This window comes from Zymomonas mobilis (genome assembly GCF_006715975.1).
GTDB lineage: Bacteria > Pseudomonadota > Alphaproteobacteria > Sphingomonadales > Sphingomonadaceae > Zymomonas > Zymomonas mobilis_B.
In genome coordinates, this window is sequence record NZ_VFOF01000001.1 from 1,567,130 (window position 1) to 1,624,800 (window position 57,671).

The window sequence follows — 57,671 nt, forward strand, 5'->3', positions numbered from 1 at the left end:
TAAATATGTGCATTAATATATCAATAGAACCTTTTTATTTTAGTATTTTAACTTTTTTCTGTTCGCGAAATGCTGAAAATTGACTTGGGCTATCAATATATTTTTTACTTTTTTTCTATTGCAACTTAACATTTCAAAAAGGCAAGAAGGCATTCACTAGTGTCAAGCAACACAGATCCAACGAATACAGAAAAAGGCGAACAGGCGCTTAACCCAGTTTATCTCCTTGCATGGTTACTCTGTGCGATTTTCTATTTTTATCAATATGCGATCCGTGCCACGCCCGGCATTATGCAGGGTATTTTGACCGAAACATGGGGGCATAATCCTTTAGGCATCATGGTGCCTATTTATTATGTTGCCTATGCCGGAATGGCACTTATTGCTGGTTTTCTTCTTGATCGTTACGGTGCGCATAAAACAATTCCGGCCGGTATTGCACTTGTAACCTTAGGCAGTCTGTTTTTTGCACGCGGTTATGAATGGCTGGCTGTGACCGGTTTTACCTTGCAGGCAGTGGGCTCTATTTTTGCGTTTTTGGGAGCCTCTTATATCGCTGCTCGATATCTGCCTCAAAGAATGTTAGCCATTTTTGTGGGCTTTACGGAATGTCTTGGAATGGCCGGAGCAGCTTTTGGTTCTAAGCTGGTATCGATATTTCTTGATCCAGCAGGCTCTTTTCATTTCCAATGGCAAAAAATCTGGATTGGCTTTGCCATTATTGGCGCAATACTGACAATATCGACCTTTGTGGTGATGCCACAAGGCAAAAAGAGGAAGAACAACAACGTGAAAAGCTTGATCTGACAAGCCTTTTTCAGCCTTTTAAGCTTATTTTTGCCAATCCTCAAAGCTGGTTATCCGGTGTTATTGGGGGCTTGCTTTTTGCCCCGACAACGATCGGTATTTTGGCATGGGGCGCATCATTCTTTTCAAAAGGGCTGCATATCAGCACAGCAAATGCTGCGACTTTAGTATCGATGGTACCTTTGGGATGGGTCATTGGTTGCCCGCTTATCGGCTATATTTCCGATAAAACCGGCTTGCGTCGTCCAGTTTTAATCGGGGGCAGTGGGTTGTTGTTTTTAAGCTATTTTGCCCTACTCTATTTACCCTCTGGTATAGCACCGGCCTATCTTCCGCCTCTTTTGATGGGGGTTGCATCAGGGGCTGCGATGTTACCCTTTTCGGTGATGAAAGAGGTAAATCCACCAGAAGTTAAAGGCACTGCAGCCGGTATTATGAATTTTCTAGTCTTTCTAACCAGCAGTTTGATATCACCAATTATTTCTGGCTTGATTGGAGCGCATAGCCAAAATCCAACATTGGCAGATTTCCATCATGGTTTCATGCCACTGATTGCGGGTGTCGCACTTGCTATTTTCTTAAGCTTTTTTCTACGGGAAACCGGCTGGAAGCAGAGCAAGCAATAAACTTTGCCAAATTATCTAGATTTAGGTCATCATGCTTCTTTTAATATATGCTTTTCATCCGCTAGCCTTGGCCGGTGAAAAGCACGATCAAGATTCGCACAAATACCGTTGTTAGATTTACTCCCCGTCCAGACCATCTTGGCGGCCTTCGGATATCGCGCTAATAATTTTTCGGGCTTTTATATCGCCCAAATTGGCCTGTTTTTGGAGGTCCTGAATATATTTGTTGGTGGGTTTGGGGAGCGTAGCTTTCATGTTGCCGTGACCAAAGAAAGGGATCACAGCAAAGACGGTAATCACAGATATTCTAATAAAAAAATTACGCCGAGAAATCATATAAAAATTCTCATAATATGTAATTTTCTGTAAAATATAGTTAAAATAGGCAGTAATCAAGGAACAACTATATAACTTTATATGAAAATAAAGGCACTAAAATCAATATATTATATTGAATAGCAATCATATGTTTTAAAATAACCTGCTCTTATCAAAAAAGGAGAGGTCGCGCGACGCGCCCTCCCCCATATTGTTGCAAAGTCGTTACTTAGATTGTCTGATTGATATTGATGACAGTATTGTTGTTTTTATAGCCATGTAACAAAGGGCGACAGGCATAAAAGAACACCGATTATAGCAATAAAGACCAGCCCTGCCCCACGATATTTCGTCAATGCCGGTCGTTTCATCACAAGCCATACCGGAATGAGACAACCGATAACCCCGAAAATAGGGCTACAGAAAGTCGTAAAAGACAATACTGGTAGATTAACGATGACAGCGCCCCAAGCCAGAAGAACAGCGAATGCCATGACGCCATATGGCAACCAATTACCTTGCAGTTTTTCAGAAGAAATCCAGCGTGACCAGATGGTCGTAAAAATGCCCACACAGGCTTCCCGAAAACCGAGATAAACCCCAAAAAAGGCCGTCATAACAGCGAAGATATTTAAGATGACGCCGATGATACCAACGGAGCTGGCAGGAAAAATCTGCGCCATAATGGCCAAGGCAGAGATATTCTGCTGATAGGCTGAAACGGCATTTTCATGGCTCATCGCGAGGGTAAAGGATATCGCGTAAAAGAAGACGGTTATAAACAGGATCGCAAAAGCGATATTCATTGCTCGCAAGGCTTTATGACGGGCAATTTCAGGCGATTTTTCACGCGCACGATAAGAAATAACCATCGGGCTTAATGTCTGAAGGAATAAAATAGACGTAAGCGTAAAGGGTAAAGTGATAATCGTTTTTTTGATCAGGCTACTAAAAGACGGAACAGAGCCAAGATTGGCAAAATTCCATTGCGGGATCATAAATAATCCCAAAGCCGCGACGATCAGCAATTTGGTCAGCACCATCACGCCTGATAATTTGAATAGCATTTTTTCGCCGCGAGAAGCCAATGCAACAAGAATGACCATCAAAGCCAGCGGATACCATAAAGTTTGGGATAGCGGTTTATGTGTGACCCCGAAGCTTTGTAAATAAGAGGCACTATCTCGCGTAATTGCCGTGGCATAGATAAACATCCAGATCGTCAGCATCACAAAATAAAGAACGCCAAGGATAAGCCCCCAGCGACGTCCCAAATAGCTGGAAATCATATCAGGATAGGTTTGGCTGACAGTTGCAGAAGCCAGCGTATTAATAAAAAGCCGCTGGAACATATACATACCGGGATAGCCGATAACAGCAGAAAGCAGGAATACCCAGATTCCCATCAAGCCGACCTGAACAGGAAGAAAAACAATCCCTGCTCCAATAGCCATACCGATGCTCATGACGATCCACCCTATATCAGTGCTATCGAAACGTGTAGCGGCGCGCCATTGTTCTTTTGTAAGGGGAGAGGCACCATTATCGGACATATCATGGGTATTATTTGGCTCTGTCCGGTTTAGTTTATGCGACATAACCCTCTCTAAAATATTATGCATTAAATGTGTAATTTTATAATAAATTTTACACACAAGGATATTTTGTAAATATTTGGCCGTATTAAAGTTTATCTTTTGATGATCAACCGGAATATTTTCCTGATCATGGTCATATTTTAAGACAAAAAAGGCGGATGCTTTTGATAAAGCCCCCCCCTTCATCAGAAATCGAGTAGAATATTATCGGATTTTTTACCGAATTATCGACATAAAATCCTTGATAGCGGCATTGAATCGATCTGGAGCCTGAATAAAGACGGCATGGATTGCATCCGGTTATAGCATAAAAGAACAGTCACGGATGTAGTGGAACCAATATTAGAGATGCGGGCTGTTAATTATCTCATCACAATCGTCAGGCGAGAAATGCGCTGGAGATTATTGGGTCGAGAAAGGACGGCCACGTAAGATAAAATATGCCCAGACGAAAATCATGATTGCCGTAAAGCACAAGCCGATATTCAAATGGCTGTAAAAATTTTCGAAGATTTCGGGCATGGCAATTATTTGGGGGAAATATTCATGCGCCATTTCATGGATTTGGATAAAGGCGATCACAAAGGCCATCGATACGGAAAGTAGCGAAATAATCCGGCTATAATCTCTTTTTTGGCAGTTATCGGTTAATCTCTGCTTATAAAGACCCAAGACCAAAATACCATCTGCGGTATCCACAAAAGCCATAGCGATGGTGAAAAGCAGCGGCAGGATCAAAATTTGCCATGCGGCGATTCCTCTGACCGCTTCGGCGGCGGATAGGCTGAGAATGCCGACTTCGGTTGCGGTATCGAAACCCAGACCGAACAGGAAGCCAACGGGATACATATGCCAGCTTTGCCGCACCAAAAGGATAAGAGGCGTCACTAACCTCGTTAGAGGCGGGCTGCTATGATGGTGGTGGGTTGGGATACCTTTTTTTTGTTTCAGCCAATTAAGGCCATTCACTATCGCCATAAAAAGTAGGAAAGAGATAGAAACAAAGCTGCCAATCAGAGATAGAATAGGGCTGTAATGCTGGAACAAATGCCAGACGGTTTTATTCGCGATAACAATCAGGCAGCAGGCGATAATCACCACAGTTGAATGACCAAGAGAGAAAAATAGCCCAAGGCTGGGTAGGCTTTTATTCTGGGAGAAAGCCGCCCTTGTGGCGTTGTCAATCGCCGCTAAATGGTCGGCATCGAGCGCATGACGCAAGCCCAAGCTATAGGCGAGCGCTGCCATGCCTAATAAAGCAGGTTTATGGCAAAAGACAAAATAAGCTAGCCCCCAGATCAGGATGTTTCCGATAGCGAGGGCGGGTAATAGTAGTCGGGCTTTTTGATTGGGGGATGATTTAGATCGAAATATAGGAACGGATCTTGTCTTCTTCAAATTCATTGATCCCCCCTGCCATAGCGATATGCCCGCGATCCATTACCACGATGGATTGCGCCAGAGCATAAGCAAAATCAAAATATTGTTCTACCAACAGAATGGCCATGTCTCCGCGATTACGCAATAAGGCGATGACGGAACCGATATCTTTAATAATGCTGGGCTGGATACCTTCTGTCGGTTCATCCAAGACCAAAAGACGCGGGCGAATAACCAAAGCGCGGGCAATAGCGAGTTGTTGTTGTTGTCCGCCGGAAAGATCGCCTCCACGGCGGTGCATCATTTGAGCAAGGACAGGAAAAAGGTCGAAAATCTCGTCCGAAATTTTCCGTTCATGGCGAGGTAAAAGACCAAGGCCGGTTTCCAGATTTTCTTTGACAGTCAGAAGCGGGAAGATATCCCTGCCCTGTGGCACCGTGGCGATGCCTCTTCTGGCTCTTTCATAGGCGGGTAAGCGGGTGATATCCTCCCCTTCCCAGAGTATCCGACCGGAAGTGACCGCATGCATCCCCGTGATAGCGCGAAGCAGGCTGGTTTTTCCGACCCCGTTTCGCCCCAATATACAGGTAGCTTCCCCAATAGATGCCTGACAAGAAACCCCGCGCAAGGCGACGGCCGCACCGTAATGAAGACGGACATCTTCTACTTTTAGCATATCATATCCTTTGCATCGGAAAATCAGGCATAGTCTGGAAAACAGGTTTGAAGCGCGGTTTAACGCCCCAGATAAACTTCGATTACACGAGGATCGGCACTGACGGTGTCGAGATCACCTTCAGCCAGAACGGAGCCCTCATGTAAGACGGTGACGGTTACCCCCAAGGCACGCACGAAATCCATGTCATGTTCGACAACGACAACACTGCGGGTTTTGTTGATTTCTCGTAATAAATCCGCGGTTGCCATGGTTTCGGCATCGGTCATGCCAGCGACAGGTTCATCCACCAGTAGCAATTCAGGATCCTGTCCCAGTAACATTCCGATTTCGAGCCATTGTTTTTGACCATGGCTCATCCCGCCCGCGGGTTTATCGGAGAGAGATTCTAGCCGGATTAATTGGAGAAGATCAGCAACCCGTTTTTCTTCTTCTTTTGTGATATGAGAGAATAGGACAGAGAAAGGCGAACGCAGTCCTTTCAAAGAAAGCAACAGATTATCCCATACCGACAAAGCTTCAAAAACGGTTGGCTTTTGAAATTTTCGACCAATGCCCAAACGGGCAATCGCAGGATCATCCATCCGCGTAAGGTCATGTCCCCGAAAAGTGACGGTGCCTTTATCGGGGCGGGTTTTTCCGGTGATGATGTCCATCATTGTGGTTTTACCCGCGCCATTGGGCCCAACAATCGCCCGCATTTCACCCGTTTTAAGATGAAGCGAAAGGTTGTTGATGGCACGAAAACCATCAAAAGTGACACTAACATCCTGCATTGCCAAAAGCCATTTATCGGTCATGTTCGGATTCCTCTGGCTCGATAATTTCGGGGGTCACTTCTTCCGATTTCTTACGCAGATGATGCCCTAATCCCATGATGCCATTGGGGAGAAACAGCGTCGTTAGGATGAACATTGCACCCAGACTATAAAGCCAGAAATCGGGTAACCATGTCGTAAAGACGGTTTTTCCGAAATTGACCAGAATTGCCCCAATGACAGAGCCGACCAAGGTGCCACGTCCACCAACCGACACCCAGATAACAGATTCAATGGAATTGGACGGTGAAAATTCGCTGGGGTTAATAATGCCGACCTGTGTGACGTAAAGCGCGCCGCCGATACCGGCAATCATGGCCGAGAAAACCCAGATAACCAGTTTAATTTGTTCCGGTCTGTATCCCAAAAAGCGAGTGCGGCTTTCTGCATCCCTGACAGCCAGCAGCAGATTACCAAAGCGGCCACTGACAATCCAACGAGAGATCAGGAGCGCTGCTGCGAGAAAGATACCTGTGACGATCAAAAGCACGGCACGGGTTGAAGAAGCGTGTAAATCCGCCCCGAGAATATCTTTAAAGTCGGTCAGGCCGTTATTACCGCCAAAGCCAAGGCCATTTTGGAAAAAAGCCAGCATCAAGGCGTAGGTAAGCGCTTGTGTGATAATCGAAAGATAAACACCGGATACCCGAGAACGGAAAGCCAGCCAGCCGAAGATACCGGCAAGAATAGCAGGCACAGCCAAAACGAGCAGAGCAACCCATACGAGATGTTGGCTGCCCCACCAATAGAAAGGCAGATGATCCCAAGAGAGGAAAATCATAAAATCAGGAAGATTGGGATTACCATAAGCGCTGCGTGTGCCGATTTCGCGCATCAGATACATGCCCATGGCATAGCCACCCAAAGCGAAGAAGGCCGCATGTCCCAAGGTCAGAATACCAGCAAAGCCCCAGACGAGATCAACCGAAAGTGCCAACATCGCATAGGCAAGATATTTACCCGCCAATGTCATCACAAAAGGAGAAACATGAAACAGGCTGTTTTCCGGTAGCAGGCTGGCACCGGCTAGTGTGACCGAGAGCAGAAAGACGGCCACGGCCATGACGACAGCACTGGAAAACGGGCGTTTGGCCGGAGTGGAAAGACGTGAACTCATGATTCAACTCCTCTTCCCCGTAACGGGAACATGCCGCGAGGATGGCGTTGGATATAGACAATAACCAAAACCAGAATGGCAATTTTGGCAGAGACGGCACCGATGGAAGGTTCCAGAACTTTGTCCCCCATCCCCAAGGTCATGGCACCAGCAAAGGTACCCCACAGATTGCCAACCCCACCGAAGACCACCGCCATAAAGCTGTCGATGATATAGTTTTGGCCAAGATTGGGGCTGATATTGTCAATCTGGGTTGCGGCGACCCCCGCTAAACCAGCGATGCCGGAACCCAACCCGAAGGCGAGTGCGTCAACGCGCGGGGTTCTGACACCCATCAAGGCGGACATCCGTCTATTTTGGGTGACTGCCCGCATTTCAAGACCGATAGAAGTACGCCGCAAAGTCATCATCAATGCCCCAAGAACGGCAAAGGCGAAAAGGAAAATAACCAGACGGTTAAGCGTAATTTCAATCCCACCCAGCATAAACGACCCCGCCAACCAGTAAGGCGTTGTGATTTCGATATTCGTTGCCCCGAAGAGCGAACGGATCGCTTGTTGCAAGATGAGAGATAGCCCCCAAGTCGCCAATAAGGTTTCCAAAGGCCGACCGTAAAGGAAGCGAATAAGGCCACGTTCGATCAGGACACCCAAGGCACCGCAGGCCAAAAAGGCCACCGGCACGGCCACAACCAAGGCGAAAGGATCAAGCGCAGGAAAGACCGTATGGATGCTTTGTTGCACCAGATAGGTCACATAAGCGCCAATCATAATCAGTTCGCCATGCGCCATATTAATGACGCCCATAATGCCAAAGGTAATCGCAAGACCCGTTGCCGCCAGCAGCAGCACCGAACCATAGCTGAGACCGTAAAAGGCATTTTGCAGCAAGTCCCAAAAGCCAAGGCGAAATTCGATACTGGAGACTGCTTTTTTAGCGGATTGTTTGACCGATTGACTTTCAAGGGATGAAGCCGCGATACGACAGAGAATATTATGGGCATCAAGGCCGCCCGATTTTTTCAAGATCGCAATCGCTTTCAAGCGCGCGTTATCACCCGTTGCCAAAGGCGTTTCGGAGAGAAAGGCCGCTGCTTGAGCTTTTTCGAACGCTAGCTTTACTTTCTGGTCTTTTTCCTGTGCTAAAGCCGCGCTGATTTTCGGTGTAAAGGCCGGTATCGCATGGCTGTATAAGGTGTCAGCAGATTGAAGCCGCGTCGCAGCATTGGGCGAAGAAAGGCCGAAAAGCGCTGTTGATGTCACCAAAGCTAGTCGGACTTTGTTATTGATACGGACAGGCTTTAATCCGTCATCCGTAAGGCTGATTTTTTGTCCGCTGCGGATATCGGCATAGCCATTTTCTTTTTCGAGATAAAGCCCGTGGCGGCTATCTTGATAAAGGGCGTTTGTCTGCAAAGCTGAGACAATGCTTTTTGCCCGATCAGGATCAGAAAGAGCCAGCGCCGAGACGGTTTCTGCGATCTGGTTAAATTGCCCCGATGCCAAGCCCGATAAGGGATCACCCGAAGAATCCGGTGATGAAGTGGTTATCGCGTTTTCGGCTATGGCCTTTTGTATTTTTGCATAGCCGGTTGCCCCATAGGCCAGCGAAAAGACAAGGAACATAGCCAGAAACAATGATTTTGCTGATTGATTCATGATTTGTGGCCAATACATGTGTGGGTCAGGGTATTGTAATTGCCGCAATGGACGGCTGCGCTCCAGTCACCGATCAGCCCCTTGCTTTCAGGAACCCAAGGCGACCACGCCTGCCCTGCAATTGGTTCGGGGGTCTGCCAGACCGTGTTGAATTGACCATCTTTCTGGATTTCACCGATATAGACCGGTTTGGTGATATGGTGGTTTGGCAGCATGGTGGCGACACCGCCCGTCAGATTGGCTTGGCGAATGCCGATCATGGCATCAATGACCTTGTCATGGTCAGTTGTGCCAACTTTGTTAACAGCCTGTACCCACATATTGAAACCGATATAATGGGCTTCCATCGGGTCATTGGTGGTGCGTTTAGGATTGTGACTGAAGCGATGCCAGTCTTGGATGAAAGCTTTGTTTTTAGGGGTATCGATGCTTTCGAAATAATTCCATGCGGCAAGCTGACCTACCAAAGCGTGGGTATCCATGCCTGCCAATTCTTCTTCACCGACACTGAAAGCCATGACCGGAATATCAATCGAAGAAATGCCGTGATTGGACAGTTCTTTATAAAAAGAAACATTGGCATCGCCGTTAATGGTCGAAACAACGGCGGTTTTCTTGCCCGCATAGCCGAATTTTTTGATACGAGAGACAATCGTCTGCCAATCGGATTGACCGAAAGGCGTATAATTGATCATGATATCTTCGGCTGGGATGCCTTTCGATTGAAGATAATTCTGCAATATCCGGTTGGTCGTGCGCGGATAGACATAATCTGTCCCCATCAGGACAAAACGCCTTGCAGAGCCGCCTTCCTCGCTTAAGAGATAATCAACCGCAGGTATTGCCTGTTGGTTGGGAGCAGCACCGGTATAGAAAATATTCCGGCTGCATTCCTGTCCTTCATATTGGACAGGGTAAAAGAGAATACCGTTTAATTCTTCAAAAACAGGCAAGACCGATTTTCGGGAAACACTTGTCCAGCAACCGAAAACGGCAGAAACTTTGTCCATGGACAGTAATTGCCGTGCTTTTTCAGCAAACATTGGCCAGTTGGATGCGGGATCAACAACGACCGGCTGTAAAGGTCGACCGAGAAGACCACCTTTTTTATTTTGCTGATCTATCAGCATCAGCATCAGATTTTTTAAAGTCGTTTCGCTGATGGCCATTGTGCCGGATAAGGAATGAAGAATACCGATTTTGATCGGTTCCCCTTTCGGCTCGGCAAAAGCTTTACCGCTGCCTATTATGCCGCCCATTGCTGCCATTGATGAAAAAAGAGCAATCCGTGCAAAGTCACGGCGGGTAAGAGAAGGCATAGAAACAGGCATAGGCATTGATCCTTTTACTGTTTCTCTATTTTGGCTAAAACAAAGGAACTTCCTATACGCAATCCTGCGTATGACAGGCGCGTCTTGATCCCGTAGAATATATCAAGAAAGCCCATAATCACGGATTATAAAGGACGCAGGGTGAGATCATCCTTTAACAAAAACTATCTGCGTATTGCCCGCGTAAGACGAGCATATAACCGTTGGGTCGCCGATCAGAGTTTTGAAGATTATGCGCTGCGTTTTACTGCCTTATCCGCGCGCCAGAAAAATCCGTTAAAAGTTGCCTTTACCGCACTGGGATCGGTGTCATTTATGGCGTTGGAAGCGATTGGCGGTAGTCTGACTCTGGCCTTTGGTTTTCAGAATACCGTTCTTGCTATTTTGCTGATTACGGCCATTATTTTTTGTATTAGCATTCCGCTTTGTTTTATGGCGGCTAAAAGCGGTCTTGATATTGATCTTTTAACCAGAGGCACCGGATTTGGTTATATCGGATCAACCATTACCTCGCTTCTTTATGCCAGTTTTACCTTTATCTTTTTTGGTATTGAGGCGGCTATTCTGGCGAATACGATTAACGCCTTTCTTTTTATACCATTACCCATTGCCTATTTGCTGTCTGCGATTGTGGTTATTCCTTTGGTGGCACGGGGTATTACCTTTATTTCCCGTTTTCAGATAAGCACGCAGCCGATTTGGTTTATACTGAATTTTTTACCCTTGGCGGTTATTCTCATAAGTCATCCTGAATGGGTAAAGGAATGGACGCATTTTACCGGTAATGCTCCGTTATCGGGGAAAGCAGACATTGTGGCGATTGGTTATGCCGCATCAATCATGTTTGTTTTAATTTGCCAGAGTGCCGAACAGGTCGATTTTTTACGTTTTTTGCCCCCAAGGACGACTGAAAACTATTGGAAATGGTGGACGGCCTTGTTGATGGGAGGCCCCGGATGGATTCTGTGCGACTGTTTTAAGTTACTGGCAGGTTCTTTTTTGACCTCGGTTATTATCAATAGAGGGTTTTCGCTAGCGATGGCGATTCAGCCTTGCTGGATGTACCGCTTTGCCTATGGCACATTCGCCTCGCCTGCCCTCGCAACCGGCCTGACTTTAGGCCTTATCACGATTGCCCAAATCAAAATTAATGCGACCAATGCTTATGCCGGATCGCTGGCATGGTCGAATTTTTTTTCCCGCTTAACCCATAGTCATCCCGGACGGGTGTTTTACGTCTTTTTCAATATCGCGATTGCCCTATTGCTGATGGAAGCTGGATTAGTCGATACGATTCAGACCGGCATTATCCTTTATGCGGTATTTGCCGCCGCGTGGATTGGGGCGATATTAGGCGATATCGTTTTATGTAAACCGATGGGTTTTAGTCCCGAAGTCGATTTTAAACGGGCGGTTTTACCTGATTTGAATTTAGTCGGATTGGGTGCGACGGCTTTAGGGTGTTTATTGGGCATCCTATCCTTAAGCAGTGTTTTGGGCAGTCTTTCTGCGGCCTTTGCGCCTTTTGTGGCTTTGCTTGTAGCATGTTTTACCGCTCCTATTTTGGGATATGTGACAAAAGGGCGGAGTTACATTGCCCGTAACCTGCCTAAAAATTGGCAAGAAGGTAGCCTGAAAAAAACCTGCGTTATCTGTGGGCATCAATTTGAAGTCGCCGACATGGCACCTTGTCCAGCCTATGGGGGCGCGATCTGTTCCCTTTGCTGTTCATTGGATAGCCGTTGTCATGATCGCTGCAAACCAGCGGTTTATCATTTTGCCTACCAATTATTATATCCGCTTCGTTATTTTTCAGCGCCTATCAAAAGAGGAATTTTGTCCCCTTTCGGGCGGTTTATTTCTATTATGTTGACCGTCTCTTGTGTTTTGGGCGGGTTAGCTTTTTATGCCGGTGAGAAATGGCATAACGCCTTCATCATTGTGTTTTTGGTGGCATCTGTTGTGGCTTGGCTGATCGTATTGGGACAAGATGGTCAGCGAAAAGCCAATCGGGAAACCTTATACCAGACCCGTTTATTGATGAATGAAATCCGCGCCCATCGCCGAACAGATGAAGCATTAAAACAGGCAAGAGAAAAAGCCGAGGCAGCAAGTTTAGCGAAAACCCGCTATATCAGCGGGATTAGCCATGAGATACGATCCCCGTTAAATGCGATCATGGGGTATACCCAAATTTTGCAGCAAGATGGCCGTGTCCCAGAGGATCGGCAGCAAGCTTTGCATATCATGCGGGAAAGCGGTGAACATGTGACGGCTATTCTTTCCGGTTTATTGGATATCTCACGTATTGAAGCCGGACGGATCAAAATTTATCGGGACAAGATTGAACTGTCGTCGTTTCTGGAAGCAGTTGTTCAGATGATGCGCCTACAGGCGCAAGAAAAAGGTTTGGATTTTTTCTATCATCACGGGGATTTGCCGTCTCTTGTCCATGGTGATGAATATCGATTGCGGCAAATTTTGATTAATCTGCTCTCCAATGCGATCAAATATACGAAGCAAGGTTCGGTTACTTTTCAAGTGCATTGGCGCAGCCAAATCGGCGAATTTCTGATTACCGATACCGGAGCTGGGATACGCCCAGAAGATAAAGAGCGCATTTTTGAACCCTTTGGGCGAGGTTCGTCCGCCACCGGCATTCAAGGCACCGGTTTGGGTCTGACGATTACAAAATTGCTGACTGAAGTGTTGGGGGGCGAGCTGACTTTTAAAAGTGAAGTTGGCAGCGGCACAGAGTTTCGGGTGCGTTTGATGCTGTCTGATATTCCACAGGATAGTTTACCGTTACCCAAGCGTATTCCAACAAATTACCAAGGTGAACGCTGTCGAATTTTGGTGGTGGATGACAATGATGCCCACCGACATATTATGCGTGAATTTTTAGAACCACGCGGTTTTATTATCGAGGATGTAAATAGCGGGGAAGCCTGTCTTGAGAAGATCAAAGACTGGACACCAAATCTGATTTTGCTGGATCTTTCCATGCCGGGGATGGATGGTCAGGAAGTAGCCTTAAGAATAAGGAAAAGCCAGTTTTCTGCTATTCCGATTATATTTCTAACCGGTAATCTGGTTGAAAGCACCGATCGGCATGTGCCTTCATTAGAAGGATGTCCGGTTATCGGAAAGCCCGTCAATTTAACGACCTTGATCAATGAAATCGGTCAGCAGCTACATTTGTCATGGATGTTTCCCAAACGGCAGATGGCAGAAAATCTTTCTGATGAAAAAGTCGAAGAAAAGATAGCGTCACGTTCCTTTTCAGAAGAAGAGCGAGCTATGCTGTTGGGGCTTTTGAATAGAGGGGATTTGAAAAAATTGCGGGAAGCTTTGACAACCCTACAGGCATCTATACCTGCTTTGTATGACGTGACCACTTCGCTGATAGCGATGGCGGCATCATACCAACTGGAAGCGCTGCGTCATGCGTTACAAAAGGAAACAGAATGACCTTTTCATATGCCCATAGTCGCTATTCGGTTCTGGTGGTGGATGATGATCCCAAAGTTTTGGGCGTAATGGACGAAAAATTATCGCAGGCCGGTTATATCGTCCTTTTGGCGCAATCCGGTACAATGGCGTTGGAGGTCATGAAAAATACAGCCCCCGATATTGTGTTGGTGGATGCGATTATGCCGGAGATGACCGGCTGGGAAGTTTGCGCCCAGATTAAGCAGGATCTCCATTTTCATACGACCCCTGTCATTTTTATGACAGGGATGACCGAGACTGAATATGTTTTGAAAGCTTTTGAAGCGGGGGCAGCCGATTACATTACAAAACCTTTTAAATTTGAAGAGGTATTGGCACGGGTCGCAGTCAGGTTAGAGGCGGCTTCTCGTATTAATGCGGCGCATTCCACTTTGGATAAATTTGGGCGTTTCCTGTTTGGGACGACGCAAGAAGGCGTTTTGTTATGGGCGACGCCTCAAGCCAGTGAAGCTTTGGATAAGTTGCCAAAGGGGACTATTCAGGATTTATCTTCTGCGGTGAAAACGGCAGAAAACGGAACAAAGCTTTTCAGCTATCAAACGCCCAAAGAGGAATATCGGATTACTTTTGTGGGTCGTCCCGCTGCGGATGAAATGATTTTCAGCATTTCTACCCATAACAGCCATCCTGAAAAAATTATTCAGGAGAAGCTGTCTCTTAGTAGTCGGGAAGCAGAAGTAATCCTGTGGATATCCCGTGGTAAATCCAGTCGTGATATTGCCGATATTTTGGATATCAGTCCGAGGACGGTCGATAAGCATATCGAGCAAATTTACAATAAAACCGGATTGAGTTCCCGTGCAGCAGCGGCCTCTACGGTTTCGCGGCTGTTACAGGAACTATAAATTTTATAGTTGTATCTGGGTTCGGATACCCAAGACAACAGCATTCCGATAGCGAGATTGAGCATTCGGACGGATCACGTATTGAATATCAGGCGTTAAATCAACGCCGTTATAGATATGTGCCGAATATTGAGCTTCGATGATGGATGTATAGGTCTGGGGATAGGCATCGCCGATACCATAGGCCTGTTCGAGGCGCTCGCTTCTTCTGGTGGCGGCACTTTGATGTGAATAGACAAATTGCACGCCGAAGCTATCTAATGGGCGGCTTTTGATGAGACCGTGGTCTTCGAGGCCAATGAAGGCGAGATCCTGAAAGACGGAGATATTGCCATCCGTATGGGAATAATTGGCAAATAAGGTTAAGCCTTGGTTAGCGCCTTTGCCATGCCGGATAAGCATTGCATCCATCCCGACCCATTCCGCCATATAACCACGCCGTTTTAGAGGATCGCCTCCATATAAGGCCATCGGTTGGCGGGCGGTATTGTAATAAACATCTTTGGCTGATCCGGTGGTGTAATAAAAACCAGCCTTGAAATGCATGGGATTTTCACCCGGATTTTGCCCCGGTGTCCAACCGAATTCAAAGGGAACGGTGACGCCAGTCACGTCTTTGGTTGTCCATGAAAAACCAGAGCTGCCACCGAGATGGCTGTCAGCGCCAAAGACACCCGTTTGAACATAGAGATCATAACCCGGACTGTAGCGGGTATAGCCCCCGAAGGTATTCCCCGGAGCCATGGAGAATGCACCCTGACTACCGCCGCGGATGGCTTGCGGAGTGGGACAGATACCAAAAGAGAAGAAGGAGCAATAGATTGGTGAGCTGTTGAAAAACAGACCTGGGGATAAACGTCCGGCAGCAATAATCAATTTATCATTCAGGAGGTTTTCTTGCCCATAAATATAGGCAAGATGGAGCGAATGCCCTGCCCCGCCCCAGATTTCACTTTCGTTATAAAGATTGTCACCGACATAATCGGGCCCGACCCCGTTACCGACACGATTGACCAGTAACAGATGGGTTGAAAAGCCTTTGATACCAGCGAGCTTTTGCCAATCAACATCTATTCCTAATGCCCGTTGATCGGCGTAATCAACCCCTGGTTTAATACCGCCGGAGACATTCCCAACAGATTCCCCCAGATAGTTAACGGTAAGATCAACGCCATGTGATTTGAGGGTTGTTAACGCCCCGCCCCAATCACCCAATAAATGTTGATCATGCGGAATAAGTTCAGCGGCGCTGGCATCAGGGGGTGTTGGTTCCGAGATGTTTTTATCGGTTAAAGATAAAGTGGAGTCAGAATGACCCGAAGATTTTTCAGTCGCAAGATAACGAATTTTGGATAAGGTTGTGGCTTCTGTTGCGCCGGCATAAAGCGCCGACGCATTGAAAAACAAGGTCCCCCCTGCGATAATCTGCCTGATATTCTGTCTGCACCACAGAAGCATGATATTACCCCGATCCAGCCTTGTTGAAATCGGAGGTAATTTGGACAGAAAAAGCGAAAGACCGCTATTCGCAATATTGCGTAAAAACGCGAAAAAGAATTAAATTATAACCCGCCTTGTTCCACAATAAAGCGCGATATCGTTTCAACCCCGTCGCCTTTCCGAATATTGGAAAAGACAAAGGGCTTTTTACCGCGCATAATCCGGCTATCGCGTTCCATGACATTAAGATCGGCACCGACATGGGATGCGAGATCAATTTTATTGATAACCAGCAAATCGCTGCGAGTAATACCGGGTCCCCCCTTGCGCGGGATTTTATCGCCTGCCGAGACATCAATAACGTAGATCGTCAGATCCGCCAATTCGGGGCTGAAAGTCGCTGCAAGATTATCGCCGCCGCTTTCAAGTAGGATAAGGTCAAGATTGGGAAAACGATCATTTAAAGTCTGTATACCAAGCAGATTGATGCTGGCATCTTCACGAATGGCCGTATGAGGGCATCCCCCCGTTTCAATGCCGAGAATTCGTTCTGGCGGTAGAGAACCAGCGCGGGTCAGGATTTGAGCATCTTCCAGTGTATAGATATCATTGGTAATAGCCGCGATATCGAATTGATCGCGAAAACGCCGACATAAAGCGTCCATTAATGCCGTTTTTCCCGTTCCAACGGGCCCGCCAATACCTACCCGTAAAGGCCCATGTTTATGTAATGTCATGTTCGGAATAGCCTTGTCTGTTGAATTTCATGCTGCATAGAAGCGAGATCGGAACGAAAACAGCCGCTGCCCGTGTCTTCCAGCTTTTTACCGCGCGTTTTTGCTGCCGATCTAATAATATGATGTTCCAGTTGTTTCATGGCCTTTAAGCTGTCGCTTTGCCCTAACGGAATAAGCCGTAAGGCCGCCGAAATGATGCCCGATACCGCAACATAGGCACCGGAAATCGTCGAGAGATCCTGTTCCATATGGTTACGGCGAAAAAGGATACCTTGGGCGACAGGTAATGGCCAACGGATATCAGCCATATCGGGGTCTTTTTTGAATAACGCCCAGATATCGGTTGCTTTCAAAAAAGCTTCCCCTTGATTCACGGTTTCTTCATAGCGTTCGCGAGAAGCGGCGCTGGCACAGGCGAATTCGGCAACCTGTCTTATTTCTTGGGAAGAGGATGCCGCCCAAGCTTGCCGAAGAAAGATCATATCCGACCGCAAGCTGCCATAATAAAGCAATGCCTTCACCCATATGACCAAAGAAGCCACATCGGTAATATCGCCATTATCAACCGACCATTCCAAGCCATGGCTATATGCATAGCTGCCCGTTGGGAAAGCGGGAGATATCCAAGAAAACATCCGAAGAAGATGAAGCGATTCCGAAGAAGAAGGCATACCCGATCAAATGGCTTTAATGATGATGGCTGTGGTGATGGCCGCCATCAGCATGGCTATGATCGCTATGATCGCTATGATCGTGATGACTGTGACTATGTCCGTGGTCATCATCGCCACTATAAGCACCCGTTTCAGGCGAGAAGGCTTCGTCAACTTCGGCAACATAACCGCTGAGCTTTGTAACCATATTGGCAATCACATGATCGTTACGGATCAGGATATAATCATCATGGATAGCGGCGGGTAAATGACGATTACCCAAATGCCATGCCAGCTTTAAAAGATGAAGAGGTGAGGTTGCCGTTACCCGCAGCAATTTTTCTTTTTGCGATTCAACCCGCACGATCCGATCATCCTCTAATTTTAACCCGTCACCTGTCATAAGGAGGCGCGGTTTTTCCAAGTCAAGCAGGGCATGCGCCCCTGATTGCAACTCAAGCCGTTTTCGCCTTCTGTGCCGGCCTTCATAATCTGCGTGATAGACATCGGCGGCTTGATTTTCGTCCCAGCTACCCGCTGGCAGGATTTCGATAATGCGCATCATTCAGAACAAAAAATACCTTTGAGCCATAGGGAGAATTCCCGCTGGTTCACATGTTAACAAAACGCCGTCTGCCCGAACTTCATAGGTTTCGGGATCGACTTCGATAATCGGCATAGCATCATTGTGAATCATGCTATGTTTTCCGATATTACGAGTATTCGATACCGCCGAAAGTGGGCGTTGTAGGCCCAATTCCACCCCGATATCAGCTTCAAGTGCAGATTGAGAGACAAAGGTCAGGCAGCTTTCAGTCAATGCCCGTCCATAGCCCCCAAACATCATACGGCCATGCACCGGTTGCGGTGTAGGTATAGATGCGTTGGGGTCCCCCATCATTGCATAGACAATCGAGCCGCCTTTGATAACTAGATCCGGTTTAATGCCGAAAAAGGCAGGATCCCATAAGACAAGATCGGCCAGCTTACCGTCTTCAATCGAGCCGATTTCTTGGGATAGGCCATGCGATATCGCCGGATTGATGGTGTATTTCGCAATATAGCGTTTGACGCGGTTATTATCGGCGGCACTATCTCCAGCAAGCGAACCGCGTTGGCATTTCATTTTATGGGCGGTTTGCCATGTCCGGATAGCGACTTCACCCACGCGTCCCATGGCCTGACTATCCGAGGACATCATCGAAAGTGCGCCCATATCCTGAAAAATATCTTCGGCGGCGATCGTTTCTTTGCGAATACGGCTTTCTGCAAAAGCGATATCTTCTGGCACATGGGGATCAAGATGATGGCAGACCATCAACATGTCCAAATGCTCGTCTAATGTATTGACGGTATAAGGACGGGTTGGATTGGTTGAAGAAGGCAAAACATTAGGTAAACCGGCAACCCGAATGATATCAGGTGCATGACCGCCCCCAGCCCCTTCGGTATGGAAGGCGTGGATTGTTCGGCCTTGGAAAGCGGCAATGGTATCATCGACAAAGCCACCTTCATTCAAGGTGTCGCTATGGATCATTACCTGAACATCCATGCGATCAGCGACCGACAAACAGCAATCAATCGCGGCAGGTGTTGATCCCCAATCTTCATGTAGTTTGAGGCAGCAAGCCCCTGCCCTAACCATTTCTTCCAAAGCAGCGGGAGAAGAAGCGTTACCTTTCCCTGCAAAAGCGAGATTAACAGGTAGCCCTTCGGCGGCTTGTAGCATCCGTCCAAGATGCCAAGGCCCCGGTGTGCAAGTTGTTGCCGCCGTTCCGGTCGCAGGCCCTGTGCCGCCGCCCAGAAGAGTCGTAAATCCAGCAGAGAGTGCTTCTTCCACCTGTTGCGGGCAGATAAAATGGATATGGCTATCGATTCCGCCTGCAGTCAGGATACGCCCTTCACCAGCGATGATCTCTGTTCCTGCGCCAATGATAATATCAACTTTGGGTTGAATATCGGGATTACCAGCCTTGCCAATTTTATAAATACGGCCATTTTTAAGGCCGACATCGGCTTTGATAATGCCCCAATGATCGATAATGACAGCATTGGTGATAACCGTATCGACGGCACCTTCTTGATTGGAATAGGAAGATTGTCCCATTCCGTCACGAATGGTTTTGCCGCCGCCGAATTTAACCTCTTCACCATAGACGGTGCGGTCTTGTTCGATTTCTATCAGCAAAGCGGTATCGGCCAGCCGGATTCTGTCGCCTGTCGTCGCGCCAAAGATGCCTGCATATTCAAAACGGGAAAGGCGTGTCATCAATCAAGATTCCCCATAACATCTCCACGGAAACCAATTACTTTTCGTAACCCCCTAAAGGGAACAAGCCGAACTTCGCGTTCTTGCCCCGGTTCAAAACGTAAAGCGCCGCCGGACGGAATATCTAATCGCCAACCTAAGGCCTGCGCCCTGTCAAAATCCAAGGCTGGATTGACCTCTGCAAAATGATAGTGGCTGCCCACCTGTATCGGACGATCACCTTTATTGGTTACCAACAGGCAACGGCGCGGTTGCCCTTGGTTGATCTCGATATTCCCTTCGGCGGGTAATATTTCGCCGGGGATGGCATCTTGTTCGAGGGGGTCATCGTATTGGGTCATGCACCGTCACCAATTTCGTGCCATCGGGGAATGTTGCCTCGACCTGCACATCGTGAATCATTTCGGCTACGCCAGCCATTACTTGTGAACGGGTCAGAACCTTGCCACCGCTTTCCATCAGATCGGCAACACGGCGACCATCTCTAGCGCCTTCGACCACATGTTCGGTAATCAAAGCGATCGCTTCGGGATAATTTAATTTAACCCCGCGTTCCAAGCGGTTGCGCGCGACAAAAGCCGCCATAGCAACCAATAGCTTGTCTTTTTCCCTGGGCGTTAATTTCATAATCCTGATGCCTTTTTGTTTTTCGCAGAGGGATTTTTAAACACGGCCTTCCAATCCATTAGAAACGCCATGTTGATGGTTCCGAACGGTTATGGCGAATAAAATGTAATAGGCGTCGCCATTGTTTTTCATTTTCTCGCCCATTGGAAGACAGAGAACGAATAACCAGCATGTGGTTCCATGCAGAGGCCGCAAATTCAGAGTTGTGATCGTTAGGTAATAATGGCCGTAACTCTGCCAGCTTTTCTTCAGCCAAAGGAGAAACCCAGACAAGGGTCGATAAGACGGGTCGGCCTTGGCTGACCGCTTTTAAGGAAAGTAATCGGCGGTTGATCGTATCCAGCTGGATAATGTCTTCCATGATAAGCTTGTTACCCCGTCTTATAGAAAGGCGGTCATAAAAGCTGATATGGGAAGCGGATTCATTGAAAGCCTGCCGTCCGAATATCCGGCTTTCGAGAAATAGAAATTCGGAAGAATCCGCCATGTCGACGGCAAATTTTCTTTGAATTTTGCTGCCGTCAAAGAAAATGCTGCTATGTGGCAGCCATTCTAGAATAGCGTTTTCAGCAATTTTGCATTCAGTGTTGACGGTGGCCGCCTTGTCAGTGGAGCGGGCTTTATAAATGCGTTCAGCAGCTTGAGATGTCACCAAAAGATGAGCATTAGGATGGCATTGCAGAAAACCTTCTATTTGGTCACCTGCTGCAATTCCGCCAGATATATTAACCGTAACGGCTTCTAAGATGTGATCTTTGGGATAGGGAAAAAGTAAACGGCAGCAGCCTTCTTGCCGAAGAGAGGCGAGACGGCTGGCTTTGGTCGAGGCCTGAACCTCTAATGCGAATTTTCCTAATGCCCGCTGGAGGGTATTTGTGCCATTATTCACCATGCCACGTCCATAAGCATATAATAAGCTTATGAGGTATAAAGAAGATACGTAAAATTACGCATCTAAAATCTATGGCCAGCCATCACATTTTTAATTTTTTATCAAATTCGGCTTAGATATTGCTGAGTGAAGAAGAGATGAGGGCATAAGCAAGCCTTGCATCATTGGCATGCTTACGGCCATCCATATTGCCTGCCCCATGTGTATTGGGACGATGGCTGAGCATCGCAGCCGCTGTCATTCCGTCAACACCCTGCATCGCCATGGAGATAAGGCGCGTGTTTTTTTGCGCGGATTCAAAGTGATTTGGGATCACATTATAATAGGACGCGTAGTGTAAATTGCCCTTTTTGAGCCATTCGCTATCCGCATCAGTCGCATTCCGATCAAGGCGCGAAGCCAGCATATGATAAACTTCATCAAAGCTGCGGCCTTTACCGTCATGATGATAGAATATCGCCGGATTGGCTTTGGCTTCTTTTGGGAAATGGATCGCGGCACAAGCGCCACCATCTGCCGCCCTTTTAGTCAGGAAACGGCCAGCGCCATGGGCACCCAGAAAATGCGCGAAATAAAGCTCGCCCCGACTAGCCGGACGACCCAGACAATGCGCCAGTTTTTCAGCATTATCAGCAGCGAAAGCCCCCGCCATCGCTGCTGCTGCTGCCGGTTCTTCTCGAAGAGAGAAGATACGGGCTTTTAATTCCTGATCGTGAACGACCCAGCGGCCACCTTCTTTACTGATTGCATCCGATGCCCAGCCATAGCCGTAAGCGTCGCCATGCTGTTTCAGCACGCCGAGCCAGCTTTGGTTGAGAAATTGGAAAAGGCCAGCAGCGGTTGAGCCCTGTGCCTTTGCATGAGGATTAAGGCCACTTTCGCAGCGTGCCTGAGCCATGAGATAGGAAAAGTCGACACCAGAATCCTGCGCAGCATGGTCAATCGCCATGCGGATAGATTCCATGCGTCCTTCTATCTTTTTGAAAGTGAAACAAAATTGGCCGTCACGCCTGATGGTCCCCCTGTTATGCTGCCTAGATTTTTTGGATAAGGGCAGTCTACAGGACAAAGCAAAAATTATGCCATGAGTCTAATATGGCTTGAATATAATAAGATCTTAAAAGAAAAAAGCGTCTTCCCATAGAGAAGACGCTTTTTTATTATTTTTTGACCCGTGGCGTCAAAAAGCCTGTTAGTTTTTTGACACCCTAAAGATCAACTAGAGGTTTTTGGAAGCGCGAGCATGACGCTTGCGTTCGTTCGGATCGAGCCAGCGTTTGCGGAGGCGAACGGACTTCGGCGTAACTTCGACCAATTCATCATCGGCGATGTAAGCAATAGCCTGTTCCAACGTCATTGCACGAGGCGGCGTCAAACGGATGGCATCATCCTTACCGGAAGAACGCATGTTGGTCAGCTGTTTTGCACGCAACGGGTTGACTTCCATGTCACCGTCGCGAGCATTTTCGCCAATAATCATGCCTTCGTAAACCGTTTCACCGGCACCGATAAACAGAACGCCGCGTTCTTCAAGCGAACCGAGCGCGAAGGCAACCGAAGAACCGGTACCAAGCGAAATCAGCACACCATTCTGGCGACCAGAGATCGGGCCTTTGTAAGGGCCATATTTTTCAAAGAGGCGGTTCATGATGCCGGTACCACGGGTATCCGACAGGAATTCACCATGATAACCGATCAAACCGCGTGACGGTGCCGAGAAAGTGATACGGGTTTTACCGCCGCCTGAAGGCCGCATATCAACCAGTTCTGCTTTACGCAGTGACATTTTTTCGACGACCGTGCCGGAGAATTCATCATCAACGTCGATCATGACCGTTTCATACGGTTCTTCGCGGCCATTTTCGCCTTCGACGAACAGCACGCGCGGACGGCTGATTGAAAGTTCAAAGCCTTCACGACGCATGGTTTCGATCAAAACGCCAAGCTGCAATTCACCACGACCGGCGACTTCGAAGCTGTCTTTTTCGTCGGATTCAGTGACGCGGATAGCGACATTGGATTCGGCTTCGACCATCAGGCGATCACGGATCATACGACTGGTGACCTTGGTGCCTTCTTTTCCGGCCAAAGGTGAATCATTCACCGAGAAGCGCATGGACAACGTTGGCGGATCAATCGGCTGAGCGGCGATTGGCTCTTTTACAGCAGGATCAGCGATCGTATTGGCCACGGTTGCAACCGTAAGACCAGCCAAGCTGATGATGTCACCAGCAGAGGCTTCTTCAACCGGAACGCGATCCAAACCACGGAAGGCCATGATTTTTGAGGCGCGGCCAGTTTCCAGAATGTTACCGTCCATATCAATAGCATGGATCGGCTGGTTCAAGGAAAGCTTACCGGCGTCGATACGACCCGTCAAAATACGACCGACGAAGTTATCACGATCAAGCAGCGTTACCAGAAAACGGAACGGTGCATCAGCATCGACCTTTGGTGCGTTGACGTGACCGACGATCTTTTCGAATAACGGTTCCAAGGTGCCTTCGCGAACTTCTTCGCTATCACCGGCATAACCGTTACGTCCAGAAGCGTAAAGAACAGGGAAATCCAACTGTTCATCACTGGCGCCTAAAGTCACGAAGAGGTCGAAAACCTCGTCCAGAACTTCGGCTGCACGCGCATCGGGACGGTCAATTTTATTGACAACCACGATCGGCTTCAGGCCAAGAGCCAAAGCCTTGCTGGTGACGAATTTGGTCTGTGGCATTGGGCCTTCTGCGGCATCAACCAACAGAATAACACCATCCACCATAGAAAGAATGCGTTCTACTTCACCGCCAAAGTCAGCATGGCCGGGCGTATCGACGATGTTGATACGTTTGCCGTTCCATTCAATCGAGGTGCATTTGGCGAGAATGGTAATACCACGTTCTTTTTCGAGATCGCCGGAATCCATTGCTCTTTCATCAATCCGCTGATTTTCGCGAAAAGTACCTGACTGACGAAATAACTGGTCGACAAGCGTCGTTTTGCCGTGATCGACATGCGCGATGATGGCCACGTTGCGCAGGCTCATGTGTTTCCTGTCCATTTAGAAAGATTAGTATCTATGCTTTTATCTTTTTTCCGACCTGTTATCCTGAGATCAGGCATAAGGTGGACTATAAAAGGATTCGATACCACAACCAGAATTAACACGTGAACCGCATTAATTCTCTGACGAATGAAGGCTTCCATAGCCGAAAAAGCCTCATTCAACAAGTATGCTGTCTGAGAATGACAACAAAAGAATAATGAAAATAAAATGAAATATTGGCGACTTAGTCCATGATAATTCTATTTTTGTGGATTTATAGTTTGCAATTTCACAAACGAAATACATGTATAAATATATTTTAAAAAGAAAATAATTTATATTTTAATTTTATTAAAAAGTAAAAATTTTTCATAACGAATAAAAAGTAATATATAACCCCTAAAATATATTGAAATTTCATCGAGAAATAATGTTTATATTAAAAATAAGAAGAGATACATATGACAATGATTAAAAAAGCTTTCAAAGCTTTTACTTATTTATCAGGTCATAGGGATCCGGCACCTGATATAACTTCTATCCGGCCATCGGGTTTTCAGAAAAAAATCATTTTCTTTTTTATAATGGCCTCAGCCATTCCGGCGATAGGACGAGCAGAAAGCCTTCCTGCATCGGCAGGCGAAATCGCGACAGAAATGTCTTCGGATAGTTGTATATCAGATCATGCTTTCCCTGGTTACGCATTGAACCATCAGAATTTTAAAGAGATGCAAGCAGCCTCCCATTTCAAAAAACAAGCAAAAATGCTGATTGCTATGAGCGAGCATGAACAGGCAGTCAGAAGCCACTTCGCTAAGGGGCAGCCGATTGACTGGAAAGAAGTTGAGGAAACAGATCGTAAGAATACGCGCGATTTTAAGAAAATGATCGATAAAGAAGGCTTATTTGCACTATCTCAAGTCGGAGGCGATGCCGTGGCGGCTGAATTTCATTTAATTCAGCGGTCTCATGATATCCCTTTTCAAAGAAGCGCATTAGACATGATGCGACATATGCTTGCGCGTCAGGATTTCCCCGGTGACTATGTAGCTATTTTAGAAGACCAGCTTTTGGCAAGAGATGGCAAACCGCAGATATATGGCACACAGGTGAAAAAGGATGGCTCTTTATATCCTGTTATCGACAAAGATCAGTTGGATGCCAGACGGGCTAGCCATGGATTGGCACCGTTGCGGGAAGCTATCTGTCCTTTATCGAAGACCGAATAATGCGTTGTGACACCCTGCCCTGTTTGAAATTCGATGGTTTTGGTGGGATGATCAAAAGAGATCCGCTAGTCAGAATTTTGAATGGGGCACGGTAATTAAAATAAAATATCTTTTCCTAGTAACAGATATTAACGATAAAAATATTTTAAAGAAATCATTTAAAATCTATCTCTTTACCATGACTGGGTAACAGGAAAAGAGCACTAATCACCACCCATTTTTTAGAGTTCGTTTTCAAAAAAAATCCTTTTAATTCAAAGGGTAATGAGTGTTATCTTGAGTTAAAAGCGATGGTTTTTTTTTAGATCGTTAGACGCCGGTTTTTGAAGTCCAGCCTATAAAATAAGATATATGCGTTATATTTGAGCAATTTAGTATATTGCATCATAAAAGACACGATAATAGTAAAATTACATCATACTACTAGACATTCGGCTGATAAATTTATAAAATGATACTTTATAACGTAATGATATTACTGACAAATGTTTCCTTTAGACGCAACAACAAATATTTCCTTTAAAATCAGCACACAAACAGATCAGATACAGTCGTAAAATTTATGGGGGGGGTTATGAAGCAAGTATTCCTCAAGGGCGGTTTTTTTGTCTGCCTTTCATCTACACTTTTGCAATATCCAGTGGGCGCTTTAGCCAGTAACGCATCCGATACCGTATCGAACGATGCTGCAGCGAATAACAATGCCGCCGGTAATAACGGGGATGCTATTATTGTTACCGGAACGCGTGAAACCGGTAAAAAGGCGAGAGAGAGTATCTCCCCTATTGATATTATTTCAGCAAAACAGCTGAGCCAGACGGGTATGCCCAATCTGCGTGATGCTTTGACGCAGTTGTTACCTTCTTTGACGGTGCCGAATGGTGGCTATGACAGTGGAGCTTTGACGGATTCCTTAAGCTTGAGGGGCTTGAGCCCGAATGAGACCTTGGTTTTGGTGGATGGTAAGCGTCGTCATACCACGGCCAACATTTATGCCAATCCGGGCCCGCAACAGGGATCAACGCCAGTTGATATCGACATGATCCCGATGGCGGCGATCGACCATATCGAAGTTTTGCGTGATGGGGCTTCGGCGCAATATGGTTCTGATGCTGTGGCGGGTGTTGTGAACATCATTCTGAAAAAACAGGATCATGGCTTCCATGCCCAAACCTTGACAGGAATTACGGCGGCTAAAGATGGTTTCCAGCAAGGCGTCTATTTGGATGGTGGTACCAAGCTGGGTTCGCGCGGATATCTCCATGTCAGTGGGGATTTCCTCCGTCAGAACCATACCTATCGCAGTGCTGCCGATTTGAGAACGGGAACCAAAGACAACAAATTATTAGGACAGCCGGAGCAAACGCGAGAAAGCTTTGCAATCAAAGGCGGCTATGAGATTACCAATAATATTGAAGCTTATGGTTTAGCTACCTATGCCCATCGCTATGCGGGTTCTTACCAGAATTATCGTCTTCCTAGCTCATTAGCCAATTACCCCGGCTATGCTGCAATTTACCCGAATGGTTATTCCCCAGTTGAAACCATGAATGAAAATGATTGGGAGATCATGGCGGGTTTGAAAGGCGTCGTTAAAGGCTGGAATTGGGATGTTTCCAGTGTCTATGGCCGCGATTATGACAATATCGGCTTGAAAGATTCTGCCAATCTCCAATTGTATCGAGATACGGGTAGAACCCCAACGACCTTTAATGGTGTTCAGCGCTTTAATAACCAGCAATGGAGTAACTCCATTGATTTCAGCAAAGAATTCCATGTTGATGGTTGGCCTCATGCCATCAATGTCGCCGGTGGTGCGACCCATCGTTATGAAAGCTATACCATCGGTGCAGGATCGGCAGACTCTACTTATGGTAGTGGATCAGATGCTCTTCCGGGAACGGCTGCAGCCAATGCAGGGAAATTTAGCCGCAATGTCTTTGGCGGTTATTTTGATGTTGCGACCCATCTGGTAAAAGACTTGCAGATTGATGTTGCTGGTCGTTACGAACATTATTCCGATGTCGGAGACACCAAAACAGGAAAAGTAGCTTTACGCTATGATCCGTTTAAGTGGTTGGGCTTTAGAGCGACCCTGTCCAACGCTTTCCATGCGCCGACTTTGGCACAGGAATATTATAGTGCGGTAACGCTGTCGCCGACGGCTGCCCATGGTATTATTAGTGCGAGCTCCCCCGGGGCATTGGCGAATGGCGCGGAAAAGTTAAAACCGGAACGTTCGACCAATATTACCGCTGGTATTACTTTTGAGCCGATCAAAAGACTGCATATCACAGCTGACTTTTATCAGATCAAACTGCGTGACCAGATTTTGCCAGGCGGTAACGTCTATGGCAATCAGGCCTTAAGCGCGCTTGCGATGAATGGCTTTACCTTGCCATCAGAAGCGGCAAGCTGGGCATCGGCTTCGCTGTCGACCCATTGGTTTGCGAATGTCGCCAGCACGCGCACCCGTGGTATTGATATCACCGCCACTTATCCGACCTATCTTGGTGATATCGGGCATATCGACTGGAGTGTATCAGCCAACGTCAATCGCACGATTTTGACCCATCAAAGCACGGATGCGCAAGGTAATGACCTGCTGACGACGCAGAGCATCGCCTATATCACGACAGCCTATCCACGCAGTAAAATTATCTGGGGTGGTCAGTTTACCAGTGGCGATAAGAAATGGATTGTCGGGCTGCATGAAATCCGTTGGGGGCATACCACGTCCCAATTGGCGTATTATAAAGGTGTCGCCAATACATCGGTTGCATCAGCCTATGACTTCTTCAAATTCCTTAATCAGCCCAAATTTGTGACCAATCTTGATATTACCTATCGGGTGAATCCAAAGCTGGCTTTGACGATAGGCGCTAATAACCTGTTCAATGTCCACCCGACCCGTGTGCCTGTGGATCATCGTTATCTGGGTGTGCCGCAATATAATATGAGCACGTCTCAATTGGGCATGAATGGTGGATTTTATTATTTCAAAGTGGATGTCTCTTTATAAAAAGCGCTTTGGCTTTTTGTAGCATCCAGAAGGAAGGCTGTTGGCGCTGTTTTTTCGTAAAATAGCGCCGATGGCTGGATTTCGAGAATAGAGAAACGGAGAAGTAGCTTTTAACTTATCCTCTTTTTGAAACAGTCATTTTTTTGAGGAAGGCGTTTAGAGAAAGCAAAAAACGGCTTTAGGTTTATAGTGATAGGATCACAAAAGCCGTTATTCCGTATTGTTTTTATCTATTTTTACGAACTCATATAATATGATATGCTCTCGCAATAGCTTTTTTGAAATGGAATACCCTTGTTTCGTTTATCTGCTAATATAGCGATCTGCCTCGCTGCCGTGTTACTTTCATCTCTAACGGCGGTCGCCCTTTGTTTGCTTCTGGTTATATCGACATCAGGAAAAGCGACCGTTCGGAAAAAACCGCCCATATTAGCGACGGTAATAACGACCTCCTTACCGACAGAAGGTACAGCCCAAAGAGAACAAAAATTTCTGGAATGCCGCTATCTAGCCCCAAAATCGTCCAAAGATGAAAAGATGAAGCTAATCTATCGGGAATGTTTACGCCGGATTGCCTTTGACGGCGATTTACCGCCGGAACATCGGCGGTAAAGATTCCGATAGTGAAAACGTTATTTTTTATTACAGGTTAAATTCAAACTTTTAGGTGATAATTCTTTGATAAAATCAGAATTAATGAAAACAGGAGGTAAATATAGATCTTCATTCTTTTTAATACTGCCATCAAAACCAACAACAACCTTATCTGAAGCATCATTCCATATAATGACCAAAGGTAGGTCACGACCTTCAATGGAAAGGCTGACATAATCTTTATTATTTGTTAAATAACAATCTTTTTTAGATTTCTCGCCATATAATTCTAATAAATTATCTACTTCCAAAATTTTATTTTTTAAAATAAAAACTTTTTTATTATTAGGGGTATGGAAATTAAAAATGCTATTTACAGTTCTTGTCATAGTAAAAACAGAATCCTTAAAAACTACCAATAACATCACCCCCATCAATAGAATAAAAATAAGAAAAATCTTTTTTTCTTGAAGATTTTTCTTTTCTTCATTTAAGCTCAAAAAATAAAATATTAAAGAAGTTAAAAACCCAAATGCATTAAAATACAGCAATAAATACAAAATATTTTTATCTAATGTTAATCTATAATAAGTACATGTTAAAAAATCATATACAAAAAATATATAAAAAATATTATATGACAGATAATCAAAAAAGAACGATTTAAACATTTTTTAATTATTTTTTCTGTTTTCCAAACATCCCATTTTGTTCTTATATTTTGTATCGGTATTCTAAAAAAATAGAAATGCAGAATGATTTGCTTGCCTGAAAAAATCGGATGAAGAAAAACAAAAAAGCACATAGAACTAAAAAAACTAAATAAAAATAAAATTGCATAAATTGCTATAATTGAAATACTAATGAATACAATAGAAGGTATATTAATATTTTTTAAAAAATAAGGAAAAATTCCAATTTTATTCAGATATACAAATAAGAAAAACCAGCCCGGCAAGGAAAGAAGCATTGTAAAAGGCACAATATTAAATACACTCAAATAGCTTTTTTCCCTATCGAACATAATTTATCCTAAAAAATAGAGCAGCTACTCTTGAAAAGTAGCCGCTCTATTTAAATGCAGTTATTCAAACAAAAAAGCAGGTTTTGCTTATTTGCTCCAGTAAACGTCGATGGATGCTTCGGTTTCACCGAGAACACGACCGACGGGAAGACGGCTGGACGCGCCTTCTTTCAGAGCATCGGTAAGAACCGTGCGTTTGTGATCGCCGGTAATGACAACCATAACGGTATGAGCAGAAGCCAGAGCAGACAAGCTGAGCGTTACGCGAGCAACGGGAGCTTCTGGTGGTAATGGCACAGGCAAAAGACCAAGTGCACGGCGTTCACGAGGCCCATTAACGGCTTCATCAAAATTGGGTCCCGGGAAGATGGAAGCGGTATGACCATCGTTACCCATACCCAACCAAACGAGATCAGCTGGCCATTTATAGGAAGCCAGTTTTTCGTCGGCTGCACGACCGGCGGCAGCGCGATCATCCAGATAGGATTCATCAATCAGGGAAACCAGCTCAGCGCCGGTTTTTTCGAAATATTTGGTCAGAAGGCCAAAGTTGCTCAATTCATTATCGCGAGCGACCAGACGGTCATCGGTCAGCATCAGCGTGACTTTTGGCCAGTCGAGATCACGGGCAGCCAGAGTCGGGAAAACCAGTTTAGGCGTCGAACCACCGGGAACGATGATTAAGGCACGGCCTTTTTTTTCGATAGCTTGCTTGATAATAAATTCGATGTCGTCGGCAATCTGTTTGGCCATTGCTTCGACATTTTCAAATTCCCACCATTCGGCTTCGGTCATCTTCTTCTCCATTCATACCTGCCATAATGTAAACAGATTGGCATTGCTGCCTTTCAAGCAGGTTTATCTATCTCAATTACAGAACGGCGTCGTCATAGAACAGTTTCAAACTATTTTGACGACTCATTGCCAGACTATTGAGAATATCCGACTTTATTAGAACCGTAAGCGCGATGATTGGAAGCAAAGATAACAAATTGATCCAGATTATATCTATGCAAAAGAGGCGGGATTGCCGTCATTAGATACAAAAATACGGACAACAAGCCTGTGTCTTGTCATCCGTATTTTTTGCGTTAGGCCTTCTTCATCTTACGATAGAAGAAGTCTGTTTAGAATTTTTCGATCAATTCCGGCATGACTTCAAAAAGATCACCAACCAGACCGATATCGGCAATCTGGAAAATCGGGGCTTCTGGATCAATATTGATCGCCGCAATTTTACGGGAATCTTTCATACCCGCGAGATGCTGGATGGCACCGGAGATACCGACCGCGATATAGACTTCTGGTGCAACGATTTTACCCGTCTGGCCGACCTGACAATCATTAGGTGCGTATTCGGCGTCGACCGCTGCGCGAGAGGCACCGACCGCCGCATGAACACGATCAGCGAAGCCTTCGATCAAGGCGTGGAATTTTTCAGGTGAACCCAAAGCACGGCCGCCGGAGACCACAATCGGTGCCGTGCTGAGATCAGCGCGACCCGATTGCTGTAAATCGACGGAGACAAAACGGGAAAGACCAGCGTCTTCGGTTGCGTCCACGGCTTCGATGGGGGCATCGCCCCCTTCTGCTGCTGCTTTTTCAAAAGCCGTTGCCCGAACCGTGATGACCTTTTTTTCATCAGCGGATTGGACGGTGGCGATGGCATTACCGGCATAGATTGGACGACGGAAAGTATCAGGCGAAACGACCGTGATAATTTCTGAGATCTGTTGGCTATCCAGTAAAGCGGCAACCCGTGGGGCAATGTTTTTGCCGTTGGAATTGGCCGAAGCGACCACAGCCTGATAGGAACCAGCCAATTTGACTACCAGAGGAGCAATATTTTCAGCCAAAGCATGGGCATAAACAGGCGAATCCGCCAATAAAACTTTATGCACGCCTTTTATTTTGGCAGTGGCCTCGGCCAAGCCACGGATATTTTCACCCGCAATTAACAGATCGACTTCGCTGTCAATCTGCAAGGCGGCGGTAATCGCAGACAAGCTGCCTTCATCGAGTGAATCACCGTTATAATCGACAAGGACAAGAACACTCATGCTACGACTCCCCATTCTTTGAGCTTGGCCGCAAATTCTTCAACCGATTCCACTTTTTCACCGGCCTGACGCACAGGAGGTTCTTCTACCTTCAAGGTTTTTAAACGCGGCGTGATATCGACACCAAAATCTTCTGGCTTTTTGGTTTCGATCGGTTTTTTGCGGGCTTTAATAATATTGGGAAGCGAGACGAAACGGGGCTCGTTCAAACGTAAATCAGAAGTGACCACCGCAGGTAAATTCAGGCTGATGGTTTCAAGACCACCATCAATTTCACGGGTGACTTCGATTTTATTATCGGCAACCGTCAATTTTGAAGCAAAGCAGCCCTGTGACCAGCCGAGAAGCGCGGCCAACATCTGGCCGGTCTGATTGGAATCGTCATCAATGGCCTGTTTACCGGCAATGACCAGATCTGGCTTTTCCTGATCGACAACAGCCTTCAGTAATTTCGCGACATGCAAAGGTTCAACATTTTCATCGGTTTCGATCAGGATGCTGCGATCAGCACCGATAGCCATACCGGTTCTTAATTGATCCTGAGCTTTGGCTACCCCCACAGAAACCAGAATGATTTCTTTGACGATGCCCTTTTCTTTCATCCTGACAGCCTCTTCGACCGCGATTTCATCAAAGGGGTTGAGAGACATTTTAAGATTGGAAAGATCAATTCCCGAGCCATCGGTTTTCACCCTTGGTCTCAGGTTATAATCAATCACGCGTTTAACGGGCACTATTACTTTCATCAGAATCTCCCTTTGCCGGTTATGAAGCATGCTGGAGTTAGTGTTACCGCAAGCTGAAATATCAAGCAGTCTGCCGGATAGCGGCTACGATTTTTTGAGCAGCATCACCGAGATCATTGGCTGTAATAATGGGCAATCCCGAAGAGACAAGAGCGGCCTTACCTTCGTTGACATTGTTGCCTTCTAATCGAACAACCAAAGGAACGGTCATTTCAAGTTCGCGGGCGGCGGCGATAATGCCTTCTGCGAGGATATCACAACGCATAATTCCGCCGAAAATATTGACCAAAATACCTTTGACCGAAGGATCGGAGAGAATAATGCGGAATGCGGCGGCTACTTTTTCTTTGCTGGCACCGCCGCCGACATCCAAAAAGTTAGCTGGCATTTCACCATGAAGCTGGATGATGTCCATCGTGCCCATAGCCAGACCGGCACCATTGACCATGCAGCCGATGCTACCATCCAGTTTGATATAAGACAGACCAGCCTGACGGGCTTCTTGTTCTAATGGATCGGAAGCACCGGCCTCGCCCATGGCAGCAATGCTGGAATGACGGAACAGGGCGTTGTCGTCGAAGCTGACCTTGGCATCAACTGGCAAAAGCTTACCATCGGTGGTTTCAACCAGTGGATTGATTTCAAGCAGGCTTATGTCGGATTCAATGAAGGCTTTATAAAGGCTGGCAGCCAGTTTGATACCTTGTTTGAAAACATCACCGGACAGGCCGAGCGCAAAACCAATCATCCGGCCATGATGAGGCTGGAATCCGGTTGCCGGATCGATAGCGATGCGATGAATGGCTTCCGGTTTATCTTTAGCAACAGCTTCGATATCCATGCCACCTTCAGGCGAAGCGACAAAAGTAACCCGACCCGTTTTACGATCGACCAGAAGAGACAGGTAAAATTCACGACCAATTGAAATGGCTTCCGTAATCAGCAGCTTTTCAACGGGAATACCCTGAGCGTCAGTCTGCGCCGTCACCAGTCGCCGACCCAACATTGAAGCCGCTTGTTCTTTGACCGCCGCGAGGTCGGAGACCAAACGAACGCCGCCGCCTTCTGTTGGCGCTTCGAGGAAATGCCCTTTACCGCGACCACCCGCCAAAATCTGGGATTTGATGACATAGGGGGCTGAAGAAAGTTTTTCTGCGGCCTGAACGGCTTCTTCCACGCTAGCTGCCATATAACCGGGGACAACCGATACACCCCGTTCGTTTAAGAGAGCCATCGCCTGATATTCGTATATATTCACCTGATTCTGGCCTTTTTACTGGATAAAATAACAGAATGTTTAGGACAAAATCAGTCGGAGGAAGCCCGACTGATGGTCTGATGAGAACCATGATAGTCGATAGAAAGCCGAACTTCTATAAAAACAAAATGAAGAAATAAAGCGCTCGCCATTTAAGGGATGATAGCTAATCGGTCTTTATATTTAATTTTTCATGATGACTTGAAAAAAATTTACGTAAGAAATATTACATCCATAATTGAACTATCTTTTATTTTTGTTACAGGAGTTAAATAGATTCGGATGCTTTCAACGGCTATGGATCTATTTTATGCGGCAATTAGCTCCATATTGCTGTATATTTATAGTCAGGTGATTGAGTAAGCCCCCTTGCTCACTGACAAAATAATGGCCGCTCCTTTTCTAGGGGGCGGCCTTCTTTTACAGAAAAATAGATTTTATTGGTAATAATACGACCTTTTTTCCTTGAAAAAAGGCCGTATCCGAGGTGGGTAATTCTGTCTGTTATTTTTATTTCAGACTGAATCTTGTGTTATCAGAAGCGATAGGTCACCGAACCGCGATAGGCAGTATAGGAGAGATCTTGGCGACCAAAGACCGTACCAGCCGATAAATCGAAATCGACACGCCGTCCCTTGATTTTCAAGCCGCCATCAACTTCACCCCAGTTATGATCGCTGTTAGGCAGCATGAAGGCCGCATCAGGGCCTATGCCATTGACGAAATTCGCCGTTATAGAATGGGGCTGATGCAATAATTCATGCACATAATGGGCGCTGGCATGAGGTGCCAAGACAATGCCACCAACCTTGACGTTACCGGAGAAATCAAAACCGGCTCTTGTCTGGACGGAATTATAAGCTTTGCGATTAAGCTGTAAAGCCGCTTCGCTATCGCCGCCGTCTATGGCACGATCGGTCAAGTTGTTGCCGTTGGTCTTTTGCCCCCGAACCGCGACATTCGGTGTAATAACCAACTGGGACAGTTTGATATCGCGCCCTAAGCCGATTTCGGCGGAACCACTGAAAGAGGAACCTTTCTGCCGGAAATTGTAACTCAGGCTGTCGATTGCGCCCTGTCTTTTGTTGGTTGTGCTGAAGATACCACCGCTGACCTGTCCTGATAAAATCAGTTTGGCCGGTAATTTATAGGAGGCATAAACTGTGGCCTGTGCCAAACTACCTTTGCTTTGTTGGCCGTTTGAAGTGTCGCCGTTCAAATTCGTATAGGACAGACCGACACCGGCTTTCACCTTGGAATTGGCTTCAATTTCGGCACCGCCTGCCAAGAACCATCCATTAAAGCTATCATGTCCAGACAGGCTGGTTGAAGGCATGGATTGATTATGACCATTCAGATAACCGCTTGCCACAAAGGCGCTGATATTATCAGCAAATTTGATATTGGGTGAAAGCGAGACAGTGTCTGAAATATCAGAGGCTTGTCTCTGTCCAACATTACGAGACGAAGAGGCTGATGCAAAAGCGAGAGGCTGGCCATAAAAAGCCAAACTGCCGCCCATATCTTCATGGCTGATACGGCTTAGACGTTGGCGGAAAAAGCGGGTCATGTTTTCACTGCCTGCCCGATCCAACGCGCGGATGGTAGCTTCATTACGCGGTGCCATCGATTCCAGCGTTGCTTGCAAATGCGCGGCATCCATCAAATCAAGGCGAGAGTAGATATTATCTAATCCCGAGACATTGGCCTGAAGATTTTGATCCAGCAATTGTGCATAGGCCGTTTGTGCCGAAGAATGACTGTTGATGATTTCCTGATAGCCTCTCATCCGGATAGTGGCAGTGACGCTGTTGTCGTCATAGCTTAAAACCGGATTGATAATGCCATCTAGACCAGTCGAGCTGCCGAATGTGCCGGACAGACCATCACTGGCCGTCAGGAAGGTAAATTGGTCACCGTTATGGACTTTATAGCCGGACATGGCCGAGAAGCGGACAGCGCCGCCGATATTGGCTAAGCCATTGACAGTCACCTTATCGGAGGTCTGGTTAGAACCCAATCGGATAGCCAGCGTACTGCCGGATGAAAGAATAAGATTACCATTAACGGTCATATTGCCTGTTGGGGCAATCACACCGGCGACATTGGTAAGATAGGGAGTGGTGATGCTGCCGCTACCACTCAACAGACCGGTAATGATAGCATAATCACCCGCTGTTGACAGATCACCATCAACATTCATCCAGCCATTATACTGGGTGACATCGATCAAACTGTTAAGCCCGTATCCCTTTTGAATATCGAGTTTAGCCCCTGCCCCATCGATAGCGAAACGGTCAACGGTCGCATTCATATCAAGCGTGGTCGTACCATCGGCAGAAAGCGTGATATCAAAATAGCGTGCCTTGGCACCACTTTCCCGGTCGGCTTCTTGGTTATTAGGCACAAAGCCGCTGGCATTAGGCAGGCCATTTTCCAAGGTCGCATCTGGTAATGCGCTTTGGCCGTTATCGCTTGCGCTTCCGGTCAGGGTTTTACAGAAATTGCTTGTCCCACTGTCATAACAGAGGCTGCCGAATTTAGGATTATCGCCGTTTACACCCGCTTCTGTGGTGGTAGGAACGCCGTTTACTAACTGACCATTGCTATCGATGATCTGATAGCTGGGATCAATTTGGCTTAACCAATGATCGGGATTGCTCCATTTACTATCTCCGGCCTTGGCAGTGGCGTAGTGGTAAGGATTATTTTCAGCGATCCACTGCCAATAGAGATAGAGAGGTTGATAAAAAGCGGTCGTGCCGTAGCTGCCTTCGACTTGACCCGGAAAATAGCGGTTATTGCCGGACAAAACGCCGATCATAACTTCTTTTGAAAAAGTCTGATCCAGAATAAGAGGCCCGCCGGAATCACCGGAAGCGGTCATGCCCTCTTTTGGGAGCGCAGTATCACTGAACAGATTAATATCGTTCGGATTGGCCCCTTCTTGCCCCTTTTTCGGATCATCAAAATCAAACTGATAGAGGTTCTGTGCTGAGCCATTAGCTGTATTCGATAAGAATCCTGTCACATCGTTCATAGAAGCCAGAGCACCCAACATGTTTTCCGCAGAGCGGCGTCGGTAATCTATGGCCTCAGTGGCGCCTGTTGAACCCGTACCTGACAGACCGTAACCGCTCATCGTCACATGATAGCCCGTGCCATTTTTGTCCGTGCTATCGGTAGTGCCGGTCAGCGGAGAAAAAAGCAGTGCCCATGTAGGGATATTGGAGGCCGGTGTGTCAAGCGTTGCGGTCGCGATATCGCTGTGCAGGTAATTTTTGCCAGACGGGTCAATAGACGCCGCGTTATATTTTACCTGTTCAACCGTATATATCGCCTGTTCAACATTGGTTTGGTAACGTTGTCCCGAAGATAGCCAATTGGTTACTGCATCTTTGTTGTCTGCCGAGAAACCGAAGCTGACTGGCGTGCCCCCTTGCCCCGAACCATAGCTGGTCGCGGCAGCATCATTGACGCAATGAGCAGCAAAAAGCACAGTTCTTGGATTGATCAAAGTACCGGTGCAGGTCGTAAGATTACCGTTTTGAGTGTCGGTAACCATCTGGCCAATACCTGTGAGATTAGTCTGATCCAAAGTACTATCCGGTGTATTGTTATCGTTGATAACAATAGCCTCGGCAGATGAAGGAAAGGCTAACGTGGCACCGGCTTGAATAATAAAGGTGACACTCGCTAGCCAAAGGCTGCGCTTCGAAATCTTCCGCTTGGACATGGGCCCCCATAACTTTAAATAAATTTACGACCAAAGTTTTGATAATAAAAAAATAAGTCGTTATTTATAAACAGCATGAAGGCATGTTTTATTTAGAGTAAATATTTCATATTTTGCATGATTTCATAATTTTCATTTAATTTAATATTCTAAAAAGCGAATTTTTCATTTTTTAAAACTATATATAATACTATTTTACATTATATTCAGTTTTACATTTATTAGTGAATTCAGTTTTTATAGGATTTTCATAAAAAATAAGCCAACCCCTGAGACAGGCATCGGCTTGGGCATTTTAAAAAAAAGTCGGTCTTTTAGAAAAAAGAATATTGCGCTTTTTTCGCGTCGAAAGAATGTTTTTTGGGTGTTTCGGTGATGAGGATATCTTTGATATTGTCGAGGAAAATCGAAGGCGTTTGCTTTTGGGCTTCACCGTAGATGAAGCGTTTTTTACTGTGTGTTAAGAATAGATAGTCACGAGCACGGGTTAAGGCGACATAGAATAATCGTTTTTCTTCGGCCTGTTCGATCGGTTTATCAGCCTGTTGATGTAGGTTGAAATTTTCTTTTTCTAAGCCGGTGACAAAGACAGCCGGAAATTCCAGACCTTTTGAGGCGTGCATTGTCATCAAGGAAACCCTGTCCCCGCGTTGATCATGGAAATCGACTTCATTGGCCAAGACAACCTGTTCTAAAAAGTAAGTATTGCTTTGACTGCCTGCTTTTTCCGCCAGAATTTTGAGCCATGAATAGGCTTGTTCTCTTTCCGCAGGCGAGAGAAGCGCCTCTTCACCCTGATTTTCTTGGGCAAGATGTGCCGAGATCGTTTCAAGCGAGGATAATCGACTGTCCAAAGAAAAGTCTTCGGGCATGTTTTCGATCATCTCCATAAAAGCTTTAACGGCTGGATGGTTGGTAATCGGTATTGGGGCTGTTTTACGGAATGGAATACCTGCTTGCGTGAAAGCTTTTTCAAAAGCTTTGGCTTGAAAGTTATTGCGGTACAGCACCGCGAAATCATGGAATCCAAGCGAGCTTTTAGGGCTGTGCCCTCTGTTTTTGCCAGCTTGTGCGGTCAACATATCGTGGCCGCCCATCAAGTCTTCTATTTTGGTGGCAACAAAACGTGCTTCATCTATTTCATCACGCGCGGGATAAAGGAGGGTTTTTTCGCCAAAATCGCGCATCGGCTGACCATTGTTGTCCGGCATAATAATATTGGCAGCGGCGACAATGTCAGTTGAAGAACGATAATTTCGACTGAGGCGACGGCTGATAATATCAGGGAAATCTTGCTGCAAACGGGTGAAGCATTCGGAATCGGCACCCCTGAAATGATAGATAGCCTGATCAGGGTCACCAATGACAGTTAATTGGGTATCATCCGCGATCAAGAGTCGGATAAGTTGATATTGGCCGACATCAATATCCTGAAACTCATCGACAGATATAAAAGAAAAAGCCTTTTGCCATTTTGCATGCAAGGCTGCATTTTCTTGCAACCCGTTGATAGCTTTTATTAGAAGGTCATCGAAATCGAGCCAATTATGCGATTGGTTCAAATTTTCTAGGCATTGCCGAAATTGTTCTTCCTCAACACCGCTGATTTGACCAGATCTTTTCAGAACAGAAAGACGTTCTAGCCATTCATCCGCTTTCTTTGAGGAGAGGCCAGCCGTTTTCATGAAAGCTTTTTTCTGCGTTGAGCGGTCAATAATCTGGAAGTCGGCGGCAAGGCCGAAGGCCTCACTGTCTTGTTTCAGCACATGGAGCGCAAAAGAGTGAAAGCTATGTATGACGGGTTGGTGATCTTTGTCTGTGATGAGCTGTTTTACTCTGGCTTTTAATTCATCAGTTGCTCTTCGGGTAAAAGTCAGGAGTAAGCATTTTTCAGCAGGAATAGCTTTTTCTTTTATCAGATGGGCAATCCGATGGGTCAGCATTTTGGTTTTTCCGGAGCCTGGGCCAGCCAAAATCATTAAATTCTTATCAGTAACCAATGCTGCCGCTTTTTGATCGTTATCGAGCGTAGCAAGCATCGGGTAATCAGGCATTTCGGTTGCCTGTTCTTCTGATTGGATGGGTTGTGGCTGAGGATTTTTAGATGGAACGGAGGCTTCATCCAAAGGGGCTGATGTTTTCTGTATTTTGGGATGGGTGGCGGGTTTTGTCATTTCCGTAACGGGAAATAACAAGCCGCCTTTGGTAAGCTTTTCCATCTCCTGTTTTTCAAATAGGCGAATAACGCCATATTCTCCGTCATATCCAGCCTGACGGATGACTGTGCCTTCTCTTAATCGGCGAATGGCTTCTTCTAATAAAGGATGGATGGCCTGCATTTCTTCTAAGGGGACATGGTGCAGAATCGCCATTTCAGAACCTAATTGCCGCAAGCATTCAGCATAGCGCTCACCTACCTTGCGGCTAGCAACGCCGACCCCAAGTAACTCGCTTAGAATTTCAGGTAGAGGAATTAAGCTGCTGACTTCACCTGCTGTCAGCGGTGGGACGGCTTCATCGCGATCAGCCAACATTTCAACCCGATGGGCAACCCCTATCGTCAAGGGCTTACCACAAACAGGGCAAAGGCCATCCAAGGCCAATGTTTCCTTGGGATCAAGTCGAATATCGCAGTTGCGATGCCCGTCGGCATGGTATTTCCCTTCTTCGGGGAAAAATTCGACGGTACCAACATAGCCTTCACCCGTTTCCAAAGCATGGCGAAGCGGTAAGAAACCCATTTCGCAGGAAAAAAGCGTGGCTTCTCGTCCTAATTTTGCCGGAGAATGGGCGTCCGAACTGGAAATAAGGCGGTAGCGATCAAGAGAAGAAACGCGCCAATTCATTTCAGGATCAGAAGACAGGCCCGTTTCGGCTGCAAAGATATGTCCAGCCAAATCGCCATAACATTCTTCGATAGAGTCAAATCCGGATTTTGACCCCAGAGCGGAAAACCATGGCGTCCATATATGCGCAGGAGCAAGCCATGAATCTTTGTCAGCTTCTAGGGTTATTTCTAGTAAATCACGTGAGTCTAGCCCCAGAATAGGGCGACCATCGGAAACGATATTGCCAATTTTTGCTAGCTTTTCAGCAAAACGGTCGGCGGCATCAAAGGAAGAATGATAAACCAGATGATGCACTTTTCGGGTTTTGTCGCCTTTTTTATAGATCGTTGAAATCTCACCCGAGATAATAAAGCGGACTTCTTTTTGACAACCGGAAGGCAGGGTTGCCATTAAAGGCTGTTCAATTTCTGGCTTGAGACGGAATAGGCCATTGCCTTCCGCGTAAAGCCGTTCCTTCATTTCTTGGCGCCATGTCGGATGGGTGCAATCCCCTGTGGCAACAAGTTGGATGCCTTTTTCGGCTGAACCTAACGCGAGATGTTCCAGATCGAGATTGCGGCTGGTGGCACGGGCAAAACGGGAGTGAACATGGAGGTCAGCCCAAAAACGCGTCATTAGAACACCTCATATAAATAAAATTAAATATTTTTAACAAATTATATTTAATAAATTCAAAACATTACTATTTAATCTCAAATATTTTTAGAATTTATTTGGGATATTTAAAATGGAATGGGAAAAATTACTTAATCACGATCGATTAGGATATAGCCGATATGCTGAAGCCCCTGATAGACCTGCATTTGTTCAAGATGCCGATCGCATTACTTTTTCATCAGCGTTCCGACGTTTAGCCAATAAAACACAAGTGCATCCCCTTTACGAAAATGATCATATCCATCATCGCCTGATACATAGCGTCGAAACGGCCAGTGTAGGAAGATCTTTAGGAATGAGAATCGGTCACTGGCTAGAAAATGAAAATAAAATTAAAAAAGGTGAGTGCCATACCCTTGCAGGCATTGTTCAAGCCGCTTGCCTTGCCCATGATATTGGTAATCCACCTTTTGGTCATGCTGGAGAATCCGCTATTGGTAAATGGTTTTCCAAAAAATTTGAAGATTCCAATGCCTCATCCTTATTCAAGGATATCTTGCCAGAAGAAATGGAGGAGTTAAAAAATTTTGATGGTAATGCTCAAGGATTTCGTCTGCTGACTAGACTTGAGATGGATCGCAATATGGGCGGTATGCGTCTTTCTTATGGCGTATTAGGCGCTTTCGTCAAATACCCAGTAACAGCGTCTATACGACAAAAAATTAAAACAGATGAAAATTATTGTGTCTTGAAAAAAATTGACATGCTTAAGAGCGAGCAAGATTTATTGTCTTTAGCCAAAAATCCTTATTGCGGCCTCAAAAAAATCGGTATTTTCAAAAGTGAGTTAGGTTTATTTAAAGAAGTAGCCGAGGCGTTAAATTTAAAATCAGAAAACACTGAAAATATTACTTGGTGGCGACGTGACCCTCTCGTTTTCATGGTCGAAGCCGCTGATGATATTTGTTACAATATTCTTGATTTAGAAGATGCTTATGCTTCTGGTGACCTAAGTAAAAACGAAATAATGGATCACTTTCAAGGGATATGTAAATCTATTCATATCCCGCAACAATATAATGCAGCGGAAGAAATCGCTAATGCTCGTTCTGACTGTATTGGTAAAGCGATTAAGGCCTGTGTCGAAGTTTTTAAAGAACGTTACGACGAATTGATGTCTGGTCAATTTTCAACATCCCTGATTGAAGAATCCAGCATCAAAGACGGCTTTGAAAAAATCAAAAAGACCGCCAAAGATCGTCTATTTACGTCGCGTAGAAAAACCGAACTGGAAGTCTATGGTAGGAATGTTGTCCATCGGATTTTGGACGGCACGCTGCCTGTTTTTGAAGATTTGAAGCAGAAAAATTGGGATGGAGAAAAGCTGGAAGCCTATCATCGGCAATTATGCCAGACGGTAGGACTGGACATAAGGGATGTAAAAACTCCTTATCAAGCACTGCATGCTTTAACTGATTGTGTTTCAGGCATGACCGACCGGTTTGCCGTTAAAATCGCTAAAAATCTCTCGGGGAATTAAGCTATTATATGGCGGAGAGGGTGGGATTCGAACCCACGGTACCCGTAAGGGCACAACGGTTTTCGAGACCGTCCCAATCGACCTCTCTGGCACCTCTCCGCAAATGGTAGCAACCATATTCTAGTCGATAGAAGCGCGCTAGTAACGCAATTATTCATTTTTGCCAAGAGTAAATGGCGACAATAGCCCTTCTTTTTATAAAGTTAGAGCTATTACTTTTTGCGAGAAACATAGCTTGATTGGGTTTAGATGTTAAAAAATGGCATCAATGCGGTCTATTTTGAAAACAGCGGTGAATTGAGGTTGTTATCTTTTGCTTCTGTGAAAAAGGAAACCTTCTAACCTCCTCTAATAGGGCATCGTTGCATGCGGCATTTGCATTAAGGCCGGACGCGCCAATAAAAATCCCTGCATTAGATCAACGCCCAAATCTTTTAACACATTATATTCTTCGAGCGTCTCGACGCCTTCCACGATAAAATCGATATTCAGCTCACGACAGAGATTCACCATCGCTTTCACCACAGCGCGGCGTCTTCTGTCTTTCTCGATGCCAATGACATAGTGACGATCAAGCTTGATAATATCAGGGTGATAGGCCGTTAACAGATTGAGGTTAGAATAAAGGCCTCCGAAATCATCAAAGGCGACTTTGAAATTTAGATGTTTATAAGTCGAAATGATATTTCTGATATGGGCGTAGTCAGTCAGATATTCTTTTTCTGACCATTCAAAAATAATTCGGTTAGGATTGATATTGAGCTTTTTACAAGCATCTAACGTCCGGCTGAGGCAATGTTCCGGATGATAGAGCGCATTAGGCATAAAGTTGAGACTAATGGCACCTTGCCATTCACAGAATAAGGCAGATTGAAGGGCTTTTTCACGGGCTTTTTGGTCAAAATAATAGCGATTACTGTCGTTGATTTGGGAAAGAATGAAACCTGCCCCCTCACCTTTCATGCCACGAACCAGCGCTTCTTGCGCATAAATATGACCGGTATTGGTATTAACGATCGGTTGAAAAGCGAATAAAAAATTAAAGCCTAGTGGTTGATCGTCTATTGGCTCAACACAAGAAGAAGCATCGTCTCCTCTTAAGAGTGGTTGAATCTGCCCCATCCGTGAAGTCCCTTTTTTACACCAAAACCAGAAACGGTTTAGTGTATAAAAGTTACTTACGTATTGACGGGGCAGATTCTTTAGTAAAATACTTATAAATAATGAAAGATAAAACGGTTACTCTGACCGTATCATTGATCGATCAGTTTACGTTCTTTAACAAAGCTGTCGAGATCTACCAGATTGGTAAGTAACGGTTCCAGATGATCAAGCGGTACTGTATTAGGACCATCAGACAACGCATTGGCCGGATCAGGATGCGTTTCCAAGAATAATCCGGCAATACCAACGGAAACTGCGGCACGCGCCAGAACAGAAACAAATTGCCGTTCACCGCTACTTTTATTGCCAAGACCACCCGGCAATTGCACGGAATGGGTCGCATCAAAGACCAACGGGCAATTGGTTTCCCGCATAATCACGAGTCCCCGCATATCGGAAACCAGATTATTATAGCCAAAGCAGGCACCACGTTCCGCAACCATAATAGAAGGCGCCGCGATACCAACCTCGGCCGCAGCGACACGCGCCTTGGCAACGACATTAGCCATGTCACCCGGAGCGAGGAACTGACCTTTTTTAATGTTAACCGGACGGCCAGAAGCGGCGGCGGCTTCGATAAGATCGGTCTGACGGACAAGGAATGCAGGCGTTTGCAAGACATCAACGACTTCGGCAACGGTCTGAACCTGTGCGGCATTATGCACATCGGTCAGGACCGGTAAGCCGACATCCTGCTGCACTTTTTCAAGAATGCGGAGGCCTTCATCAATACCGGGGCCACGGAAAGACTGGCTGGAAGAGCGATTCGCTTTGTCAAAAGAGCTTTTGTAGATCAAAAGGATGCCCAGCTTATCCGCGATTTTTTTTAGTCGCTCGGCTGTCCTTAAGGTCAAATCTTCTGTTTCGATCACACAAGGGCCAGCGATCAAAAATAATTTATGACCCAGCCCGACTTCCTGACCGCAAAGATTGAGGCTCGGATATTGGTTGTTCAGTTTGTTAGACATAGCATGTTGCTTTCGCTTATTTTATACCACGCGCCATTAAGGTGGCTTCAATCAGGTCACGGTCGACCGGATTATTCAATTCCCATAATTCAAGATCAGGTTTGTCGATGAGCGGAACCTTAACCGCTATCCCGTCATCCAAAAAGCGTAATTGTTCCAACCCTTCAATCATTTCCAGTTTTGACGGTGAACGGGACGCATAATGCCGTAAAGTGTTAGGGCGATAGGCGTACAGTCCGATATGTAAGAAGACAGGCAAATCAGGATCAGAGCGGTCAGCTTTCGAAAGATGAGGGATGACTGATTTCGAAAAATACAGCGCCTCACCTTTTGCATTGCACACCACGGTTGTTCCCCCGACCAAACCTTGCTTCTGATCATCGAATAGTTGGAATCGGACAGTGGGAGATGTCGTTACCGCCGGAGTCGCGATACCATATTCAGGTGAGCTTTTCATGATCTCGATCAGCTTTTCAACAATAAAAGCCGGAGTCAGCGGGGCATCCCCCTGAAAATTGATAATCAGATCATAATTATCGCCGAGCTGATCCAGAACGGCGGCGCAGCGTTCAGTCCCATTTCGGCAAGAAGACGGAGTCATGAGAGCTTCTCCACCGGCTTTTTCTACTACATCTGCAATACGTTGATCATCTGTTGCAACAACGACACGATCGACGCCTTGAACCGAACAGGCTGCCATCCAGCTCCGTATAATCAAGGGCTTTTTATCCCCATCTACACCGGATAAAGGCACAAGAGGTTTTCCCGGATAGCGGGTTGAAGCAAAACGCGCAGGTATTACAATTGCCACTGCCATGAAATTATTCCTTAAAATTACAACTTTGAATATTGATAATTATTATGCCTTTGGTATAGAGACGAAATATTCATAATATTATTGTATAAAATATATATAATTTTTAGAAATTTAGTTTTAAAAACGGGGTATTAGCAAAGAAAATAGTAGGGAGATTTTCTTCATTACCATCTGTTGCATGATGGCAACATAATCATTGTTTTATAGTATATTTTACTAATCCAGTCTAAAAATAAACAATACAACCCCGATATTATGCAATAATATTTTAAACATGCTATTTACGGAACTATAGCTTAATAGATATCTCGTGAATGGGTGCATTAGCTTATCGTTTTGCTTATGTGTAAAATGATATAGAGACCATGCCGAGTTCGGAAGTGGAGTAATTTATGCGTAAGATAATTTTTGCTGCCGCCGTTGCAACGGCTGCCATTGCAGCACAGGCACCAGCTCAGGTTATAAATACCCCGACAACCTTTCGTGGTTTCCGTATTGAAGGTGACATCGGATGGGATCGTGCGCGGGCAAATGGCGTCGGCCAGAATAACATGGGTTATGGTGGCACCGCCGGCATCGACGGTCAGATCGGTAAGTATTTCGTAGTCGGTGCAGAAGGTACCTATTGGAACCCCAGCAAAATGTGGGGCGACAACAACGGTAACAACATGGCGAACACAGCCGGTGGTGGTAGCGTTTCTACCAAAGCTTTCCAGGAATGGGATGCTTCCATCCGTATGGGTTTCTTGGCACAGCCTGACATCCTGCTTTATGCAGTTGGTGGTTATGCCACGACCAGAGAACGTACCCTTTATACTGGTGCTTCTGGCGTTGGCGGTTACCGCAATGTCGGTTGGAGCGATGGCTACTCAGTTGGTGGTGGTATCGAATATTCCATGAGCAAAATGTTCTTCATGAACGCTCAGTATCGTTACTCTCAGTTCTCTAATCACACCTCCCGCCAGCGTGCTACGCTCGGCTTCGGTGTGCGCTTCAGATAATTTTTCATAAATAAAGCTCCGGTTATTTTAACCGGAGCTTGAATGTTGCTTTATCTTCAAATAATTGTTGCGTCATTACCACATAGGAATGGGCAATATAAGATAGAGCGGTGCATAACATTGGATTTATGTGTAAAATCGTCCATGTCAGCAGAACCGGAGAGTATAAACACAGTAAGTTGGGTCAATAACTAACTTTGTTTAGAACTTTTTTCTTTGTATAAAACTTTTCCGACAGCGACGACGGACGATATTTATTCCCGAAGTCGCATGTGAAATGGAGTATATTGCATGCGTAAGCTTTATCTTGCAGCAACAGCCTTGACCACAGCGGTTGCATCACAGGCATGGGCACAGGATACTGTACCTCAGCCTGCGACCCCTTCCTATGGCGCCCCAGTATCAGACACATCCGCTTCGGATGGCAGCGCACCGGTTCAGGATGCGCCGGTTGTCGCTCAGGATACTGTCGCACAGCCTTCTGTTCAGCCGGTTCCGCTGACCCCTGATCCAAACGAAGTTGCTAACCATAGCGGTATCAAATTCCGCGGTCTTCGCGTTGAAGGTGATATCGGTTGGACGCGAGCTCAGGCAAACCATACCTCTGGCCGTAACAACATGGGCTATGGTGGTACCTTGGGTGTTGATGCCGTCGTCGATAACTTCTTTGTTTTCGGCGTTGAAGGCAGCTACTGGAACCCCAGTAAAATGTGGGAAAACAATTCCGGCAGCAATGTCGCGATTGGTAGCCAGGGTAACAACATCGGTCAGACTGGTGCTGATAGCTATTCTGCCCGTAAAATGTTCCAGGAATGGGATGCTACCCTGCGTATGGGTTTCCTCCCCACCAAAGACTTGTTGATCTACATGGCCGGTGGTTATGCTTCTGGTAAGCAGCGCAACGTATCTGTGAACGGCGCAGGTACCGCGCTCAACAACAAGTATGTTGGTTGGAGCAATGGTTATTCCGTTGGTGGTGGTATCGAATATTCGATCACCCACAACTTCTTCATGAATGCCCAGTATCGCTGGACGGAATTCGGCAACCATACCTCCCGTTCACGCGCAACGCTTGGTTTTGGTTTCCGTTTCCCCTAGGATTTCAGCCTTCAAATCTGATGATTTGAGGCAAAAAATATCTAGGTTATAGATTATATTTGAGGCAGCGCCGGTTTAACCACTGGAAGCTGCCTTAAATATTTTTAGGGGTATACTGTTTTATTTTGAATTATATTTGATCTTACAATGAGGCAGAAACAGCAAACAGCAAACAGCAAACAGCAAACAGCAAACAGCAAACAGCAAACAGCAAACAGCAAACAGCAAACAGCAAACAGCAAACAGCAAACAGCAAACAGCAAACAGCAAACAGCAAACAGCAAAATCTAGCTTTTAGAGTAAGCTATAGAAGCAAAATTTTTAAAGTTTCTCCCAATCAGCAGTAAGAATTAATGTAAATAATAACAAAAAATTTCTGCTGAAAGTCCAATCCGATATTTCCCAAAATCACTACAGACAGAAAATCTTAGTATTAGATTTTAGCAAGTGGATGGAATGTAGCACTTTGCGCTGCGATAAAATTCATTGCCCAAAACATGGCATAATTTACTAATCCTATGACACCAAGATATTCCAACTGTCATTGGTTGCAATTGCCCCTATGGCCTCCATCAGAACGAACAATTTCCCTAATTTTACAACCGGCTCGAATCTCTGCAATTTAAACTATATTTTTTGAATTAGATAAGCTCTTCTAATATTTCATTCGCCGTATCAACTAGCTGCGCATGATGTATTAAATAGACTCCGGTTGTTGTCGCAGCCTGTCGGGCGGGCTTCGAAAAAGTTGAATTTGTCACGACAATAGCCGCTTGAGCACCTTGAAAGGTTTTAGCCGTATAGGCTTGCTGCACGGCACTGTTGCCAACAGTCTTAGTATAAAGCTTACATTGAACGACAAGCCTTATCCCGTTTTTTATAGCAATTACATCAGTGCCTTGATCGTCGCTTTTTTGCGTTGCTTGCGCATTCCATCCATGATTTCTCAGTAAAAGAGCACAATATTGCTTATAATCAGCTGGATCCATCCGTTCATCAAATATTGAAGGATCACTTATATATTTTTCTGGAGAAGCTGATATTTCAAGAGGAATAGATGCAACATTTTCTATCAATGCTCTAGCTTCTAATCTTAATGAATCTATGCTTTTTTCATTTTTAGTATTATTAAATATAATTGGGTCTATTCGCGTTCTAATAAAATAATTAATTTCTTTTATCCATGCACCTATAAAAACAGAGCCATAGTGATCTTTTATTACTTTCTGATTTTTAGATATCTGAAGATTTCTTGCTTGTTTATTTATTTGTAATGTAATTTTATGAAGAGTGTTTCTGTATTTTGTTTTTCTATATTTTTCTAAAAAATAGCTTACCATACAAGATACAATTAAAGGCGTTAAATATACTATATATACCATAATAATGGCTCTCTTTTATATTGAGATATAATATATTAATTATATTATTTTATAAAAATTTACATAAAAATATTTATACTTTAAGTTAATTTATTATTATATTCATGGAATTAACTTAATATCAGCTAATTAAATCTTTAATTTCTATAAAATTTTAACCAGAGCAAAGCCGCTGACTAATAAAAGTAAGCAGACAGAGGCAACTAAGGTAAGCCGTTTTTCGATGAATTGCTCGATAGGTTTTCCATAACGACGCAAAAGTCCAGCGACGCAAAAGAAGCGTAACCCGCGACTGACAAAGGCAGCCGCTAGAAAGCTGAAAATATTATAATGGGCAAAACCGCTCGCAATTGTCACCAGCTTGAACGGTATCGGCGTTAGTCCTTTGACCAGAATAACGATTGCCCCATATCGGGCATACCAATCCTGAAAGCTTTGGGCTTTGCCTTCCAATCCATAGAGATGGATAAGCCAGCCGCCGACGCTATTATAAAGATAATACCCGATTGCATAACCGAACATAGCACCGACGACAGAAGCGAGCGTGGCGAGCAATGCCATCAACCACGCCTTTTCTCGGCGAGCGATAATCATCGGCACCAGCATGGCTTCTGTCGGGATTGGAAAAAACGAAGCTTCTGAAAAAGACAGAATGACTAACCACAGCAAAGCATGCCGATCAGCAGCTCGTCTTAGCGTCCAATTGTAAGTCCGGCGTAGCATAATAGGATTTATCGACTCTTTTATTGATCGAGCTTAACGAGCGTTCCAGCACCCTGCTCTGTGAAAAGTTCAATCAGAATCGAATGGGGCACACGACCATCAAGAATAACAGATGCGTCAACGCCACTTTTGACTGATTCGATACAGGTTTCAAGTTTCGGGATCATACCGCCTGAAATGATATTTTCTTTTGTTAGAGTATCAATCTCGGAAGGCGTTAATGTCCGAAGCAGCTTTTTATCGGCATCAAGAACACCAGCGACATCGGTTAACATGAATAACCGTGCAGCCTCTAAACCGGCAGCCAAAGCGCCCGCCATCGTATCCGCGTTGATATTGTAGGTTTCGCCATCGGCACCAACACCGATAGGAGCCACCACCGGAATGATGCCAGACTGGGTCAGCGTATCAATCAGACGACGATCAATCGAGACAGGCCGACCGACAAAGCCAAGATCGATATTTTCGTCATGGCCGTCTTCTGTGTTTTTCCGTGTCTTTTTGACTTTTTCGACTTCGACAAGATGCGCATCTTTGCCAGAAATACCGACAGCGCGTCCACCTGCCCGACCAATCCAAGAGACGATATCTTTGTTAATCGCCCCAGATAAAACCATTTCGGCAATCTTAGCCGTTTCAATATCGGTAACCCGCAATCCGTCGATAAACTGGCTTTCAACACCTAAAGCCTTCAACATCTTGCCAATTTGGGGCCCACCGCCATGCACAACGACAGGATGAATGCCGATCGCCTTCAATAAGACAATGTCTTCTGCGAAATCTTGTGCTGCATCCGGATTGCCCATGGCGTGACCGCCATATTTAACGACAAAAATTTTACCGGCATATCGCTGAATATAAGGCAAAGCTTCAGATAAGGTTTCTGCCTTATCAAGCAGAATACTATCGGGGGCATAATTAGCGGACATGCGCAGGCTCCGGAAACAAGAAAATTTTAAGTCAAAGTCGCTTTTGCGGAAAAATGCCCGATCGACAAGGGAAAAATAAAAATAATGGCTTTTATTTGCTAATCGCAAGAAGAGCAGAAAGGCTATTGCGTCTCTCTTTCAAAGGTGAGTACGCTCTTTTCTTATAGATTGCTTTTATGTGGTTCCCAAAGCGTTTCCTGATTAAGCTTTTTTCCCAGCCAGCGCGCCATGACAAAAAGATAATCTGACAACCTGTTCACATAACGCCGAACCCCAGCATTGATGACGATATTACTATCATTGAGGCGGATAAGTGCCCTTTCTGCCCGTCGGGTAATTGCCCGCGCCAAATGTATTTCAGCAATACCGCAACCACCGGCAGGCAAAATGAAGCTGGTTAAAGGCGGTAATTCCGCATTCATTTCATCTATTTCTTGTTCCAGCCGTTCGACTTGAGAAGCTGTGATGCGGAGAGAACCAGAAATCTTGTTATCAAAGGGCGTTGCTAAATCTGCACCAAGGTCAAAAAGGTCATTTTGAATAATGGCAAAACGGTTGCGACATACATCATCGGTTATTCTGGCAAGAGCCACACCGATAGCGGCATTGGTTTCGTCAATTTCACCAATGGCATCTATCAATGCATGACTTTTGGAGAGGCGTGCGCCACCGATTATGCCGGTTTTACCATCATCCCCGCTGCGGGTATAAATACGATTTAGAAAGACCATGATCTTTTATGAGTGAAAAACAGAAGGTCGTATAGAAAGAATTTTTAATAACCGTCATAAATTATATTTAAATACCACAATAAATATTTTGATATTCATTCCAACATTCAAATAAATAATGATTTAATAGTAATCAATATCAAAATATTGGCTCATTTTTCATGAGAGTAATTTCTGATTTTTTCTATATGTTTTTATTTCGATAGCAGACGAATTTTAACCTGCTTTTGTCAAAAAACAGAAGCGTCCTATGGGTAACTCGAATATCTAAAAGAGATAATTAGGCAGATTTTAGACTTGTGAAGTTGATTCGGTTATAGACAGATTCAAAGTGTTATTTTTGGGTTATTTTATAACTTTAAAATGAATAATTGCCTTTTAAAACAAGGATTCATGCGAACAAATTGTTTAAAAGATAATTTAATACAATTCTAATCGAAAAGACTGACCAATTTTTTGACCAAAAGGTCAGAAGATGGGTTGTCTCTCATCAGTAAGCTAGGCAAAGGGATGTTTTATGACCAAGCCGCGCACAATTAATCAGAACCCAGACCTTCGCTATTTTGGTAACCTGCTCGGTCAGGTTATTAAAGAACAAGGCGGAGAGTCTTTATTCAACCAGATCGAACAAATCCGTTCTGCCGCGATCAGACGCCATCGGGGTATTGTTGACAGCACCGAGTTAAGTTCTCGTTTAGCCGAGCTTGACCTGAATGACATGTTCTCTTTTGCACATGCCTTTTTGCTGTTTTCAATGCTAGCCAATCTGGCTGATGACCGTCAGGGAGATTCGCTTGATCCTGATGCCAATATGGCCAGTGCCTTAAAGGACATAAAAGCCAAGGGTGTCAGCCAGCAGGCGATTATTGATCTGATCGACAATGCCTGCATTGTGCCTGTACTGACAGCGCATCCGACCGAAGTGCGTCGGAAAAGCATGCTTGATCATTATAACCGTATTGCCAATTTGATGCGCTTAAAAGACGCAGGACAGACCGTTACTGAAGACGGGATGCCCATCGAAGATGCCTTAATTCAGCAAATCACGATATTATGGCAGACGCGCCCGTTGATGCTGCAAAAGCTGACCGTTGCCGATGAAATTGAAACCGCCCTTTCCTTCTTAAGAGAAACTTTCTTGCCAGTTTTACCTCAGCTTTATGCTGAATGGGAAAAACTGCTGGGCACCTCGATTCCAAGCTTTATCCGCCCCGGTAACTGGATCGGTGGCGATCGCGATGGTAATCCAAATGTAAATGCCGATACGATCATGCTGTCTTTACAGCGTAGTTCGGAAACCGTGCTGACCGATTATCTGAACCGCTTAGACAAGCTGATTTCTAATCTTTCGATATCGACTGATATGGTTCAGGTGTCTGAAGATGTCTTGCGACTGGCGGACAAAAGCGGTGACGAAGCGTCTATCCGAGCCGATGAGCCTTATCGGCGCGCCTTGAATGGTATTTATGATCGCGTTGCCGCCACCTATCGCCTGATAGCCGGTCGCAACCCTTCACGTCCGGCCTTACGATCTGCCGATCCTTATAAGCGTCCGAATGAGCTGATTGCCGATTTAAAGGCTTTGGCTAAATGCTTGGGTAATCTGGCACAGGGCGGCTTTAATGCCTTGATCCGTTCGGTTGAGACTTTTGGTTTCCATCTGGCAACCCTTGATCTGCGTCAGAATTCACAGGTTCACCAAAATGTTGTGAATGAGTTGCTGCGGGTTGCAACCGTAGAAGCTGATTATTTGGCTTTATCCGAAGATGATCGGGTGGCCTTGTTAAGACGGGAATTGTCGCAGCCACGGACGTTATTTGTCCCACGTGCGGATTACTCCGAAGAAACCCGTTCCGAGCTTGAAATCATTCGGGCAGCGGCACGCGCCCATGAAATTTTTGGCCCTGAATCCATTACGACCTATCTGATTTCGAATGGCGAAAGCATTTCGGATATTTTGGAAGTCTATTTGCTTTTGAAAGAAGCAGGACTTTATCAGGGTGGTGCAGAACCGAAGACGGCGATTGAAGCCGCCCCACTGTTTGAAACGGTGGCGGATCTGGAACATGCCCCAGAAGTGATGGAAGCATGGTTCAAACTTCCCGAAGCACAAGCCATTGCCAAGGCACATGGTGTTCAGGAAGTGATGGTCGGTTATTCTGATTCCAATAAAGATGGTGGTTATCTGACATCTGTTTGGGGTCTTTATAAAGCCTGTCTTGCCTTGGTACCTGTTTTTGAAAAAGCAGGCGTGCCGATCCAATTTTTCCATGGTCGTGGTGGTTCAGTGGGTCGCGGTGGCGGTTCCAATTTCAATGCTATCCTGTCGCAACCGGCGGGCGCAGTGAAAGGCCGCATTCGTTACACTGAACAGGGCGAAGTTGTTGCCGCCAAATACGGAACTCATGAAAGTGCTATTGCTCATTTAGATGAAGCGGTCGCTGCAACCATGATTACGTCTTTGGAAGCGCCCACGATTGTTGAGCCTGTATTCAGCCATTACCGGAAAGCGTTGGATCATCTGTCAGATTCCGCATTCCAGACGTATCGTCAGCTGGTTTATGGCACCAAGGGTTTCCGTAAATTCTTTAGCGAATTTACGCCCTTGCCTGAAATCGCCCTGTTGAAGATTGGTTCACGTCCACCGAGCCGTAAAAAATCTGATCGAATTGAAGATTTGCGTGCCATTCCGTGGGTCTTTAGCTGGTCTCAGGTTCGGGTCATGTTACCCGGATGGTTTGGTTTCGGTCAGGCTCTGTATGATTTTGAAGATACCGAGCTATTGAAAGAAATGGCTGTTCGTTGGCCGTTCTTCCGCACGACCATCCGTAATATGGAACAGGTCATGGCGCGTTCAGATATGACGATTGCCAAGCATTATCTGGCTTTGGTTGAAGACCAGACCACAGGGCAGTCTATATATGACTCGATCTGTGATGGTTGGAATCAAGGCTGTGAAGGTTTGTTGAAAGCTACCGACCAGAATTGGCTTTTGGAGCGTTCACCGGCTTTGGATAACTCTGTTCAGATGCGGCGGCCTTATCTAGAACCGCTTAACTATCTGCAGGTTGAATTGCTGAAAAAATGGCGTGGTGGGGATACAAACCCCCATATTATTGAATCCATCCAACTCACTATTAATGCGATCGCAACAGCTCTTCGTAATAGTGGCTGATGGTTATTCGGCATTAAAGACAAAGAAAAAACGGCAGAGAAAATTCTCTGCCGTTTTTTTTATTCAGAAACCGGATTTTCGTTTTTCACCCTCATGCAAACAAAAAACCGGCCTGTCTTTTTTCTGTTTTTAATTCCCTGCCCCGTCCATCGAATGACAGGACGGAGCAGAGGTATAAAAAGGAGGAAATCTATGCCTCTTCATCAGGAATATTGTTGGCAATATTACTGTGACGATATCCATAGATAAAATAGACAACCAGCCCCAAAAATGTCCAACCGAAGAACATTTTCAGCGTCATAAGTGGCAGGCTGACGAAAAGATACAGGCAACCTAATGCCGCCAAAGGTGAAATCAGATAGATGCAAGGCGTTCTGAATGGACGATGGCGTTTAGGATCGGTATGCCGCAAAACGAGAACGGCGATGGCGACCATGGCAAAAGCAAACAGCGTTCCGGCATTCGAAATATCAGCCAAAATACCAACCGGGAAAAAGGCTGAGAACAGTGCAACAGCTAAGCCCGTCATAATGGTAACGATATAAGGCGTTTTGAAACGCGGATGCACTTTTGCAAAAAATTCTGGCAGCAGACCATCGCGGCTCATCACGAAGAAGATGCGGGTCTGACCAAAAATCATCATCAGAATAACCGAAGGCAAAGCAAAACCAGCCGCCAAAGCGATCAGGTTACCTACTTTATTCCATCCGATTTTACGTAAAGTCCATGCCAAGGCTTCGTTTGAGCAGACGACATGGCTGTCTTTCAGACTGGAACAAGCCGCCGCTAACTGCGGGCTTCCGGTCGGTAAAGCATGATGTTGTGTCGCATCAAAAACCGGCTGTGCCCCGACGCCCCCAATAACACCGGAAGAAACCAGTATATAAAACAGGGTACAAATCGCGAGCGAACCGACCAACCCGATCGGCATATTCCGTTGAGGATTTTTGGTTTCTTCGGCAGCCGTAGAAACTGCATCAAACCCGACATAAGCAAAAAAGATCGAGGCCGCTGCACCGGAAATACCGGAGAATCCTAAAGGTGCAAAAGGATGAAAATTTTCCATTTTCATCGCCGGTATGGCTAAAAAGATGAAAAGAGTAAGAGCCGTTATTTTGATAACAACCAAAATAGCACTGGCTGTTGCGCTTTCTTTTGTCCCTCTTATCAGCAATGACATAATCAGTAGGGCAATAAAGGCAGCAGGAAGATTGACAATTCCGCCACTAAAAGGCCCTTTGGTAAAGGCCATAGCCGCAGCTGGAAGATGTGAGCCGGTCAGATGTTCGATTAATCCGACAACATAGCCAGACCAACCGACTGAGACCGCGCTGGCTGCGACCGCATATTCAAGAATTAGCGCCCAGCCAACCATCCATGCAACAAGCTCCCCCATTACTGCATAGCTGTATGTATAAGCTGATCCTGAGACTGGCACCATAGCAGCCATTTCAGCATAGCAAAAAGCCGCCACCCCACATACGCAGGCAGCGATAATAAAGCTCACCATCATACCGGGACCTGCTTTTTGTGCCGCCTCAGCGGTGAGCACAAAAATACCGGTGCCAATAATCGCGCCAATGCCCAACATAGTCAGCTGGAAGGCGCCTAAAGAACGATGAAGAGATTTCTTTTTAGCTGTTTCTAAAATGGCGTCGAGAGGTTTCACACGCCCGAATATCATTCATTATCCCCCGATAAGAAGCGGTCTGTACCGCGCTTTAATTGTATCTATAGATTAACCGTTACAGGTCAGACTAAATTTATTGTTTCAATATTTAACCTGAACGACCCAACTCCGTAGACAATAGAAGGCGTTTCCTGACGGCTGGCAAGAGAAAAAGTGTCTCGTCTGACATATTATAATTTTTTCAGCCTCCCGAGAATAAGGAAAGACTACATTAGGCAACTACAGTAATGTAATATTATTACTGTATAATGCTTATTTCGCTTTTGATCAAATAAAAATTAATTCAAAAACGAAATAAGCATTTTATTTCAAATTTAAGACTGAATCAACTTCGCACCCAGCTCTTTGCCGGACAGAATATGGATATGTAAATGGGGCACCAACTGGTCAGCATCATGGCCACAATTAACAATCAGACGATATCCATTGTTCAATGCCGGATCTCGGCTAATCTCGCCGACGGCACGCGTTAAAGCCGCGATTTCTGCATCAGAAGCTTTTGCAGAAAAATCATCCCATGAGACATAGCGACCTTTGGGAATAACCAGAATATGCACGGGTGCCTGAGGATTGATGTCATGGAACGCCAGAACATGGTCATTTTCGAAAACTTTTTTACAAGGAATTTCGCCACGAATAATACGGGAGAAAATGTTATTATCATCATAGGGTTGATGAATATCGACAGTCATTGTCCATTCCTTTCAAACAAAGTATATTTATTTATAATTGAAAAATTAGGAACGGAAAAACGACATTTTTCACTATAATGATGTCTTCTATAATAATTTTATTTTTATAAGAGAAATATTGCATCTATAATTAAGAACGAACTATGAATTATTTTTTTATCGCAAAAAATATTTATTTATTTCTAGTGCGGAATAAAATGATAACAAAATTAAAGTAATAAAATTACATAAGCAACAAGCTCAATAGATACAAAAAATTCTATTTAAAAATAATTTTTCCTGAATTAATTTTTTGTATTTAAAT

46 protein-coding genes and 1 tRNA gene are annotated in these 57,671 nt (G+C 45.5%); 12 read left to right on the forward strand and 35 right to left on the reverse strand.

Annotated elements, in window-relative coordinates; genetic code table 11:
• The first annotated feature begins 159 nt into the window (after positions 1 to 159).
• Positions 160 to 807 (forward strand): MFS transporter, encoded by a 648-nt coding sequence (locus tag FBY58_RS09635; RefSeq protein ID WP_409373538.1) that lies wholly within the window; start codon positions 160 to 162, stop codon positions 805 to 807.
• Positions 690 to 1,433 carry an MFS transporter gene (locus FBY58_RS06875; protein ID WP_409373539.1) on the forward strand — a complete coding sequence of 248 codons (744 nt, stop codon included), beginning with the start codon at positions 690 to 692 and terminating at the stop codon, positions 1,431 to 1,433. The genes FBY58_RS09635 and FBY58_RS06875 overlap by 118 nt, the downstream gene beginning before the upstream one ends.
• A 117-nt stretch (positions 1,434 to 1,550) precedes the next feature.
• Here FBY58_RS06875 and FBY58_RS09545 read toward each other — a convergent pair whose 3' ends face one another.
• The 8 genes from FBY58_RS09545 to urtA form a co-directional block, all read right to left on the reverse strand.
• Entirely contained in the window at positions 1,551 to 1,688 is a 138-nt protein-coding gene (locus FBY58_RS09545) for a hypothetical protein (protein WP_260432139.1), read from the reverse strand.
• Positions 1,689 to 2,020: 332 nt separating this feature from the next.
• Complete coding sequence (locus tag FBY58_RS06885; protein ID WP_141920175.1) at positions 2,021 to 3,349, reverse strand: amino acid permease; 1,329 nt, start codon at positions 3,347 to 3,349, stop codon at positions 2,021 to 2,023.
• A 402-nt stretch (positions 3,350 to 3,751) separates the two neighbouring features.
• Positions 3,752 to 4,597, reverse strand: a complete 846-nt coding sequence (locus FBY58_RS06890; protein ID WP_185738180.1) for a HoxN/HupN/NixA family nickel/cobalt transporter — start codon at positions 4,595 to 4,597, stop codon at positions 3,752 to 3,754.
• A 112-nt stretch (positions 4,598 to 4,709) separates the two neighbouring features.
• Positions 4,710 to 5,405, reverse strand: coding sequence for an urea ABC transporter ATP-binding subunit UrtE (urtE, locus tag FBY58_RS06895; protein ID WP_141920179.1), 696 nt, complete (start codon positions 5,403 to 5,405; stop codon positions 4,710 to 4,712).
• A gap of 59 nt (positions 5,406 to 5,464) precedes the next feature.
• The gene (gene urtD / locus FBY58_RS06900; RefSeq protein WP_141920181.1) at positions 5,465 to 6,205 is read right to left on the reverse strand and encodes an urea ABC transporter ATP-binding protein UrtD; all 741 of its coding nucleotides are present in this window, start codon (positions 6,203 to 6,205) and stop codon (positions 5,465 to 5,467) included.
• Positions 6,195 to 7,340 (reverse strand): urea ABC transporter permease subunit UrtC, encoded by a 1,146-nt coding sequence (urtC, locus tag FBY58_RS06905; RefSeq protein ID WP_141920183.1) that lies wholly within the window; start codon positions 7,338 to 7,340, stop codon positions 6,195 to 6,197. The genes urtD and urtC overlap by 11 nt, the downstream gene beginning before the upstream one ends.
• Entirely contained in the window at positions 7,337 to 8,998 is a 1,662-nt protein-coding gene (gene urtB, locus FBY58_RS06910) for an urea ABC transporter permease subunit UrtB (protein WP_221624820.1), read from the reverse strand. The genes urtC and urtB overlap by 4 nt, the downstream gene beginning before the upstream one ends.
• On the reverse strand, positions 8,995 to 10,329 hold the full coding sequence (gene urtA, locus FBY58_RS06915) for an urea ABC transporter substrate-binding protein (protein WP_141920185.1): 1,335 nt from the start codon (positions 10,327 to 10,329) through the stop codon (positions 8,995 to 8,997). Before urtA ends, urtB begins: the two co-directional genes overlap by 4 nt.
• Positions 10,330 to 10,470: 141 nt before the next feature.
• Here urtA and FBY58_RS06920 point away from each other — a divergent pair, with 141 nt between their 5' ends.
• Positions 10,471 to 13,800, forward strand: a complete 3,330-nt coding sequence (locus FBY58_RS06920; protein WP_141920187.1) for an ATP-binding protein — start codon at positions 10,471 to 10,473, stop codon at positions 13,798 to 13,800.
• Positions 13,797 to 14,687 carry a response regulator gene (locus tag FBY58_RS06925; protein WP_141920189.1) on the forward strand — a complete coding sequence of 297 codons (891 nt, stop codon included), beginning with the start codon at positions 13,797 to 13,799 and terminating at the stop codon, positions 14,685 to 14,687. Before FBY58_RS06920 ends, FBY58_RS06925 begins: the two co-directional genes overlap by 4 nt.
• 3 nt (positions 14,688 to 14,690) lie before the next feature.
• Here the strand turns inward: FBY58_RS06925 and FBY58_RS06930 are convergent, their stop codons facing one another.
• The 10 genes from FBY58_RS06930 to typA form a co-directional block, all read right to left on the reverse strand.
• Positions 14,691 to 16,145, reverse strand: coding sequence for a carbohydrate porin (locus FBY58_RS06930; protein WP_141920191.1), 1,455 nt, complete (start codon positions 16,143 to 16,145; stop codon positions 14,691 to 14,693).
• 104 nt (positions 16,146 to 16,249) lie between these two features.
• Positions 16,250 to 16,864, reverse strand: coding sequence for an urease accessory protein UreG (gene ureG / locus FBY58_RS06935; protein WP_141920193.1), 615 nt, complete (start codon positions 16,862 to 16,864; stop codon positions 16,250 to 16,252).
• Complete coding sequence (locus tag FBY58_RS06940) at positions 16,861 to 17,535, reverse strand: urease accessory protein UreF (RefSeq protein ID WP_141920195.1); 675 nt, start codon at positions 17,533 to 17,535, stop codon at positions 16,861 to 16,863. The genes ureG and FBY58_RS06940 overlap by 4 nt, the downstream gene beginning before the upstream one ends.
• Positions 17,536 to 17,551: 16 nt before the next feature.
• Positions 17,552 to 18,082 (reverse strand): urease accessory protein UreE, encoded by a 531-nt coding sequence (locus tag FBY58_RS06945; RefSeq protein WP_185738181.1) that lies wholly within the window; start codon positions 18,080 to 18,082, stop codon positions 17,552 to 17,554.
• Complete coding sequence (gene ureC / locus FBY58_RS06950) at positions 18,083 to 19,786, reverse strand: urease subunit alpha (RefSeq protein ID WP_141920197.1); 1,704 nt, start codon at positions 19,784 to 19,786, stop codon at positions 18,083 to 18,085.
• Positions 19,786 to 20,127 carry an urease subunit beta gene (locus FBY58_RS06955; RefSeq protein WP_141920198.1) on the reverse strand — a complete coding sequence of 114 codons (342 nt, stop codon included), beginning with the start codon at positions 20,125 to 20,127 and terminating at the stop codon, positions 19,786 to 19,788. Before FBY58_RS06955 ends, ureC begins: the two co-directional genes overlap by 1 nt.
• Positions 20,111 to 20,413, reverse strand: a complete 303-nt coding sequence (locus tag FBY58_RS06960; protein WP_141920200.1) for an urease subunit gamma — start codon at positions 20,411 to 20,413, stop codon at positions 20,111 to 20,113. Before FBY58_RS06960 ends, FBY58_RS06955 begins: the two co-directional genes overlap by 17 nt.
• A 58-nt stretch (positions 20,414 to 20,471) precedes the next feature.
• Positions 20,472 to 21,305, reverse strand: a complete 834-nt coding sequence (locus FBY58_RS06965; RefSeq protein WP_141920202.1) for an urease accessory protein UreD — start codon at positions 21,303 to 21,305, stop codon at positions 20,472 to 20,474.
• A 112-nt stretch (positions 21,306 to 21,417) separates the two neighbouring features.
• Positions 21,418 to 22,269: a transglycosylase SLT domain-containing protein gene (locus FBY58_RS06970; protein WP_141920204.1), complete on the reverse strand. Its 852-nt coding sequence runs from the start codon at positions 22,267 to 22,269 to the stop codon at positions 21,418 to 21,420.
• A 255-nt stretch (positions 22,270 to 22,524) separates the two neighbouring features.
• Positions 22,525 to 24,342, reverse strand: a complete 1,818-nt coding sequence (gene typA, locus FBY58_RS06975; RefSeq protein WP_141920205.1) for a translational GTPase TypA — start codon at positions 24,340 to 24,342, stop codon at positions 22,525 to 22,527.
• A 461-nt stretch (positions 24,343 to 24,803) separates the two neighbouring features.
• On the opposite strand from typA, the gene FBY58_RS06980 reads away from it, so the two are divergent.
• The 3 genes from FBY58_RS06980 (at position 24,804) to FBY58_RS06990 (ending at position 29,205) form a co-directional block, all read left to right on the forward strand.
• A complete protein-coding gene (locus tag FBY58_RS06980; protein ID WP_260432140.1) occupies positions 24,804 to 25,571 on the forward strand; it encodes a DUF6624 domain-containing protein in 768 nt (255 codons plus the stop codon).
• Between the two features lie 574 nt (positions 25,572 to 26,145).
• Positions 26,146 to 28,593: a TonB-dependent siderophore receptor gene (locus FBY58_RS06985; RefSeq protein WP_141920207.1), complete on the forward strand. Its 2,448-nt coding sequence runs from the start codon at positions 26,146 to 26,148 to the stop codon at positions 28,591 to 28,593.
• Between the two features lie 294 nt (positions 28,594 to 28,887).
• Positions 28,888 to 29,205 (forward strand): hypothetical protein, encoded by a 318-nt coding sequence (locus FBY58_RS06990; RefSeq protein WP_141920209.1) that lies wholly within the window; start codon positions 28,888 to 28,890, stop codon positions 29,203 to 29,205.
• A gap of 20 nt (positions 29,206 to 29,225) precedes the next feature.
• Here FBY58_RS06990 and FBY58_RS06995 read toward each other — a convergent pair whose 3' ends face one another.
• The 7 genes from FBY58_RS06995 to FBY58_RS07025 all read right to left on the reverse strand — a co-directional run bounded on the left by FBY58_RS06995 (position 29,226) and on the right by FBY58_RS07025 (position 41,475).
• Entirely contained in the window at positions 29,226 to 29,576 is a 351-nt protein-coding gene (locus FBY58_RS06995; protein ID WP_141920211.1) for a hypothetical protein, read from the reverse strand.
• A 722-nt stretch (positions 29,577 to 30,298) separates the two neighbouring features.
• Entirely contained in the window at positions 30,299 to 31,006 is a 708-nt protein-coding gene (gene pgl / locus FBY58_RS07000; RefSeq protein ID WP_141920212.1) for a 6-phosphogluconolactonase, read from the reverse strand.
• Between the two features lie 332 nt (positions 31,007 to 31,338).
• Positions 31,339 to 32,271, reverse strand: coding sequence for an electron transfer flavoprotein subunit alpha/FixB family protein (locus FBY58_RS07005; protein ID WP_141920214.1), 933 nt, complete (start codon positions 32,269 to 32,271; stop codon positions 31,339 to 31,341).
• Positions 32,268 to 33,017, reverse strand: a complete 750-nt coding sequence (locus FBY58_RS07010) for an electron transfer flavoprotein subunit beta/FixA family protein (protein WP_141920216.1) — start codon at positions 33,015 to 33,017, stop codon at positions 32,268 to 32,270. Before FBY58_RS07010 ends, FBY58_RS07005 begins: the two co-directional genes overlap by 4 nt.
• 61 nt (positions 33,018 to 33,078) lie before the next feature.
• Complete coding sequence (gene sucC, locus FBY58_RS07015) at positions 33,079 to 34,275, reverse strand: ADP-forming succinate--CoA ligase subunit beta (protein WP_141920218.1); 1,197 nt, start codon at positions 34,273 to 34,275, stop codon at positions 33,079 to 33,081.
• Positions 34,276 to 34,810: 535 nt separating this feature from the next.
• The gene (locus tag FBY58_RS07020; RefSeq protein WP_141920220.1) at positions 34,811 to 38,011 is read right to left on the reverse strand and encodes an autotransporter domain-containing protein; all 3,201 of its coding nucleotides are present in this window, start codon (positions 38,009 to 38,011) and stop codon (positions 34,811 to 34,813) included.
• A gap of 314 nt (positions 38,012 to 38,325) precedes the next feature.
• Entirely contained in the window at positions 38,326 to 41,475 is a 3,150-nt protein-coding gene (locus FBY58_RS07025; protein ID WP_141920222.1) for a UvrD-helicase domain-containing protein, read from the reverse strand.
• A gap of 112 nt (positions 41,476 to 41,587) precedes the next feature.
• Here FBY58_RS07025 and dgt point away from each other — a divergent pair, with 112 nt between their 5' ends.
• Positions 41,588 to 42,997, forward strand: coding sequence for a dGTP triphosphohydrolase (gene dgt, locus FBY58_RS07030; RefSeq protein ID WP_141920224.1), 1,410 nt, complete (start codon positions 41,588 to 41,590; stop codon positions 42,995 to 42,997).
• A 9-nt stretch (positions 42,998 to 43,006) separates the two neighbouring features.
• Here the strand turns inward: dgt and FBY58_RS07035 are convergent.
• The 4 genes from FBY58_RS07035 to FBY58_RS07050 all read right to left on the reverse strand — a co-directional run bounded on the left by FBY58_RS07035 (position 43,007) and on the right by FBY58_RS07050 (position 45,946).
• Positions 43,007 to 43,096, reverse strand: a tRNA-Ser gene (locus FBY58_RS07035).
• A gap of 249 nt (positions 43,097 to 43,345) precedes the next feature.
• The gene (locus FBY58_RS07040; protein WP_141920226.1) at positions 43,346 to 44,119 is read right to left on the reverse strand and encodes an EAL domain-containing protein; all 774 of its coding nucleotides are present in this window, start codon (positions 44,117 to 44,119) and stop codon (positions 43,346 to 43,348) included.
• A gap of 131 nt (positions 44,120 to 44,250) precedes the next feature.
• On the reverse strand, positions 44,251 to 45,129 hold the full coding sequence (gene kdsA / locus FBY58_RS07045) for a 3-deoxy-8-phosphooctulonate synthase (RefSeq protein WP_141920228.1): 879 nt from the start codon (positions 45,127 to 45,129) through the stop codon (positions 44,251 to 44,253).
• A 16-nt stretch (positions 45,130 to 45,145) separates the two neighbouring features.
• Entirely contained in the window at positions 45,146 to 45,946 is an 801-nt protein-coding gene (locus FBY58_RS07050) for a 3-deoxy-manno-octulosonate cytidylyltransferase (protein ID WP_141920230.1), read from the reverse strand.
• A gap of 392 nt (positions 45,947 to 46,338) precedes the next feature.
• Between FBY58_RS07050 and FBY58_RS07055 the strand changes: the two genes are divergently transcribed.
• From FBY58_RS07055 to FBY58_RS09380, 3 genes are all read left to right on the forward strand, one after another.
• Positions 46,339 to 46,947: an outer membrane protein gene (locus FBY58_RS07055; protein WP_141920233.1), complete on the forward strand. Its 609-nt coding sequence runs from the start codon at positions 46,339 to 46,341 to the stop codon at positions 46,945 to 46,947.
• A 291-nt stretch (positions 46,948 to 47,238) separates the two neighbouring features.
• A complete protein-coding gene (locus tag FBY58_RS07060; RefSeq protein ID WP_141920235.1) occupies positions 47,239 to 48,045 on the forward strand; it encodes an outer membrane protein in 807 nt (268 codons plus the stop codon).
• Positions 48,046 to 48,192: 147 nt separating this feature from the next.
• A complete protein-coding gene (locus FBY58_RS09380) occupies positions 48,193 to 48,336 on the forward strand; it encodes a hypothetical protein (RefSeq protein ID WP_221624821.1) in 144 nt (47 codons plus the stop codon).
• A 350-nt stretch (positions 48,337 to 48,686) separates the two neighbouring features.
• On the opposite strand, the gene FBY58_RS09550 is transcribed toward FBY58_RS09380, so the two are convergent.
• From FBY58_RS09550 to FBY58_RS07080, 4 genes are all read right to left on the reverse strand, one after another.
• Entirely contained in the window at positions 48,687 to 49,427 is a 741-nt protein-coding gene (locus FBY58_RS09550; protein ID WP_260432142.1) for a restriction endonuclease, read from the reverse strand.
• Between the two features lie 144 nt (positions 49,428 to 49,571).
• Positions 49,572 to 50,150 (reverse strand): YqaA family protein, encoded by a 579-nt coding sequence (locus tag FBY58_RS07070; RefSeq protein WP_141920236.1) that lies wholly within the window; start codon positions 50,148 to 50,150, stop codon positions 49,572 to 49,574.
• Positions 50,151 to 50,170: 20 nt separating this feature from the next.
• Positions 50,171 to 51,079 carry an acetylglutamate kinase gene (gene argB, locus FBY58_RS07075; RefSeq protein WP_141920237.1) on the reverse strand — a complete coding sequence of 303 codons (909 nt, stop codon included), beginning with the start codon at positions 51,077 to 51,079 and terminating at the stop codon, positions 50,171 to 50,173.
• A gap of 161 nt (positions 51,080 to 51,240) precedes the next feature.
• Positions 51,241 to 51,810 (reverse strand): cob(I)yrinic acid a,c-diamide adenosyltransferase, encoded by a 570-nt coding sequence (locus FBY58_RS07080; RefSeq protein WP_141920239.1) that lies wholly within the window; start codon positions 51,808 to 51,810, stop codon positions 51,241 to 51,243.
• Between the two features lie 517 nt (positions 51,811 to 52,327).
• On the opposite strand from FBY58_RS07080, the gene ppc reads away from it, so the two are divergent.
• Positions 52,328 to 54,985 (forward strand): phosphoenolpyruvate carboxylase, encoded by a 2,658-nt coding sequence (gene ppc, locus FBY58_RS07085; RefSeq protein WP_141920240.1) that lies wholly within the window; start codon positions 52,328 to 52,330, stop codon positions 54,983 to 54,985.
• A gap of 190 nt (positions 54,986 to 55,175) precedes the next feature.
• Here the strand turns inward: ppc and FBY58_RS07090 are convergent, their stop codons facing one another.
• Both FBY58_RS07090 and FBY58_RS07095 read right to left on the reverse strand, forming a co-directional pair.
• Positions 55,176 to 56,669, reverse strand: coding sequence for an amino acid permease (locus FBY58_RS07090; protein ID WP_141920242.1), 1,494 nt, complete (start codon positions 56,667 to 56,669; stop codon positions 55,176 to 55,178).
• 320 nt (positions 56,670 to 56,989) lie between these two features.
• The gene (locus FBY58_RS07095; RefSeq protein ID WP_141920244.1) at positions 56,990 to 57,367 is read right to left on the reverse strand and encodes a histidine triad nucleotide-binding protein; all 378 of its coding nucleotides are present in this window, start codon (positions 57,365 to 57,367) and stop codon (positions 56,990 to 56,992) included.
• Between the last annotated feature and the right edge of the window lie 304 nt (positions 57,368 to 57,671).

Coding starts and splice junctions, on each gene's coding strand:
- urtE (WP_141920179.1), bottom strand. CDS start 5,405: ATGCTAAAAGTAGAAGATGTCCGTCTTCATTACGGTGCGGCCGTCGCC.
- FBY58_RS07010 (WP_141920216.1), bottom strand. CDS start 33,017: ATGAAAGTAATAGTGCCCGTTAAACGCGTGATTGATTATAACCTGAGA.
- kdsA (WP_141920228.1), bottom strand. CDS start 45,129: ATGTCTAACAAACTGAACAACCAATATCCGAGCCTCAATCTTTGCGGT.
- urtA (WP_141920185.1), bottom strand. CDS start 10,329: ATGCCTGTTTCTATGCCTTCTCTTACCCGCCGTGACTTTGCACGGATT.
- FBY58_RS06970 (WP_141920204.1), bottom strand. CDS start 22,269: ATGGAATCTATCCGCATGGCGATTGACCATGCTGCGCAGGATTCTGGT.
- FBY58_RS07060 (WP_141920235.1), top strand. CDS start 47,239: ATGCGTAAGCTTTATCTTGCAGCAACAGCCTTGACCACAGCGGTTGCA.
- FBY58_RS06885 (WP_141920175.1), bottom strand. CDS start 3,349: ATGTCGCATAAACTAAACCGGACAGAGCCAAATAATACCCATGATATG.
- FBY58_RS09550 (WP_260432142.1), bottom strand. CDS start 49,427: ATGGTATATATAGTATATTTAACGCCTTTAATTGTATCTTGTATGGTA.
- ureC (WP_141920197.1), bottom strand. CDS start 19,786: ATGACACGCCTTTCCCGTTTTGAATATGCAGGCATCTTTGGCGCGACG.
- FBY58_RS07070 (WP_141920236.1), bottom strand. CDS start 50,150: ATGCTACGCCGGACTTACAATTGGACGCTAAGACGAGCTGCTGATCGG.
- FBY58_RS07005 (WP_141920214.1), bottom strand. CDS start 32,271: ATGAGTGTTCTTGTCCTTGTCGATTATAACGGTGATTCACTCGATGAA.
- FBY58_RS06925 (WP_141920189.1), top strand. CDS start 13,797: ATGACCTTTTCATATGCCCATAGTCGCTATTCGGTTCTGGTGGTGGAT.
- urtB (WP_221624820.1), bottom strand. CDS start 8,998: ATGAATCAATCAGCAAAATCATTGTTTCTGGCTATGTTCCTTGTCTTT.
- FBY58_RS06955 (WP_141920198.1), bottom strand. CDS start 20,127: ATGACCCAATACGATGACCCCCTCGAACAAGATGCCATCCCCGGCGAA.
- FBY58_RS06930 (WP_141920191.1), bottom strand. CDS start 16,145: ATGCTTCTGTGGTGCAGACAGAATATCAGGCAGATTATCGCAGGGGGG.
- FBY58_RS06960 (WP_141920200.1), bottom strand. CDS start 20,413: ATGAAATTAACGCCCAGGGAAAAAGACAAGCTATTGGTTGCTATGGCG.
- argB (WP_141920237.1), bottom strand. CDS start 51,079: ATGTCCGCTAATTATGCCCCCGATAGTATTCTGCTTGATAAGGCAGAA.
- FBY58_RS09545 (WP_260432139.1), bottom strand. CDS start 1,688: ATGAAAGCTACGCTCCCCAAACCCACCAACAAATATATTCAGGACCTC.
- FBY58_RS06965 (WP_141920202.1), bottom strand. CDS start 21,305: ATGGTGAATAATGGCACAAATACCCTCCAGCGGGCATTAGGAAAATTC.
- FBY58_RS07020 (WP_141920220.1), bottom strand. CDS start 38,011: ATGTCCAAGCGGAAGATTTCGAAGCGCAGCCTTTGGCTAGCGAGTGTC.
- FBY58_RS07050 (WP_141920230.1), bottom strand. CDS start 45,946: ATGGCAGTGGCAATTGTAATACCTGCGCGTTTTGCTTCAACCCGCTAT.
- pgl (WP_141920212.1), bottom strand. CDS start 31,006: ATGACCGAAGCCGAATGGTGGGAATTTGAAAATGTCGAAGCAATGGCC.
- FBY58_RS07025 (WP_141920222.1), bottom strand. CDS start 41,475: ATGACGCGTTTTTGGGCTGACCTCCATGTTCACTCCCGTTTTGCCCGT.
- ureG (WP_141920193.1), bottom strand. CDS start 16,864: ATGACATTACATAAACATGGGCCTTTACGGGTAGGTATTGGCGGGCCC.
- ppc (WP_141920240.1), top strand. CDS start 52,328: ATGACCAAGCCGCGCACAATTAATCAGAACCCAGACCTTCGCTATTTT.
- FBY58_RS06995 (WP_141920211.1), bottom strand. CDS start 29,576: ATGACAAGAACTGTAAATAGCATTTTTAATTTCCATACCCCTAATAAT.
- FBY58_RS09380 (WP_221624821.1), top strand. CDS start 48,193: ATGAGGCAGAAACAGCAAACAGCAAACAGCAAACAGCAAACAGCAAAC.
- FBY58_RS06890 (WP_185738180.1), bottom strand. CDS start 4,597: ATGGCAGCGCTCGCCTATAGCTTGGGCTTGCGTCATGCGCTCGATGCC.
- FBY58_RS07080 (WP_141920239.1), bottom strand. CDS start 51,810: ATGGTCTTTCTAAATCGTATTTATACCCGCAGCGGGGATGATGGTAAA.
- FBY58_RS06875 (WP_409373539.1), top strand. CDS start 690: ATGGCAAAAAATCTGGATTGGCTTTGCCATTATTGGCGCAATACTGAC.
- FBY58_RS07095 (WP_141920244.1), bottom strand. CDS start 57,367: ATGACTGTCGATATTCATCAACCCTATGATGATAATAACATTTTCTCC.
- FBY58_RS07090 (WP_141920242.1), bottom strand. CDS start 56,669: ATGATATTCGGGCGTGTGAAACCTCTCGACGCCATTTTAGAAACAGCT.
- FBY58_RS06980 (WP_260432140.1), top strand. CDS start 24,804: ATGACAATGATTAAAAAAGCTTTCAAAGCTTTTACTTATTTATCAGGT.
- FBY58_RS06985 (WP_141920207.1), top strand. CDS start 26,146: ATGAAGCAAGTATTCCTCAAGGGCGGTTTTTTTGTCTGCCTTTCATCT.
- FBY58_RS07040 (WP_141920226.1), bottom strand. CDS start 44,119: ATGGGGCAGATTCAACCACTCTTAAGAGGAGACGATGCTTCTTCTTGT.
- FBY58_RS07055 (WP_141920233.1), top strand. CDS start 46,339: ATGCGTAAGATAATTTTTGCTGCCGCCGTTGCAACGGCTGCCATTGCA.
- FBY58_RS06940 (WP_141920195.1), bottom strand. CDS start 17,535: ATGCCTTCTTCTTCGGAATCGCTTCATCTTCTTCGGATGTTTTCTTGG.
- FBY58_RS06945 (WP_185738181.1), bottom strand. CDS start 18,082: ATGATGCGCATTATCGAAATCCTGCCAGCGGGTAGCTGGGACGAAAAT.
- urtD (WP_141920181.1), bottom strand. CDS start 6,205: ATGACCGATAAATGGCTTTTGGCAATGCAGGATGTTAGTGTCACTTTT.
- dgt (WP_141920224.1), top strand. CDS start 41,588: ATGGAATGGGAAAAATTACTTAATCACGATCGATTAGGATATAGCCGA.
- urtC (WP_141920183.1), bottom strand. CDS start 7,340: ATGAGTTCACGTCTTTCCACTCCGGCCAAACGCCCGTTTTCCAGTGCT.
- typA (WP_141920205.1), bottom strand. CDS start 24,342: ATGAGCCTGCGCAACGTGGCCATCATCGCGCATGTCGATCACGGCAAA.